Here is a 50,753-nt window from a genome sequence, read left to right on the forward strand (position 1 = left end):
ACTACATCATACAAGGGGGAGGAATGAGAGGCGTTTATACAGCTGGAGTATTAGATTTATTATTAGACGAAAAAATAGATATAAAATATTGCGTAGGAGTATCAGCAGGAGCATGTAACTGTATTTCATATATTTCAAAGCAACATAAGAGAAATTATAGAGTAAATTTAAATTATATAAATGATAGAAGATATTTAAGCTTTAGCAATTTAATTAAAACTGGATCAGCTTTTGGTATGGAGATGCTATTTAATATTATACCAAATGAATTAGAGCCATTTGATCATGAAGGATTTAAAAATTCCGGAGCTAAGTTTATAGTTGGAGCAACAAATTGTAAAACAGGACTTCCTGAATTTTATCATATTAAAGATTTTAATGAAGATGGATATGATGCAATAAAAGCATCTATTTCATTACCATTAGTTGCTAAAGTAATTGACTTTGATAATAAAAAGCTAATGGATGGTGGAATAGCTGCGCCAATACCAATACAAAAGGCAATAGATGATGGAATTAAAAAGCATGTTGTTATACTAACTCAGCATAAAGGATATAGAAAAGGCAAAAACAAGATGATGCCTATAATAAAAAGAAAATATAAGAATCATCAAGGGCTTATTAATGCCATGGAAAATAGATATAAAATATATAATGATACATTAGATAAAATAGATGAATTAGAAGCAGAAGGAAAATGTTTTGTTATAAGGCCAAGTAGTCCTTTAGAAGTTAGTAGATTTGAAAAAGATAAAGAAAAATTAGAAGCAATTTATAATAAGGGATACGAAGATGCAAAAAAGTTATCAGCTGATTTGAAAAAGTTTCTTGAAATTTAGTTAGAAGAGAAGTATATATTATCAAGTTTAAGGCTATAAAAATTATTAGAGATAAAATTTTTTGAGAATGTATAATATATTATAATATGGTTCAATGATAAAAACTCCAAAATAGCCTTTGGAGTTTTTATTTAGCTTAGTTTAATGTATATTATGCTTATTTTGAACGCAAATAATAGTGTTCTCCTTCATATACCTTGCCTTCACTGAAGTCCATTTTTAATAATGTTTTTCGTCTTTCAACAGCTTTAGGTATTGCCTTAGTTGCAATTATATCAACCTTAAACAAATCAAAAAAATTCTCGTTACAAACACTAAATATTTCATTTAAGTTATTTTCACTTTCGTATTGAGAAGACACATCAACTCGGAGTATTCCTGTTTTGATTTTATATTTACCAACATAACCAAACATTTCTACTGTTCCAATAGCTTTAGATAGTGATTTATCTATAATTGCAAAGCGTATAAATTCTTGTTGAGAATATGCATATATCCAAGCTCTTATGCATTGTAACATATCCTCAATTGTGTAAATACAGAAATCACCTGTACACCTATCAGAGTTAAAAAATTTTTGTGCCTTATTATCAGAATAACATTTAAGTAGCCCTTCAGAATCTTCTTCCGAAACGAGTCTTATAATAAAAGTTTCCGTTTCAAAAGTAGGACATATTTTGTATGGGTCTTGCATAAAAATCCTCCTCATAATGTAAATAATATAACTTATAATTTAATTATATAACATAAGAAATTAATAATACCATAATAAAATTTTCATATTCATATCTGTAATACTATATCTAAAGGCATCTTTTGTCTTTAAAGAAAATAAATGAAAAATTATAAATTCACAATAAGTTATTAATTGTTATTTGTAAAATATTAATTAACATAAATGTGATATAATTACCTATATTATGTAAATATTTGAGGTGATATTATGAAGATTTTTCATATGGGAGATTGGCATATAGGAAAGCTTGTTAATGGATTTTATATGACAGAAGATCAAGAATTTATAATAAATCAAATTTATGAAGCAATTGAAAAGAAAAAACCAGATGTTGTTATAATTGCAGGTGATTTATACGATAGGTCAGTTCCACCAGTTCATGCTGTGGAACTATTAAATAAAACTATGAGAAAAATAGTTAAGGATTTAAATACTAAGGTAATAGCTTTAGCAGGAAATCATGATAGCAATGAAAGAGTTGAATTTGCAAGTTCATTATTATGTGATAGTGGGCTATATATAGTTGGGAATTTAAAAAGAAAAATAGAGAAAATAGTTTTAGAGGATGATCATGGAAAGGTTAATTTTTACCCAATACCATATGCAGATGTACCAGTTGTTAGAGACTTATTTGAAGATGAAAATATAAAAAATCATGATTTGGCTATGAAAAAAATAGTTTCTGAAATATTAAATGATTTTAATGAAGATGAAAGAAATATTGCAATTGCTCATGGTTATGTAACTCAAATGAAAGAAGATAACTTTGAAACTTTAGAAGAAAGTGATTCAGAAAAGCCTCTTTCCATAGGTGGAACTGAGTATATTAATTCAAAGCATTTTGAAAAGTTTAACTATACAGCACTTGGACATTTGCATGGACCTCAAAAGGTTGGAAGTGATAAAATAAGATATTCAGGCTCACTTATGAAATATTCATTTTCAGAAGTAAATCAAAAAAAAGGTATAACAATTGTAGATATAAATGAAAAGGGAGATATAGAGTTAGAAATTTATAATTTAAAACCTAGAAGAGATTTTAGAATAAAAACTGGAACATTAGAGGAAATTATTAAAGGTTTTGATAATTCATCTGAAAATTATGAGGATTATATTAAGGTGATACTTAAAGATAAAGGTGAGCTTTTAGACCCAATGGCAAAGCTTAGAAGTATATATCCAAATGTTATGGAGCTAACTAGAGAAGAAAGAGTTTCACGAAATAGTAGTAGGAATGTAGCAACTAATATAAAAGAAAAATCTAAAATAACTTTATTTAAGAATTTTTATGAAGATATAATGGATGAAGTTTGTAGTGAAGATGAGATGAATATTATTGAGCAAATAATAGAGTCAGCAGAAAAGGGAGGAGAGTAAGGTGAAGATAAGAAAACTAGTAATAACAGGTTTTGGACCATATGCAGAAAAACAAGAATTAGACTTTGAAGCAAACCTTGATGGTAAGAATATGTTTGTTATTACAGGTAATACGGGAGCTGGAAAAACTACAATTTTTGATGCCATAAATTTTGCTTTATATGGAGAAGCAAGTGGTAGTGAAAGAGATGGTAAAAATTTAAGAAGTGACTTTGCCGATAAATCAACTCCAACTGAAGTAGAACTGTGGTTTTCACTTAGAAATAAGGATTATTATATAAAAAGATCACCACAATACTTTAGAGCTAAGCAAAGAGGTGATGGATTTACAGAAAGTAAGCCTTCTGCTGAAATTAAAATTGGAGACAAAACAGTAACAGGACCAAAGGAAGTTACTAAATTAATTGAAGAAATATTAGGAATTACATGTGAACAATTTAAACAATTAGTTATGATTCCACAAGGTGAATTCAAAAAGTTATTAAATTCAGATAGTGATAAGAAAGAAGAGATTTTTAGAAAAATCTTTGGAACTAAAGTTTTTTCAGATATACAACAAAATATAAAAATAGAAGCTAATAATCTCAAAAAGTCTATAGAGCAAATACAAAGAGATAGAGAAAATAGAGTAAAATCATTTTTATGTAGAGAAGATGATGATGAACTAAGAAGAATTATAAATGCTAAGGATTTGAATATAGAATTAATACTTTCAAAGTTTGAAGATGCAGTAAATAAAGATGAAGTTGAAGAAGATTTAATAAAGAAAAATTTAAAAGATATAAATTTAGAAATTAATAATATCTCAAAAGAGTTAGTTTTAGCCAATGATATAAATAAAAAAATAGATAATTTAGAAAAATATAAATTAGACTTAGATAAATTAACTTTATTAAAGGATGAATATAAAACTAAAAGTATAAAATTAGAGAATGGTAAAAAAGCTGTAACAGCCTTAAGTTTTGAAGATAAATATAGAGAAAAGAAAATAGCATTACTTAGAGTTGAAGAAACCTTAAAAAAAAGTATAGAAGATTTAGAGAAATATAAAAAACAATTTGAAAATGCAGAAAGAAATTTAAAAATAGAAAATGAAAAAGAAGAATTAAAAAATGATTTAAGAAAAAAACTTGATGAAATTGAGAAATTAAAAGAAAAATCATTAAACTATCAAAGTAATAAAGAAAAGCTTGATAAACTAAAAAAAGAATCACAGCATATTATTGAAAGAATTAAACAAATTGATGTGGATAGAAATAAGAATAATGATTTAATAAAATCATTATTAGAAGAATTAGAAAGTATTAATAAATTAAAAGAAGAAAAAAATACATTATATATAGAAGAAATAGCTAATACCTCTAAAAAAGAAAAACTTAATAAACTTTTAAGCTCATTAGAAAAGTATAAATTAGAAAGTCAAAGACATTTAAAGGGAACAGAATTTTATGAAAAAGCAGATAAAGAATATAAAGAAAAGAAAAACAATTATGAGAAATTAGAAGAAACTTTTAGAAGAAATCAAGCAGGGATATTGGCAAAAGATTTAATGGAAGGAGAAAGCTGTCCAGTTTGTGGATCTATTCATCATCCAAAGCTTGCAGTTATTGAAGCTGATAGTATAAATGAAGCAGCTGTAAAAGAAGCAAAGGTATTAGTTGATAAGCTGTATGAAAAAAGAGAATCTTATTATAGGGAACTTACTAAAATCCAATCAGAAATAAATTCACTTAAAGATGAAGCTATAAAACCTATATTTATAGAAATATTTAGTGAAGAAAATCTTGAAGATAATGTTGAAATATCTATAGATAAGGTTAGTACTGAAATTAAGAATAATAATAATAATTTAAATAAAATAATTAAAAGAAAACAAGACATAGAAAAAATAGTATTATTAGAATCATCTAAATTAAAGCAAAAGCAAGACATAGAAAAATATACTGAAGAATTAAGAGTTGAGCTAGAAAATAGGAATAAGGAACTATTATCAAAAGAAGGTGAAGTGAAAGCTCAAGAAGTAAACTTACAAAATATAGTTAATGAATTTAAAGGAGCAATAAGAAGTGTTGATGAGTTAGAAGAAGAACAAAGCAAGATAAATAAAAATCTTGAAAAGTTAAAAGAAGACTATTTAAAGGCAGAGAAGGAATTTAACAAAATTAAAACTATTTATGATAAAGAAAATGGAAATAATAATTCATTAGAATTAATGGTTAAAAATTCAAAGATAGAATTAGATGAAGCTCTGAAATTATTTAAAGAAAAAGTCTTACAATTAGGCTTTAAAGATTATAATGATTATTCTTTAAGTAGGATGACAGAAATAGAAATAGATAGATTGGAAAAGGATATAAGTAAGTTTAATATTGAATTATCAAATGCTGAAAAAATTTATAATTTGTCTTTAGAAGAATGTAAGAATTTAAATAAGATTGACATAAGAACTATAGAAGAGATTTTGGAAGTTAAAAATAATGAGAGAATTAACTTAGAAAAATCTGAAAAGGAGATTTACTTAAGAATAAGCCAAAATAAAAAGATTATTGGAGAATGTATTAATTATACTAAATTAATACAGCAAGATGAAGAACGATACAAGACAGTAGGTAAACTTGCAAAAGTAATCAATGGAGATAACCCAAGAAAAATAAGTTTTGAAAGATATGTTTTAGCAGCTTATTTTGAAGATATAATTGAAGCCGCTAATATAAGATTTTCACAAATGACTTGCAATAGATTTGAGCTTTTAAGAAAAGAAGAGTTAGGGGATAAGCGAAAGGGTCAAGGATTAGATTTAGAGGTATTTGATAACTATACAGGTAAATCTAGAGATATAAAAACCTTATCTGGAGGAGAATCTTTTAAAGCATCATTATCTATGGCTTTAGGACTTGCAGATGTAGTCCAAAGTTATTCAGGAGGCATCCAATTAGATACTATGTTTATAGATGAAGGCTTCGGAACCCTAGATCCAGAGTCCTTAGATTCAGCCATTGAATGCTTAATAGACTTACAAGACGATGGAAGAATTGTTGGAGTAATTTCTCACGTTCAAGAATTAAAAGATAGAATAGAAACTAAACTTGAAGTAAGCTCAACAAATAAAGGAAGTAAAGCTGTTTTCAAAGTTTAACTATCTACTACTTTTTTGTTTTACTTCTTTAAGTTTTCAAATGAACATATGACATGAATTTAGAAGCATTTTTCAGTGCACAGTTCACAAGGCACAGTTATTAATTAGTTGAGATTTGAAAATTGTGAACTGTGAGTTGTGCACTGTGAACTAAAATAAATTTGTTTTTCTATATTTAGTAGGGGATATTGATAAGAATTTTTTAAAGATTTTAATAAAATATGATACATCACCAAATCCAACTTCATAAGCAATTTCTGTTATAGATAAATCTGTATCTAATAAAAGTAATGTTGCTTTTTGAATCCTAAAATAATTTATATATTGAGTACAAGTCTTACCTGTTTGAGCTTTAAAAAATCGTAAAAAATGATATTCACTATACTGTGCTATATCAGCTAATTCTTTAATAGATATAGAATTTTTATAATTGATTTGAATATATTTAATAACTTCTTTTAATTTTTCAACTTTAACTAAGTCATTATTTTTATCTTGATCTACATTTAGGCTAACATAATTTTCTTTAAAGATAGTTGAAAAAATTGAAAATAAAGCTCCTTTAATTGATAACTGAAAGCCATAAGCTTTATTATTGTAGCTTTCAATTAACAAATTAAAAGCATTAACTATATTTGAATGTCCTATATCTGATTTGGTCACAACATTTTTAAAAAATAATTTATTTTGGATCATTGGTGTTACAAAATTAATTTGAGAATAATCTAAAGTATTACCTTCAATTAATGAAAGACTAAATACAAGGGCTATATAAGATATTTTTGTATTTTCTTTACCTATCATATAATGGATTGCTCCATTAGGAATAATAATAAAATCTCCAGTAGTTACATTAAATACTTTAAAATCTATGCAAATTTCTGCAGAACCATCAAGTATGTATATAAACTCCATTTCATCATGCCAGTGTGAATAAAAATCAGCTGAATTTCTAAACTCCACGTGATAAACTTCCATAGGTAATTTTAAGTTTCCATGATTAACTTGTTCTTTAAGTTGTAAATAGCTTTTAGTATCCATGATATCTCCTTTTAAAAAATAGAGCAGAATTATTATAATTATAAGCAATTTTAAACGAGAAAAATAGTATTAATAACAGTATAATACAAAAAGAAATGAATTTCAGTATATAAGAATAACTTTAAGGTATGGAGGAGATTATGGAAATTGAGGGGAATCTAAAGAAAGAATTAAAAAGGATAACATGGCCTTTATTTATAGAAAGTGCACTTTTTTCTTTATTAGGTAGCGTAGATACAATAATGTTAGGGCGATATTCTGATAATTCTGTTGCAGCAGTAGGAGTTGCTAATCAAATAATATGGATGTTAAACCTTATGTTTGGAATAATAACAGCTGGTACATCTATTTTAATAGCTCAATATCTAGGAGCAAAAAGTGAGAAAAAAACTATAATTCAAGTTGCAGGAATATCTATAGGTATAAATTCTATTATAGGTTTAATTATAAGCTTCGTAATGTTCTTTGGTGGATCTAGAATGATGAAGCTATTAAATAGCCCTCCAGAGTTAATATATTTAGGAAATCAATATTTAAAAATAGTTGGTGGATTTATATTTATCCAAGCAATAACTATGACATTTACAGCTATATTAAGAGCCCATAGTTTAACTAAGATATGTATGAATGCAACTATTATTATGAATATTATAAACATAATACTAAATTATATACTTATATTTGGAAAACTTGGCTTTTCAAGTATGGGGGTTGCAGGAGCTGCTTTAGCAACTATTTTAAGTAAGATTGTAGGACTAATAATTTTAGGAAAAGCAATTTATGATTTGATTTTAAATAAGCTTAAGATATCTATGTTTAAACCATTTCCTAAAATTCATCTTATAAATATACTTAAGATTGGTATTCCATCAGCTTCTGAACAAATTTCATATAACTTATCTCAATTAGTTATAACGAGTTTTATAAATCTTATGGGGGTAAGTAGTATGGCTGCCAAAAGTTATGTTGGTACAATAGTTTGTTTTAGCTATATATTTGCATCAGCAATAGGGCAAGGAGGAAGTATATTAATAGGAAATTTAATAGGGGGTAAAGAAGAAGGTAAAGCATATAAATTATGTATTTATACCTTAAGAAAGGCAATGATAGTATCAATATCTATAAGTTTCTTAATAGCTATTTTAGGGAAAAGTATTTTAGGACTTTTAACAAGTAGTTCAGAAATAATATATATAGCAGTAATGGTACTTATAATAGAAATAATATTAGAGCCAGGAAGATGTATAAATATAGTTGGAATTAATGGATTAAGAGCAACAGGCGATGTTAAATTTCCAGTATATATAGGAGTATTTTCAATGTGGACATTTGGAGTTGGTTTAGCATATATTCTTGGAGTGAAACTAAATTTAGGACTTGTAGGAGTGTGGATATCATTTGCTATAGATGAATGGTTTAGAGCAATACTAGTACTAATAAGATGGAAAACAGGAAAATGGAAAGGAAGAGGCTTTGTTAATAATTGATAATTAATGACATATTGGTAAGTTTAGAACTCTTAAATTAATCCAGTCTTACTAAATTAATTTATTAATTTTAAAAGTTTTAATTTTTTGGTAACCCTTGTTACCGAATTCCGATTAAAATCCTCATATAATGTAATCAAGAAAGAAATAAATTAAGTTTATATTATCGAGGAGGATTTTTAAATGGAAAATAAAATGTTCTGTTTCCAATGTCAAGAAACAGCAGGTTGTACAGGATGTACTCAATTTGGAGTTTGTGGAAAGTCACCAGACCTTGCTAGAATGCAAGACCTTTTAGTATATACAACAAAAGGATTATCAGAGGTTACAACTAGACTTAGAAAAGAAGGAAAAGAAATTTCAGCTGAAGTTAACCATTTCATAACTATAAATCTATTTACAACTATAACTAATGCTAACTTTGATGATGAAATATTCTATGATAGAGTAAAAAGAGTTTTAGAAATAAAAGAAGAATTATTAGCTAAATTATCAAATAAAGATGGTTTATCAGAAGCAGCATTATGGACAGCTACTACAAGAGAAGAATATGATGCAAAATCAACAGTAGTTGGAGTATTAGCAACTGAAAATGAAGATGTAAGAAGTTTAAGAGAACTTATAACTTATGGATTAAAAGGTTTATCAGCATACATGAAACATGCTAATGAATTAAGCTATGACAATGAAGAAGTAAGTGCATTTATGCAAGAAACTTTAGCTAAGTTATTAGATGATACATTAACTGCAGATGAGTTAGTTGCTTTAACTTTAGAAACAGGTAAAGTAGGGGTAGACGGTATGGCTTTACTTGATAGTGCTAATACTGGAACTTATGGAAACCCAGAAATAACAAAAGTTAATATAGGTGTTGGAAATAAGCCAGGAATATTAGTTTCAGGTCATGATTTAAAAGACTTAGAACAATTATTAGAGCAAACAAAAGGAACTGGAGTAGATGTTTATACTCACTCAGAAATGTTACCAGCTCATTACTATCCAAAATTCAAACAATATGATAACTTTGTAGGAAACTATGGAAATGCATGGTGGAAGCAAAAAGAAGAATTTGAAAGCTTCAATGGACCAATCCTTATGACAACTAACTGTATAGTACCACCAAAGGATAGCTACAAGGCTAGAGTATTTACAACTGGAGCTGCAGGATTCCCAGGATGTAAGCACATAGATGGAGTGGATGGACAAGCTAAGGATTTCTCAGAAATAATTGAACTTGCTAAGACTTGTAAGGCTCCAACAGAAATAGAAAAGGGAGAAATCATTGGAGGATTTGCTCATAATCAAGTATTTGCACTTGCAGATAAAGTTGTAGATGCTGTTAAGACAGGAGCAATTAAGAAGTTCTTCGTAATGGCAGGATGTGACGGAAGAGCTAAATCAAGAAACTACTACACAGATTTTGCAAAAGCATTACCACAAGACACTGTTATATTAACAGCAGGTTGTGCAAAATACAAATATAACAAATTAGATTTAGGAGATATCGGTGGAATTCCAAGAGTTTTAGATGCAGGACAATGTAACGATTCATACTCATTAGCATTAATTGCATTAAAGCTTAAAGAAGTATTTGAATTACAAGATATCAATGAATTACCAATAGCATTTAACATTGCATGGTACGAACAAAAAGCTGTTATAGTATTATTATCATTACTATACTTAGGAGTTAAGAATATCCACTTAGGACCAACTCTACCAGCATTCCTTTCACCAAATGTTGCTAAAGTACTTGTTGAAAACTTTGGAATCGGTGGAATAACAAATGTTGAAGATGATTTAAAAATGTTTTTAGCATAATATAAATATTAAAAGAAGCTTGTTGAACTAATTATTTAGGGAGACAAGCTTCTTTTTACTTTTAGATAATTTATAAAAAGTTTATATGTAGATAACTATTTATAATTTCTTTCCTTCAGTTTTCGAGTTTTAATTACCTAGGATAGAATTTAAAAGTCTATCTTATTTTTTTGAAAATATAATTATGATATAAAGGTATAGGTTTATTTGTGTAGAAATATGATAGAGAGGTGATTTGGTATATGAGATTAGTGAAGAAATTTTACCCGCTTATATTATTTATATTAATAACATGTATAGGGGCTATAAGAAAATATCAAATAAATTCATATGAAGTTAGTGTTGGAAAACCAACAATGACAGGTACATTTACCTTTATGGCATATGGTATTATTGCTATTATTATTTTAATTGCTTCATTATTGATTTTAAGAATTAGCTTAATTAAAGAAAATACAATAAGTAAATATATAAAATTAATATTCATTATTACAGTGATAATTCTTTCTACACCGGCAATAATTGCAATATTAACTTTCTTTCGATGATAAAGTTGAATAACCAATGATTTGTTTACAAAATATGTTATAATTAATAAATCAAATAATTTTTATAAGCTATATAAATTAATAAGTTATTGAGTAAAATATTTATAATGAAGATAATAATTATAGTGAGAGTGAGGGAGATTTAATATGTGGAAATGTGATAAATGCGGCAAAGAGTTCAAGAATACCAACCAAGATCATTACTGTGGTGAGAAACCTAAAACTATTGACGACTATATTAGTATGCAATCAGAGGAATTTTGGCCATTATTAAATCAAATTAGAGATACAATTCGTGAAGCACTCCCATATGCAGAAGAACGTATTTCCTGGAGTTGCCAACTTATTGGAATAAACAAAATATAATTCACTTTGCAGCATTTAAAAAGCATATTGGATTATATCCTGGAGACAAAGCTGTAGAACATTTCAGCCAAAGGCTTACAGAATACAAGACAAGTAAAGGAGCAGTTCAATTTCCTTACAGCAAGCCATTACCTCTTGAGCTTATTACCGAAATAGCAAAGTGGTGTTATGATAGCGGAAATCATAACTAATGAAAAAGTTTGTTTTGTAAAAATTAATAAACTTAGTAGGTTTAAATTAAGTAAATATATATGATAATACAGAAGTGTTAAGAGAAGGTATTTATTTAAAAAATGGATAGATAATATGTAGAGATAAAAAAGTACCTAATTGAGTAAATAATATATTGGAAAAGTAGCTAGTAAAATGATAAATGTTTTGTTAGTTATTTTTTTATAAAAAAATATAATCAAAACTTGATTTTGAAATAATACTGATTAAGATGTATATTGGAAAGTCTAAATTTTTTACTTACGATACGGTGAAGCGTATCTATGGGAACCCAAATTATTAGATCTTAGGTTTATTATTTTAATTCTTTGGTATATAATTAATTTATAAATTAATTTCTAAAGGAGGATTATATGAATAATAAGTGTATCAATTTATATGATATTTTTTTAAAGTATTCCTATACTGATATTATGGAATTGCTTTTAAACTCAAAAACAAAAGAAGAACAAGATTTTTATGCAAATTTATCTAATATCCTATTACAAAGAGAGCAAATGAAAGTTATAGGTAATTAATATGAAAAATTACATTATATTTGCAGGAGTTAATGGTGCAGGAAAAACTTCTATATATAAATCTATTTATTATAATGAAAATATAGATGAAAAGAGAATAAATACTGATGAAATGGTTTCAAGGATAGGACATTGGCAAGATAATAATCTTCAAATTAAATGTGCTAGAGAAGCTATAAAACTAATAAAAAAATATATAGTTGAAGGAATATCATTTAATCAAGAAACTACTTTATCAGGAAAAAGTATTATTAGTAATATAAAATTGGCAAAAGAAAAAGGATTTTATGTTACTATGAATTATATAGGGGTAAAAAGTGCTGATATTGCGAAAGAAAGAGTTGCAATACGAGTAAGAAAAGGCGGTCATGGAATACCAGATGAGGCTATAGAAAGAAGATACTTCGATTCTTTAGCAAATTTGAGTAAAGTCATTAATATATGTCACAAAATTAATATATACGATAATTCAGAAATGTTTAAATTAGTTATGGTTATTAAAGATGGTGAAGTTGTTTGGAAAGATAAGAAAACACCAAATTGGTTAAATATTAATTTGAAATAAGTAGTAGAATCTAGGTGGTTTTGCTACTTATTTTTTTATAAAAATATAGTTAAAACTTGAATTTGAAATTATATTAATTATATTGTATACGGGCAAGTCTAAACTTTTTTACTTACGGTGCGGTGAATCGTACCACAAATGACGTAGAATTTTACTAAATTTGTATATTGACAATGTAATTAAGAAGAGTATAATAATTACAAATGCAATGAAGAGGAAAGTAACTTTAAGAATACTTATACAGAGAGTTTCCATTGGTGAGAGGAAGCAAAGGATATTAAAGTGAAAATGGCCTTGGAGCGGTGTACCGAGATTTTTGTTATAAAAATTAAGGCTGCAACGGATTCACCCGTTATAGTGATAGAGTATAATCATATTATATATGACGTACTTGATGAGGTGCATATTGTAAGGTATGCATGAAATAGGATGGTAACACGAAGTTTAGCTCTCGTTCCTAAGATTAATTTCTTAGAACGGGAGCTTTTTTATATTTAAGTTTTATTATTAATAAGGAGGATTTAGAAAATGAATATTTTTATTGGAGGGGCTTGGCCATATGCTAATGGGTCAATACATATTGGCCATATAGCTGCATTATTACCAGGAGATGTATTAGCAAGATATTATAGGATGAAGGGATGCAATGTATTATATGTTTCAGGGAGTGATTGTCATGGAACTCCTATATCAATAAGAGCAAAGAAAGAAGGTGTATCGCCAAAGGATATAGCAGATAAATATCATGCAGAATTCAAAAAGTGTTTTGAAAGGTTAAATTTTTCATATGATTATTATGGTAGAACAGATGATGAATTTCATAAGAAGGATGTACAAGAAGCTATAGTTTTACTATACAATAAAGGATTAATTTATGAAAAGGAAGTAGAGCAAATATACTGTCAACATTGTAAGCAGTTTTTACCAGATAGATATGTTGAAGGAGTGTGTCCAAAATGTAATTCAATTGCAAGAGGAGACCAATGTGATAATTGTGGTACTTTACTAGAACCATTAGAACTTTCAGAAAGAAAATGTAAGTTATGTAATAATACACCAATAGTAAAGAATACAAAACAGTTATATTTCGCTTTATCTAAATTTCAAAACACTATTAAAGAAAACCTAGATAAAACTCAAAGTAATTGGAGAGTTAATGCAGTAAATAATACAAAAAGATACCTAAATGAAGGGTTATGTGATAGGGCTATATCAAGAGACTTATCATTAGGAGTAGATATACCCATACAACAATTTAGAGATAAAAAGGTTTATGTGTGGATAGATGCAGTACTTGGATATCTTACAATGAGTAAAAAATGGGCATTAGAAAATAAAAAATCATATAAAGAGTTTTGGGAAGAAAATGCTACTTCATATTATGTACATGGTAAAGATAATATACCATTTCACTCCATAATTTTACCAGCATTAATAAAGGGTATAGGATATAATAAGTTACCAGATAGGATAATATCTAGTGAATATTTAACATTAGAGGGTAAAAAAATATCAACAAGTAGTAACTGGGCAGTATGGGTACCAGATATAATAGAGCGTTATAACTCAGATACATTAAGATACTTTTTCTTAATTAATGCACCAGAAAAAAGAGATACTGACTTTTCTTGGAGAGAATTTGTGAATAGTAATAATGGTGAATTATTAGGAGCATATGGTAATTTAGTTAATAGAACTTTAGTTTTTGCTAAAAAATATTTTAATAATAAAATTCCTAATGGAGAAGTGGATATCAATATAAAAGAAAAAATAGATATTTTATATAATATTATAGGAAACCTTATAGAACAAGGAAATTTTAAAATTGCACTTGAGAAAGTTTTTGAATTTATAAGAAGTATCAATAAATATTTTGATGAAAACGCACCATGGATTACTGTAAAAGATGATTTGGAAGTTTGTGGTAACACAATATATAATTGTATTTATTCAATAGCAAATTTAGCAAATTTATTATCACCATTTTTGCCAGAATCTTCAGGTAAAATAAAAGTATGGTTAGCTATTAATGAGGATAGGTGGGAAATAATTGTGCCGAAGTATGGAGTATCAATTGAGGAAGTTACAATATTATTTGAAAGACTTAATAAGAAGATAATAGAAGAAGAGAAAAATAGGTTGGTGGAACTTACTCAGCGAACGTATGTGAGTCGAGTTTCCTTATAAGTAATCTTTAAGCCTTAGACCATTAAGTGGACTTGTCTAAGGCTATTTTTATATCTTAAAGTATCTACATTATTAAAAGTTATACCTATTTACAAAATATGTTATAATAAAAACAATAAATAAGTTTAAGGTGAATAGTTAATGAATTAAAATATAAGTATAGTCATATTTAAGGAGCGTTTGCTATATGGAATGGAATGAAATTAACAATAGAGAAGATATAGAATATTTGATTAAAGAGTATTGTGGCTTTCATGATTCTTGCTTAGTGGAATTAAATTATAAAAGTGGTACATCTGTAGATAATGAAGGAAACATGGGTTTTGGAATGCCGGAGGATAGAAAACTTCATATGATTTTTCAAAGCCAATGTGCCAAAAAGGTATTAGAATTATGTTTTACAAATGTGAAAAAGTTTCATATAGTTGGTTGGCAAGAACATTATAGTTGTGATATCTTCGATTGCTATTTAGATATACATAATGATTTAATAAGTGGCAGAGATGATAACTTAATTGTTTGGGCTGATAATGAAGGCTTTAACCCTAAGGAAGAAGTAATAAGATATATATTAAATGAACCAATGGATACATATGTAATTGCATCTCATTTAAAGTGGAGATTCTTACTGAGTAATTAACTAATCTTAAAGTGTGAACTGTAAAATGAAGTATTTTTGCAATGCGAAAATACTTGGAAAGGAAATTTATTTATGATAGATGTTTTAAAAAATACTTGCTTTTTTAAGGGAATATCAAATAATGAAATCGAAGAAATACTTAAGTCGGAAGTATATCTTTTAAAGGCATATAAGAAGGGTGAAGTAATAGCAAATCAAGGTGAAAAATGTAATAGTTTATCAGTAATAGTTGAAGGTAAGGCTGTTATTCAGACTATATATGAAAATGGAAAAGTACTGACGTTAGCAACCTTTGATGTTAGTGATGTATTTGCAGAGGCATTATTATTTTCTAAAGCAAGAGAATATCCAGCAACAGTAATGGCTATTGAGGATTGTAAGGTATTATCTTTCCCTAAAAAAAGTGTCTTAGGAATAATTCAAAAGAATACTCAATTTACAGAAAATATATTAGAATTGTTATCACAAAAAATAGTTATATTAAATAAAAAAATAAACCTAATAGAATTAGATTCTATAAGAAGGAAAATATGTAAGGTTTTATTAGATAACTATAAAAGAAATAATACATTTTCTTTTAAGATATCTTCTAAAAAGGACTTTGCGGAAGAACTTGGAATACCAAGGCCATCTCTTTCAAGAGAATTAATTAAAATGAAGGATATGGGATTAATAGATTTTAACTTAAAAGAAATTAAAATTATTGATCTTGAATCCTTAGAAGATGAATTTTTTATGTGAAAATAACTAGGCAGACTCTGTAATAGAAGTCTGCCTAATTATTTGGTATATATAAATTGTAAAGGGATAACTAAATTAACCCGTGCAATAACTATATTATAATAGAAAAGGTTAATTAATTAAATACAATTTAGAAAAAATAGTGAAAAAGCCTAAAAAAAGCAATAAAATTTGTATAATACTTATATAGAGGTTAACTATTTATATATTTTAATTAAATATTAGACACTTATTAATGTTCATCACATAATAATATAAATGAAAATTAATAAGTTTAAATTTACGAATGATATATATTTCAAATTGACAAACTTACGTAGTAAGGATAAAATTATAATAACTTTTTTAGAATATATATAAATGTTATAAATTTAAAATTAGGAGTTGGGGATAATGAAAGCTATTTTAACAGTAATAGGAAAAGATAAAGTGGGAATAATTGCAGGGGTTAGCAATGAATTATTAAGATTAAACATAAACATATTAGATGTTAATCAAACAATAATGGATAAATATTTTACCATGATAATGATGTTAGATTTAAAAGAATCTAATTCTACCTTTGAGGATATTAAGAGTGCATTAGTAGCAAAAGGTGAAGAACTTGGAGTAGATGTTAAAATTCAAAGAGAAGAAATATTTAATTCAATGCACACTTTATAATTGGAGGTAAAAAATGAATAGTAATAATATATTAGAGACCATAAAGATGATAGAAGAAGAAAAACTTGATATAAGAACTATAACTATGGGAATTTCGTTACTAGATTGTATAGATTCAGATGGAGATAAGGCAAGAGAAAAGATATATAATAAAATAGTTAATAGTGCCAAGGATTTAGTTAAAGTAGGAAGAGAGATTGAAAATGAATTTGGAATACCTATAGTAAATAAAAGAATATCTGTAACGCCTATATCAATAATTGCTGGAGCTACAGACGAAACAGATTATGTTAAGTTTGCACAAACTTTAGATAAAGCAGCAGAAACTTTAGGCGTAGATTTTATAGGGGGATTTTCAGCTTTAGTACAAAAGGGATATACAAAGGGAGATAAAATATTAATAGATTCTATACCAGAAGCATTAGCTAAAACTAACAAAGTATGTTCATCTGTAAATGTTGGTTCAACAAGATGTGGAATAAATATGGATGCAGTTAGAGAAATGGGCGAAGTAATTAAAAAGACTGCTGAGTACACAAAGGAGACAAAGGGATTTGGATGTGCCAAACTTGTAGTGTTCTGTAATGCTGTTGAGGATAATCCTTTTATGGCAGGAGCCTTTCATGGTGTTGGAGAAGCTGACAAGGTTATAAGTGTTGGGGTAAGCGGACCTGGAGTTGTTCAAAGAGCGCTAGAAAAGGTTAAGGGAGAGTCATTTGATGTAGTTTCAGAAACTATAAAGAAAACTGCATTTAAAATAACTAGAGTAGGTCAATTAGTTGCAAAAGAAGCTTCTGAGAGATTAGGAGTTCCATTTGGAATTGTAGATTTATCATTAGCTCCAACGCCAGCAGTAGGAGATTCAGTTGCACACATATTAGAAGAAATGGGTCTTGAAGTAGTTGGAACTCATGGTACAACAGCGGCTCTTGCATTATTAAATGATGCTGTTAAAAAAGGTGGAGTTATGGCATGTAGTCATGTAGGTGGATTAAGTGGAGCTTTTATACCAGTTTCAGAAGATGCAGGTATGATTGATGCTGTATTAAATGGATCATTAAACTTAGAAAAGTTAGAGGCTATGACTGCTATATGTTCAGTAGGATTAGACATGATAGCTGTACCTGGGGATACACCAGCAGAAACAATAGCAGCTATGATTGCAGATGAATCAGCAATAGGGATGATTAATAATAAAACTACAGCAGTAAGAGTTATACCAGCTCCAGGATGCAAAGTGGGAGACTTAGTTGAATTTGGAGGATTACTAGGAACTGCTCCAGTAATGCCAGTGAACAAATATTCATCTTCACTATTCATTCAAAGGGGTGGAAGAATACCAGCACCAATTCATTCATTTAAGAATTAGTTATAAATCGCGAAGCAATTTATATAGTTCACAGCGCACAGTTCACAGTTCACAGTTTTTGGAATAAAGTAACAGGGAACAGGTTATGATATAAATTGCAAAGCAATTTATAAATGAAAGAATGAAAAAATTAAAACAACTGTGCACTGTGCCTTGTGAACTGTGAACTGAAAAATGCTTCGCATTTTATTACTATGGTGTATAATATAATAGAATGATCACTAAGAGAGAAGGCAAAATGAAATGCTTTCTCTTTTATTTTGGAGGGAAATATGAGATGTACTGTTATACATGGTAGCCCAAGGAGGGGGAATACTTGGGAAGTATTAAATATAGCTAAAGATGAGATGAGAAAGTATGGAGAATTTGAGTTTAAAGATATTGAATTAGGTAAAGAAAATATACCCCATTGTAATGGATGTTTTTTATGTATTTATAAAGGGGAAGATAAATGTCCACATAGAGAGAAGATAAATTATATAGTTAAAGAAATTGAGGATTCGGATTTTATTATAATAACTTCACCTACTTATTCAATGCAAGTTAGTGGTCTTTTAAAAACATTTATAGATCATATGTCCTATAATTTTCATAGACCCAAATTTTTTAAGAAGAAGGCATTGGTAATTACTACTACTGCAGGAGCAGGGCATAAAGCTTCTTCAAAATATATTAGAGATATTTTGTATTATTGGGGATTTAACTTCGTAGAAATAATGCCAATAGCATATAGAGCCATGGTATTAAGTAATAAAAATGTAGAAAAAATAAAAGATATATCTAGTAGATTCAGTAAAAATATATTATCTGAAAAACTTAATAAACCTAAGATAAAATATATATTTATGTATAATTTATGGAGAAGATTTGGAGAGGAACCTTTAGAGTATGGAGATGCAGATCATAGATATTGGAAGAATTCAGGGCTTTCAAAACATGTTTATCATCCAGATATAAATATTGGAGTATGGAGAGGGTTAGTAGGAAAAGCGGCTTACAATATTGTAGGAATGGGAGATAAGAAGTAGTAGAATTTGGAGGATAAATATATGGAGGAAACAAAAAGGATAAATTTAGAATGTAGTGAATTATGGTGGAAAAGTGATAAAAAATTAAATTTAGATATAAAAAAATATACAGCTGAAGAGAAAAAAATAAAAGAAAATAGATTAGATAATTATATAGATTTAATAATAGAAAAAGTTAAAAATTTTCCTAAAGAAGATGATGAAAGAATTTTATAGAAAGCAGAAGTTAATAAAATAATAGATGATTTTATTTATAGTGAGAAAGATACATTTAAACTTGGAATATTAAATGAAGAATTTAAAGAGAATTTCTTTGATAGCACAAAAACATTTATAAGGAAAGCAAAAGAATTTGATAAAAATCTAAATTATGTAGATATAGGCCAGGCGATGAGGAATGTTTGGATTATAAATCTTCTCCAAGCATCTTTTGGTGAGAAGGTAGAATTTTCAAAAGCTATTTTTGGATATAGTATGTTATATCCATATACAGATAATTATTTAGATGATATAAAAATAGATATAAATGAAAAGAAAGATTTTAATCATAATCTAAAGAAAAAATTAAAAGGTGAGGTCATAGAAAGTAAGAATGAATATGAAAAACTAGTTTATAAGTTAGTGGAATATATAGAAAAAACATTTGAAAGAAATAAGTATAATAAATTATATGAAGCTTTATTATTAATTCATGAAGGGCAAATAAAAAGTTTAAATCAACAAGAATATATAAGTGTCCCTTATGAAAATAATATTTTAGAGATTTCAATAGAAAAGGGTGGATCATCAGTATTAGTAGATGGATTTTTAACAAAGGGAAAGTTAAATAAAGATGAAATATCATTTTGTATATTTTATGGTTTTTTACTTCAACTTGCTGATGATCTTCAAGATGTAAAAATAGATATAGCTAATAATCATACAACAATAATGTCACAATTGGCATCAAGATATAAATTAGATACAATAGCAAATAAATTAATTAATTTTACGTTAACAGTATTAAATGATTCTACTTGTTTTAAAGGACGAAATATAATGGAGTTAAAAGAGCTTATAAAAATAAACTGTATAATGCTTATATTATTTTCAGTAATATTAAGCAAGGAATTTTTTTCAATTGAATATATAAAATCTATAGAGGAATATTTACCATTTTCAATAAAATATATTGAAAAAATAAAATACAAGCTTAGAAAAAAAGTAAGAAAATTAAAATTTGAAGATGCACTTAATTATATTCTAGATACAAAATAACAGCTAAAGTAAAATCTTTAGCTGTTATTTTGTATGTATATTACTTGGTAAAGATATATAATTCTTTACTGTTTCTAAAACAGAATCTTCACCAACATAAACTATTACATCTTGAGCGTTAATTTTAAAATAAGGTCCAGGTGATAAGAATAAATCGCCATTTCTTTTTACTGCTATTATAGTAGCTTTTGTATTGTGCCAAAAATTTAATTCACCTATACTTTTATCAACAGCAATGCTATCTTTTTCAACAATACTTTCAAAAGGGATTATTGATCCTACATTTCTTAGTTGAGTAGCAAATTCAATTATAGAATTAATGTTTTTTTCAAGCTTAGTATCAATTTCTTTTCTTTGTTTTATTAAATCAAATGTTTCACTATTTAAGTGAGTAAAATCAGATTTGGTTTTAAATTTATTTAAAAAATCCTTAGCGGATTGTTTATCATTTATTATAATTCCACTTTTCTCATTTATAGTAACAACATTCATATCTTTTAATAAAGCCAAAGATCTTCTAATAGTTTCTGGTGAAACATTATATATACTAACTAAAGTAGTTCTACCAGTTATTTTACTTCCTTCTAAAAATTCATTATTAATTATTCTATGTGCTATATCTATAGCTATTTTTATATAGTTAGGTGTTTTAGTTTGCTTAGACATACGAACATCTCCTTTACGTAAAGATTCTAACATACAATTATGGAAAGTAAAATACTTATTATATGTATAATAATGAAAGTAATAAAAATATAAAGAAGTAACGGAATAATTATATAAATTATAGTTAATAATTGGAATATATCTAGATATTATGGGTAAATGTTAGCATAGACTATTATTTTATATGTTATATAATTGAATTTAAAATCTAATTATCCTATAATTAAGGCATTAGTTAAAAGTAGAGGTAATGGTATGGATGAAAATTTAAAACTTGAAAAAGAAATATTAGAAGAAAAAAGAAAAAAAATAACTAGTGAACTTTTAGAGAAAAGAAACAATTATGAAATTATAGAAAATAAATTAAAACTTTTAACAAAAGAATCAAAGGGCAGTTATAATGAAGAAAAAGAAACTACAGAAAAAATATATTCTGTATTAAAAAAGGATATAAAAAATTATGAGGAAGCTTTAAGGGTTCCTTATTTTGGCAGGGTTGATTTCAGAGAATTAAGAGGCGAAGATGAGAGTATCTATATTGGAAAACAATCAGTAAGTTCAACATTAGATGGAGAAGAAATTATTGTTGATTGGAGAACACCAGTAGCGGATTTATATTATAGTGGAACTGGAGGATACGCATATTATAAAGCTCCCTCAGGTATAGTAGAAGGCAATTTATCAGTAAAAAGAAAATTTTTGTTCAAAGAGGAAGAATTAGAAGAAATTTTCGATGAGGGAATAAATGAAATAATGCTAAAAACCAGTGATGAAGGAAATGATTTAGTTGATGAGTTTTTAAAGATAAACTTAGAAGAGAGTAGAGGTAAAAAGCTAAAAGAAGTAGTTGCAACTATTCAAAAAGAACAAAATGAAATTATAAGATGGCCTAAAAACTTACCTATAATTGTTCAAGGTTCTGCAGGTTCAGGGAAAACAACAATAGCATTACATAGATTAGCTTATTTAATATATAGATATTCAGAAACGGTAAAAGGAAAAGATATATTAGTTTTGGCACCTAATAAGCTATTTTTAGATTATATTTCAGATATACTTCCTAACTTAGGGGTTGATGAAGTAAAACAAACAACATTTCAAGATTTAGTATTAAAATATTTAAAAATTAAATCTAAAGTTAAGGGTAAGGACGAAAAGTTAAAAGAATTGATTGAATCAGAAGATGCTCAAAGGTGCAAATTTATAACTAATTCATCTAAGATAAAAGGAACCTTAACTTTTAAAACTATTATAGATAGATACATTGCTCTTTTAGAGGGTGATGCTGTTGACATAACAGATATAACTATCGAGGACTATATATTATTTAATAAGAGAGAAATAATGAGATTGTATTTAAAGGATTTAAAAAGTTATCCTATAAATAAAAGAAAAGATGAAATAAAACGGTATCTAAATTTGAAACTTAAAGAGAAGATTGAAATTTTATGTATTCAAATTGATCTTGAATGGGATATAAAAATTAAAGAGATAAAAAGAGAATTAGAAGATGGAGATGAGCGAAGAAAAAAACTAATTGAAATATATTCTAAAAGAGATGAAATAAAAAATAATATAAAGAATAATGCTAAAAAAGAAATGAATGAATATTTTAAAAATTGGAGAGGAATAACTTCAAAAGATATATATGTGAATTTATTTAAAAATGAAGAATTTTTTCAAATTGCATCGTTGAATAAGATTCCAAGTGAACTATCAGAATTTATGAAAAATGAAATTATTGAAAATTATAGCAAAGGAATTATAGACGAAGATGATTTAGCACCACTTTTATATATTAACATGCTCTTAGAGGGGGTAGAGGAAAAAGAAAAGTTTATTCATATAGTAGTTGATGAAGCTCAAGATTATAATCCATTTCAAATTTATTTAATAAATAAATTAACTAAGGGAAATTCTCTAACCTTAGTAGGAGACATAGCACAAGGTATATACTATTATAAAGGAATAAAAAATTGGAGTGACATAGTAGAAAAAGTGTTTGAAGGTAAGGCAACCTTTATGCAGTTAACTCAAAGTTATAGATCTACTGTGGAAATAATAGATTTTGCTAATACAGCTTTAGAAGCACAAAATTTAGATTTAAAAAGAGCAAAACCAGTGCTAAGACATGGGGAAATTCCTGAGATTATTAAATGTAATAGTGATAAAGATGTTGTTAGTAAGATAGATAATATAGTTTCTAATATTATTCAAAAGGGTAAAAGCAGTATAGCTATAATTACTAAGGGAGCAGATGAAGGAAGAATATTAGAAAAAATTATAAAAAAACATTCAAAGCTAAAAGTATCTTTAATAAAAGGAAATGAGAAAGATCATGATAACAATATTATAATAATTCCATCCTATTTTACAAAAGGGTTAGAATTTGATGCAACTATTATTTATAATCCAAGTTCTAATAATTATAAAGAAACCTTATTAGATGAACGATTATTATATGTAGCATTAACAAGGGCTTTACATTACGAATATATAATAGAAATAGATGATTTAACAGAAATGATAAAAAATAATACTTCCATAGCAAAACCTAATTAATTATAATAGTTATGTGGAAAATGTCGAATTTTATAATTGTTTGACAGAAAAATTTATGGTAAAATATTACTGATATGTAGGAAGAAGAATAAAAGTTAAAGTTGGAGGTAGGGATATGTTACAGGAGAAGTTAAAGGATAATATTTATTGGATAGGTGTTAAGGATCCAGATTTAAAAATATTCGATATAATAATGGAAACAAAAAAAGGAACAACCTATAACTCTTACGTAGTAAATGATGAAAAAATAGCTATAGTTGACACAGTAAAAACAGGTTTTTATGATGAATTTAAAAATAATTTAAAAGATGTAATTGGAGAAAAAACAGTAGATTATGTAATAGTTCAGCATACAGAATTAGATCATAGCGGATCATTGATAAAACTAATTGAGGATTATCCTGAAATAAAAGTAGTAGGATCTAAAGCTGCATTAAATTATTTGAAAAATATATTAAATAGAGAATTTAATGCTATAGAAGCAAAAGATGAAATTTGTCTTGGAGAAACAACTCTTAGATTTATAAGTGCTCCTAATTTACACTGGCCAGATACAATTTTCACATATGTGAAAGAGCGAAATTTATTATTTACTTGTGATTTTACAGGTTCACATTATTGTCCAAGTGGTGGAATTACAGAAAGTTTAAATGAAGATTATTTTGTAGAAATGGAATATTATTTTAATTGTATAATGGGACCATTTAAGAAGTTTGTTTTAATGGGACTACAAAAAATAAAAGATTTAAATATAGAATGTATTGCACCAAGTCATGGACCAGTTCACGTTTCTAATATAGATAAAATTTTAAACTTATACAGAGAGTGGGCTACAGAAGAAGCTGTAAACAATAAAAAAGTAGAAATTTTTTATATTTCAGCTTATGGAAATACAGAAGGTATGGCTAATTTTATGAAAGAAAAATTAGTAGAAAAGGGTTTTGAAGCAGATGTAACAGAAATAACATCTATTTCTATAGAAGAAAGTATCTCCAAAATAGAAAAAGCTAAAGGCGTTATGATAGGATCTCCAACAATAAATCAAGATGCAGTGAAACCTTCTTGGGATTTATTATCATTAGTTAATCCGATAATAAACAGAGGAAAAGCAGCATTAGCCTTTGGATCATATGGATGGAGTGGAGAAGGTGTAAAAATGCTTACATCAAGACTAAAGGACTTAAAACTTAAAGTTGTGGAACCAGGATTGTCATTCTGTTTTGTTCCATCTGAAGAAGATTATAAAAATGCAGAAGAAGCAGTAAACAAGTTTATAGAATTAATGTAATTATAAGAGACCTAGAATTAAAGTTCTAGGTCTCTTATTCATATACAGGATATTAAAACAAATATTTAAGTAGTTTAGGTATTTTAAGAAATATTACTATAAAAATATAAATTAAATTTATAAAAAATTGTTCCCTAAACAAGCCCCTTAAGAATATCTATATAATAAATACTAAAAAAAGGGGGGAAACTGCTTCTTAATGATTGCTAAATGCAATTTGCAAAGTAGGAAATATATGAGAAAAGAATTAACTTTAAAAGAGGTAAAATTTGATTTTAACTTTAAAAAAAGTAAGTTGAAAGGCAGTGTAACGAAAATTCCTGAAATAGATAGTGAGTATGAAAAGATTGGGAGAGCTATTAAGATAAATAAGGAAGGATATAATCTTTATTTAATAGATTCATTCTCTAAAGAAAAATTAAATAAGCTACAATTATATATACAGGAGCAGTATAAATATCTAGAACCTCCAAAGGATATTTGTTATGTTACATTAGAAGATAATAAGAAACCAGAAGTATTATTTATTAATAATGGGAATGGTAAAAAATTAAAAGACGCTGTTGAAGAAATAAAGAATAATTATATAGAAATAGTAGAAGAGTTTTATAATGCTTCTTCAGAAGATGAAAAAGATAAGCTTATAGAAGAAATACAAAGTAAGAGAAATGATTATATAAGTGAATTAATGGATATGGCTAAAAAAGAAGATTTTGAAGTTAAGGTTACTAACAAGGGTGTAGCCTTTATACCATTAGTTAATGGTAAATCAATAAGTGAAAGAGAGTATGATAATTTAGAAAAGAATAGAAAAGAAGCTATTGTAGCAAAAGCATCTATTTTAAAGAAAAAGGCTGAAATAGTTTTAGGTAAGTTAAAAGAGATAGAAACAAAATCCATAAAGAAGCTTAAAGAAATATATAGTGATTTTTTAGCAAATGAGATGGAAGCGTATAAAGATGAAGCTTTACTTGAGTTTATAGATGATGATAATTCATATGAGTATTTAGAAAAGTTATTTATATCAATGGAAAAAGAAATAATAAATTGCTATACCATGGATATAGATGAAGATGAAGAACAACTTTATCAAGTTATAAATAAATATGATATACACTTATTAGTTGATAATAGCTTAAGAACTATTCCTCCTGTAATATATGAAGAAGATCCTAATTTAAATAATTTAATGGGATTTATAGAGTATGAAAATCATAATGGAGTATATACAACTGATATATCTTTAATAAATCCAGGAAGTTTATTAAAAGCAAACGAAGGCTGCTTAATTATTAGAGTAAACTCCCTTGCTAGCAATGTATATTCATATTATCACCTTAAAAAAGCGTTAATGACTAATAAGATAACATATGATATTTCAAAGTCATATGTAGAGGTAATATCAATTAATGGATTAAAGCCTCAGCCAATACCTATAAATGTTAAGATTATTCTAATTGGTGATCACGAAACTTATGATGCATTATATAGCTTAGATGAAGACTTTGGGAAGTTATTTCCGTTAAGAGCTGAATTTGACCCTATAGTTGAGGTAAATGAAAATGTTAGTGCTTATATAAATAAAGAAATAAATAATAAAATCAAAGAAAATTCACTTATGCCTATTACAGAAGAAGGAATAAATGAGGTTATTAAATTCTTATCTAGAACTGCAAATAGTAGAACAAAAGTCAATATAGACACTACAGAGATAGAAAAATTAATGATATTATCTAATGATAATGCTAAAAATAGAAAATCATTAGTAATAGATTCTAAAGATATAATAGACATTGCTTATGCAAAGGAAAAAATTGAAGATGAGTATGATAAGCTTTATAAAGATAATAAGATTTTAATATCAGTAACGGGTAAAAAAAATGGTGTAATAAATGCGTTAGCTGTTTTAGATACTGGATATCATTCTTTTGGAAAACCAATGAGAATAACGTGTATTGCTCATAAAGGAACCGGAAGAATTATAGATATTCATAAGGAAAGCAGATTAAGTGGTAAGGTACATGAAAAATCTATAAATATACTAAAGGGACTTTTAAATAATATAATAGATCCATATAAAGATATTCCTGTAGATTTTTATTTAAGTTTTGAACAAACTTATGGATTAATAGATGGTGATAGTGCTTCTGTAGCAGAAATTATTTGTATATTATCAGCTTTAAGCAAGAAACCAATAAGGCAAACTATTGCAGTAACTGGATCTATAAATCAATTAGGAGAAGTTCAAGCTATAGGTGGAGTAAATGAAAAGGTGGAAGGATTTTTTAGAGTATGTGATTTCTTAGATAATGTAGAAAATAAAGGAGTGTTGATACCTTCTTCAAACAAAGATGAGCTAATATTGATACCTGAAATTGAGCAGGCTATGGAGGAAGGAAAATTCCATATATATGTTATGGATACATTAGAAGATGCAATAAAAACTTTAATTTTAAATGATGATGAAAATATAGAAGATTTTTATTCAGACTTACAAGAAGAAGTTAAGAAATATAAAGGAAGTAAGGAAAAGAAAGAAGAATAGCTTATTTAGTTCACAGTGCAGGGTGCACAGTTCACAGTTGGGTTTAGGTGTCAGGTAACAGGGGTTATTTTAGTTCACAGGGCACAGTGCACAGGTCACAGTCACTTGATAAGGTAAACAAGTAGCATGTAAAATTAAGGAAAGTAAAAATGGAGCTTTTGCACTGAAATTAGTGTATAGCTCCTTTTTTATAAATTAAAAGGTCTTTTGATTATTTTTCATAAATTAACCTCTTTTAATAATTCTATAAGTTATACCATAATGATTTAATAAATGATATTCATTTTATATATTAAAGCTATATTATACTTAATTTTCTTATTATACATTATTTCTGTATTACAGTTCCATAAAGTGTAAAATAAATTATACTTAAAACAAGTATTTGTTTTATATGCTTGAATTGCTTAAACTAAATAAATCAAAATTATTACAGAAAGTCATTATTTTATTTGACTATGAATAAACTAATATGTTAAAATTATGGAAAAAGAAGGAAATTAACAAAATACTATTAAGGAGGTGGATGGAATCTGGCGCACGGTGAAAATTAATTATTAATTTTTATCTTGTTCGTATTTGCGACAGTTCCTAGTTTATATGTATCTAAAATTTGATAAAAAAGAAGACAAACTTATTGTTAGTCTAATGGGCGAATTAGATCATCATAGTGCCGAAGAAGTAAGGGTTAAAATAGATGATAGAATAGATAGAGATAACATAAGAAAAGTTATATTAAATTTCAGTGGAGTTACATTTATGGATAGTTCTGGAATAGGTGTAGTTATAGGAAGATATAAGAAAATGCAAAATAGAGATGGAAAGATTTGTGTAGCAGAAGCTAATAGAACTGTAAATAAAGTTTTTGAAATTTCAGGTATGTTTAAAATCATTGATGTCTATAAAAATATAGATGAAGCAATGATAAGTATTTAATGGGGGGATTTAAGATGGTGGATAATAAAATAAGTATAGAATTAATGAGTAAATCCCAAAATGAAGGGTTTGCAAGAGTTGCAGTAGCTGCATTTATATCTCAACTAGATCCAACTGTGGAAGAATTAACAGATGTAAAAACAGCAGTATCAGAAGCAGTAACAAATTCTATAATACATGGTTATGAAAATAAAAAAGAGGGTATAATCAAAATAGAGGCAAGTATAACTGGTAATGAAATAACTATAAGTATTGAAGATTCCGGTAAAGGAATAAAAGATGTAGAGCAAGCGATGGAACCATTATACACTTCAAAACCAGAGCTAGAAAGATCAGGAATGGGTTTTACAGTAATGGAAACATTTATGGACAGCTTAGAAGTAAAAAGTGAAGATGGTAAAGGAACTAAAGTTGTAATGAAGAAGAAATTCAACACAGTAAGTTAGGTGAAGTATATGGAAAATGGAAGTGTAAGAAAAGAGGCCTATAATTATGAAGAAAATTCACAATTAATACCTCTAGCTAAAGCAGGTAATCAAGATGCTATGAATAAAGTAATTGAAATGAATTTACCTCTTGTATCATCCATTAGCAAAAAGTTTCTTAATAGAGGATATGATTATGAAGATATTTTTCAAATAGGGTCAATAGGGTTAGTAAAAGCTATAAACAATTTTGACGACAGTTTTAATGTTAAGTTTTCTACTTATGCAGTTCCTATGATAATAGGAGAAATAAAGAGATTTATAAGAGATGATGGTATAATTAAAGTTAGTAGAAATGTAAAAACTTTAGCTAGAAAATTACATTTTGATAAAGAACAACTAACTAAAAAGCTAGATAGGGATCCTACTATTGAAGAATTATCAGAGTTTTCTGGTATAGATAAAGAAGAAATATTATTTGCTATTGAATCTTCAGCCAGTATGCAATATCTATATGATACTATTCATCAAGATGATGGAGCACCAGTATTACTTATAGACAAACTAAGTGAAAAGGGTCAAGATGACAGTGAAATGATAAATAGAATTGCATTAAAAGAAGCATTAAGAAGTCTTGATAGTAAAGCAAGGCAAATAATAATGCTTAGATATTTCAAAGATAAGACTCAAGTACAAGTTGCTAAGATGCTTGGTATAAGCCAAGTTCAAGTATCTAGAATAGAAAAAAAAGTACTGGTTTTAATGAAACAAAAGTTACAGGAATAAAAAAATACTAAGGATAATTAGAAGGAAATAAAAATGAATAGTGATTACTAAAAAATCTTTTGAGAGAAAATCAAAGGATTTTTTTGTTTTTTAATATATAAATTTTAGTTGATTTAAATTAATGTAATAAGCATGTTTACACATATAGATTTGGAATTGAAAAATATTCCAGAGTTATAATTATAAGAAGTGGAATAATATAATTATACAAATTTAGAAAGGAGAATCACTATGGCTAAAAAGAAGCTACCAAATGAACAGCAGATAGTTAATAAATTTCAAACTATTACTAATGAAGCTACTATAAAACCTAAAATAGTTAGAAATTGTGCAAGAGCCTTTTTAGTAGGAGGGGCTATTTGTATGATTGGTCAAATATTTCAAAATCTTCTAATTAAATATAATTTTTCAGAAGAAGAAGTTAAGATGTTAGTACCAATAATAATGATATTTTTAGGAGCTTTATTAACTGGAGTAGGTATATATGATAAAATTGCCTCATTTGGAGGAGCAGGAACCGTAGTGCCAATTACAGGCTTTTCCAATGCAATTGTTGCACCAGCTATAGAGTTCAAAAAAGAAGGATTTGTATTTGGAGTAGCAGCAAAAATGTTTACTATAGCAGGGCCAGTATTGGTTTATGGTATAGGTAGTTCAGTAATAATAGGTATTGTTTATTACTTTATTCAACTACTAACATAAGAAAGGTGAATAAATATGAGTAATAATGAATTAAAGATAAAAAAGTTAGGAACTCAAACAGTAAAACTTCAAAACCCTCCTAAAATAATAGCAACTTATTCTATTGTTGGACCTAAAGAAGGCGAGGGACCTTTAAGTAGTTACTTTGATGAAATATTAAATGATGATATGTATGGAAAAGAAAGTTATGAAAAAGCAGAAAGCGAAATGATGTACACAGCAATTACAGCAGCTATGAATAGAGCTGATTTGAAAGAAGAAGACATTGATTATTTATTTGCGGGAGATTTATTAAACCAAATAACATCATCATCTTTTGCGGCAAGAAAGCTTAACATTCCTTTTTTTGGATTATATGGAGCTTGCTCAACTATGTCAGAATCTTTAAGCATAGCATCAATGATGATGGATGGAGGTTATGCTAATTATGTTATAGCATCAACATCTTCACATTTTAGCTCAGCAGAAAGACAATTTAGGTTTCCATTAGAATATGGTTCTCAACGAAGCCCATTAGCACAATGGACCGTTACAGGATCAGGTGCAATGGTATTAGGTAAAGAGGGGAATTTTCCAGAAGTAACATATGTAACAACAGGAATAGTAAAAGATTATGGAATAAAGGATCCTAATAATATGGGAGCAGCTATGGCCCCAGCAGCTGTGGATACCATAGCAAGACATTTTAAAGACACAGGAAGAGATCCAAAGTTTTATGATGTAATTGCAACTGGAGACTTAGGTAAAGTAGGAAAAGAAATTACTTGTAAATTGTTATTAGAATATGGATATGATATAAGAGAAAATTATATGGACTGTGGTGACATAATATTTGATGATGTAGTTCAAAAGACAGATTCAGGTGGAAGTGGATGCGGATGTTCTGCAGTAGTATCTTCAGGATATTTTTATAAGAAGTTAATGAGAAAAGAAATAAAGAATTTATTATTAGTGTCTACAGGAGCATTAATGAGTACAACTTCTTCTTTACAAGGAGAAACCATACCAGGAATTGCTCATGCTGTAGCAATAGAATTTAAGGAAAAATAAAAAAAAGGAGGCTATTATGGAATATTTATATGCCTTTATAGTTGGTGGAATAATATGTGTAATAGGTCAAATACTAATGGATACAACTAAATTGACACCAGCAAGGATATTGGTAATTTTTGTAACACTAGGAGCTATTTTAGGTTCTTTCGGTATATATGATAAGTTAGTAGAAATAGGAGGTGCTGGGGCTACTGTACCTTTACCTGGCTTTGGTAATTCTCTTGCAAAGGGAGCAATGAAAGCTGTTGATGAACAAGGATTACTAGGAGCATTTATAGGAGGAATAAAGGGAACAGCAGCAGGTATTACTGCAGCTATATTTTTTGGGTATTTAATGGCTCTAATCTTTAACCCAAAAACGAAATCTTAATAATTTTATAGAAAATATTACAAATTAATACTTTAAAAAAATGGCCTAACAACTTATAATAAGTGTTAGGCTATTTGAGTTTTCCATTTAAATATAAAAAATGATATAATTAAAATAAAAGACAAAAATAATAGAAATAGCTGGCGAATTTTAAAGGTAGGAGGAGGAAAATGAAAAGTTATTATAGTAATAGCTGGATGAACGTCGTAGATTCATTAGGAAGTAATATAAACAAAGGACTTTATGAATATGATTGCAATATAAGAAAAGAAGCTGGTGACAATAAAATACAACTTCCTTATTCAAAAGGTATATTGAAGTTAATTTTAGATATTTTAAAACAAAAATATGTATATATATTTTTAGTAATTATAATATTTTTTTTAGTCAACAAATTTAATATAGTTGGTATAGTAACAATATTTTTATTGATATTAAATTTAGGAAGTAAATTATATCATGAAATATCAAAAGAAAAAGAATTAGAAATTTTACAAAATCTTAATGTATCTCAAGTATTAGTTTTGAGAGAAGGAATAGAAAGACTAATAGAAGCTGAGGAATTAGTAAAAGGCGATATAGTGTACTTCAGAAAAAAATCTTTAATAGCAGCAGATATTAGAATTATAGAAAGTGAAAACTTAAAGGTTGATGAAAGAAGTGTAACTGGAGATAAATTTTTAAAAGAGAAGTACTCAATGAAAATAGAAAATGAAGTATCTTCAATTGGAGAAATTAACAACATGCTTTTTAGGGGATCAATAGTGAAAGAAGGTTCAGGAAAAGGCATTGTTGTAGAAGTGGGAAATAATACTCAATTGGGGAAATTAATAAAAATAATGAACAAGTCAAAGGATAAAAAAGATATAGCTATAAAAAATATTGAAAAAATTATATTTAATATAGGATTATGTTTAATGCTTGTACAAGCTATTTTAGTATCTATATTTCCTGGGAAATTAGTATATAAAAAACAAATATTTGCTCAAGGGATATTTGCTATAATATGCATATTTATACCATTTATAATATTATATTATAGTAAACATATAAAAAGAAAAATTCTAGAAGAAGATGAAATAGAACTAATTAATTTTTCAGCGTTAAATTTAATTAATGATGTAAAAATACTTTTTTTAGATAAATTAGGGACTATAACAAAAAAAGAGTTATATTTAGATAAATTATATACCAATGAACAAGTATATAAATCTAATTCAATAGAAACAATGGACATAAATATTAAAAGGCTTCTTGATATATCAATACTTTGTAATAATGCCAAATATAATAATGATAATAACTGGTCAAAGGGAGATATGTATGAAGTTGCTTATGTAAAATTTGGAGTAGAAAACTCTATTTTTAAGGGGAAACTAGAAAATGATAATAAAAGAAAATTTGAAATTTCTAGAGATAACAAAAAAAATATGGTGACTACTGTAAACAAAAATAGAAAGGGATATAGAGCGAATTGTAGAGGCGATTTAGAGTCAGTACTAAATTGTTGTACTCATATTATTATAAATGGAATAGAAAGAGAAATATATTCACAAGATATAATGAAAATACGATTAGCTAATTTAGAATTTTCAAAGGAAGGACTTTTAACAGAAGCTTTTGCATATAGAAGTTTTAATTATCAACCTTCAGAACATGAAAATATAGAAAGTAATTTAGTTTTTGTTGGGCTTATAGCTTTAGAAAATCCTTTAATTGATGATATTGTTGATGATATTGAGAAAGTAATGGATAATGGAGTTCTACCAATTATATTTACTGAAGATAATAAAATTTCATCAGAATTATTAGGAAAAAGATTAGGACTTATATCATCGCTAGAGCAAATTACAGAAAGCGACGAACTAGATACATTAGATGAAAAAGAAATACTTAAAGTGGTATCAAAAACACGAATTTTTTGCAACCTTAATCCAGAACAAAAGAATAAGATTATATCTTTATATTATAATGATGGATATAAGTTTTCCATTGAAGGAGAAACTCTTGGAGATATTTCACTTATTAGTTTAGCGCAAATTGGTGTTGTAAAAGGTAAATTATCTATGCTTCTAAAAAAAATAGGAGATATATACACCAACATAAGTAGTATAAAAGCTTATTTTAAATTAAAAGAAAAATACTCTGAGGTTGAAGAAGGATTAAAAAGAGGAATAAATACATATTTATACGTTGTATTATCAGAAATTATATTAATGAATTTTAAATATTTTTTAACAAATGGAGCTTTTATAGAGGAATATTTTATAATATTAATGAATTTTCTACTTCTTTCTCCTTTAATACTTATAAATATGCTTTATGGAAATTCTCAATATAAAAATAAAAAATATATTTTAAAAGGATTTTTATTTTGTATTATACCAGTAGTAGCTATCTATTTTATAAAGGATAATTATGATATAGTAGGATTTATTTTAATAGGTGGAATGGCTATTATTGATACAATGATTAATAGTAAGATATTTACAAGAGGAAAATATAATGCTTTAAAGCTTGTACTGCTATCTATTTTGATTTATGTATTATCAATAGTGTTATTAATGTTATTAACTAATTTTACTTATTCTATATTATTAGTAATAGTATTAACATGGTTAATTTTTATTTTCTTATTAGGAGATATAATTATAAAAAAATGGTAAAACTTATTAATGAGGTGTTGCCATTGAAGTATGAAGAAAAAATAAATATATTACCATATATATTTATGGTTTTTATATTATCGAGTTATATATATGTGCTTTTATATAAAAATAAATGGCTGGCAATAATAATTGCTGGCTGTTTTTTTATCATACTTATTTTTAAAGTAAAACTTAAGATATCAATGATTCTTATAGCTTTTTTTATAGTACCACTAATCAATAATTTCCATTATAACAATATATTTATTAGTAATAAGGAAGAAGTTAGAATAATATCAATTAATTCATATGGTGCTATAGGAGAAATAGCAAAAAGAAAAGTATATATGAATGGAAATATAAAGAATGTTAAATTAGGAGAAAAATTTATAATAAAGGGTGAATTTACTAGGGATGTAAATAGAGAAAAAGGGATAATAGGAGAGTTTAAAGTTGAGGGGATTGAAAAATTAGATAGGGATTTAAAAGAAAGAATATATAAATTAAGGGAATATATATTTAGTAGATTAAAAGAAAAATTAGGGTATAGGAGAGCTGCAATAGTAACATCTATAGCTTTTGGATATACAGAGTTTTTAGATAGAGATGATAAGGAAGATATGAAAAGCTTAGGGATACTTCATGCTATTTCGGTATCTGGTCTTCATATGGTGTTAGTTTACTCTATATTAAAAAGAATATTTGGAGAAAAAGTTGCTCCTATAATTTCAGCAGTATATGTAATATTTTCAGGTGCAGCATTATCAACAATAAGAGCTTACATTATGATGGTGTGCATGAATTTTTCATTGCCTCTAAGAAGGAACTATAATCCTATTGCAGCATTGTCAATGTCAGGAATAATTTTAATGATATTTAAACCCTATAGCATTTTTGAAGTAGGATTCCAATTAAGTTTCTTAGCAACTCTTGGGATAATAATTTTTAATAAAAGTATAAATAAAAGATTATATAAGTTTCCCAAATTCTTTAGGGAAGGTATCTCCATATGTTTATCATCACAAATATTTACTTTTCCAGTTTTAGTTTGCTATTTTAAAGAATTTTCATTTGGATTCCTACTTGGAAATCTTATTTTAGTACCATTAATGAATATAGTAGTTATACTTGGAAATTTATTGGCTCTAGTTATTAATTTTGAAATGATTTTTAACTATATAGCTTTTTTAGCTTATTATATTACCATGTTTATAGATATAGGAACAAAGTGGTTACTAAATATAACACCTAATCCAATATATTTAAATGAATTAATTAATATAAGCTATATAATTATTTTAATAACTATATATTTTTATAAAGAAGGTTATAAAAAAGCATTATATTTTCCCACTGTAATAATTATGTATTTTTACATGCTAATTTACAGTCCACTTCCTAAGATAGAATATTTTAAAGAAGGTATAATAGCAGTAAGCTTTAGAGGGGAAAGAGCAATATGTGCATTAAAAAAAGATGTGGATCTAGAGAAATTTAAGGTGATAACATTATCCAAAAATACTTATAAGGATTTTAATAATATAAAAATAAATAAGAATTTCAATATAGAAAAAAATAATAAAGATATTATATTAAAGGGAAGAGATAATAGTTATTTAATTAAGTTATCCAAAGGGAAAAATAGCTCTAATTATGATATAATAGATTTTAAATCAGAGAATTATGGAAAAATAATTTTGATTGATAATAAAGCTTTAGTATTTAATTAAAGAAAGGTAGATTAAATTGATAGATTTTGATGTACTAGAGGGTGAAGTAAAAAAAAATAAAATAGAAAACTCCTACATATTTTGTGGTTTAGATGAAGAACTTATAAAAGAAGGAGTAGATTTAATCATAAATAATACTATAGATAAATCTTTAATGGATTTAAACTATATAAGATTAGATGGATTAACTACAAGCTTTGATGATATTATGAATGCTTGTGAAACTATGCCTTTTATGGGGGATAAGAAGGCTGTAGTAATATATAGGGCAGCATTTTTAAAAGATAAAACAGACAGTTCTAATACCAATATTTATAATGAAATATTAAAGTACTTAAGAGATTTACCGCCATATACAATCTTAATAATGTATTTTTTATTTAATGATAAAAGAGATAATCCTAAAAAAAATAATAAAATAAAATCCTTAGATAAAGTTTCTAAAGTAGTTTATTTTGATAGACTTAAGAAAGATAGATATTATAAAAAGGTAGAAGAAGTATTTAAATCTAACGGAAAAGAAATTGGAAAAATAGAAGCAAAATATTTTGCTGAAAAAGTACAAAATAATTTTGATATAATTAAAAGAGAAGCAGATAAGATCATAGCTTATACAAATGGTAAGCAAATAACTAAAAAAGATATAGATAAGCTTATAGCTAATTCCAGTGAAGATGATATATTCGATTTAATTGATTTAATATCTCAAAGAAAAGCAGAAAAAGCAATTGATTTATTAGATGAATTGTTATTTAAAAGTGATCAACATATGCTAATAATAAGCAATATAGAAAATAATTTCAAAAGATTATATGAAATTAAGATACTTAGTCAAAATGGACTTAATATAAATGATATTGCAAGTAAATATAAACTACCAACCTTTATATGTGAAAAATTAGTTAATCAATGTAATAAATTTAATATGAAGCAATTACAAAAGTTAATGGAAATTTGTTTAGAAACTGAAAACAAACTAAAAACATCTGGTGTAGATAAAACTATGGAGATGGAATTAATGCTTTTTAATATATTTATGGTAAAATAATAGCCGGTCTAATGACCGGCTTCTTATTTGATTACGCCATAGCGTTTAACTTTGCAGCTAATCTTGATTTCTTTCTAGCTACCATGTTCTTGTGACATACTCCTTTTTGAGCTGCCATGTCTAAAGCTTTAACAGCCTTAGGGAAAAGAACGTTAGCTTCTTCTGCATTACTTGCAGCAACAGCAGTTTCAAACTTCTTTATAGCAGTCTTTAAAGCTGATTTAATCATTCTGTTTTGAGTAGTTTTAGCTTCTGTAACTTTAATTCTCTTTTTTGCTGATTTAATATTTGCCATTCTAAATTCACCCCCTTAATAATTTTATAGGGTCTCTTTGCAGCTTTGGGGAAATCTGCGTTCGAGTTCGTTTTTAACATACTAGATTATATCATTGAAAGTTTATAAGTTCAAGTATTAAATTATAACAATAAGGAAAAATAAAAGGGATATAAGAATTTTTGGAGGTATTTTTATGATAAATGTAAGAACAGATTTAGCAATTGAAGCACGAGATATGTACACAAAGGAAAATAAAAGGGAATTAGACGGAGTTATTGTAGAAGAGGAAAATGAAGATGATATAAAAATAACTACAGTAACTATAGAAAGTGATGAAGCCGGAAAAGAACTTGGAAAACCAAAAGGAAATTATATTACAATAGATTTTCCAGAATTCACACATTATGATGGAGAATCTATGGATAAGGTATCAAATGTTGTTGATAATGTTTTAAAGAGATTAGTAGACATTTCTGATGAAAAAACAGCATTGGTTGTAGGGCTTGGAAATTGGAGGGTAACACCAGATGCACTTGGACCAAAGGTAACAGAAAAAATTATGGTAACTAGGCATTTAAAACAAGTCATGCCTGATGCAATTGATGATTCTGTAAGACCGGTCTGCTGCATAGCACCTGGTGTTTTAGGTGTTACTGGAATAGAAACAGGAGAAATAATAAAATCCTTAGTAGATAAAATAAAACCTGATTTAGTTATATGTATAGATGCATTGGGGTCAAGAAAATTAGAAAGAGTAAACAGAACAATACAAATAAGTGATACTGGTATTTCTCCAGGAGCTGGAGTTGGAAATCATAGAATGAAAATAAATGAAGAAGTATTAGGTGTAAAAGTAGTTGCAATAGGAGTTCCAACTGTAGTTCATGCATCAACAATAGCAAATGATACTATAGATTTGCTTTTAGATGAACTTATAAGTAAAGCAGAAAGTGGCAAAGATTTTTATAACATGTTAAAGTCAGTAGATAAAGTTGAAAAAAGTAATTTAATAAAAGAAATATTAGATCCTTTCTTTGGAGATTTAATGGTAACGCCTAAAGACGTTGATGCAGTCATAGAATCTCTTGCAAAAATAATAGCAAATGGAATAAATATGGCAGTGCAACCTAATCTAGATATGGAAGACATAAATAAATTTATGAATTAATATAAGAATTTTAGAAAAAGTATTAATAATTATGTAACTCCCCTAATATAAATATTATAGAGAAGGGGGAGTTGCGGTTGTATTCATTAAGACAAGCTATGCCTAATAAACAAAAATCTAAGAGACTTAGAGGAAGTCCATCTTCCAGTAAGGGAAATTTTGGAGTTGGATATGTAATAATTATATTTGCAGTTGTTATGTTTTTTATAAGATCCATTAGTGTGATAAATAAATATAATGAAAGAGGTGGATATGCATATGTTCAAATGCTGAATTTCACTATGCCAGTAGTAAAAACTCAGGTGTATGATGAAGGAAATTATGCAGATAACAATCTTTCAATAAAAAATGTAGCACTAGAAGCAATAGGAATAAGAGGAATAAATATTTATGAGATAATTGGAAGAGAAATAAGTTTATTTAATAGTAGTGATGCAAATTCCATAATACAAGAGTCAATTAAAAAATTAACTCCATTTTCATTAAAAAATGATAGCATAGCAAAGATGACGCCAGAAGAAATAGCAGAATTAAATAAAGTAAGTGCAGCATATGATCCAAGTTTAAAGAAAACTTTAGATAGCTCCAAACCAGAAATTCTTATCTTCCATACTCATACTATGGAAAATTATGTTGAAACAGAAAAGGACACTACAGAAAGTGATTTTAATGTTGTTGGTGTAGGGGATGTTTTAACAAAGGAACTTGAAGAAGGATATGGTATATCAGTAGTTCATGATAAAACTAATCATAGTGTTTCTTATAATGATGCTTATAAAAGATCAAATGAAACTTTAAAAAGTATTTTAAATCAATATGGTGATTTTAAAGTAATAATAGATCTTCACAGAGATGGAATAGATAATGCAAAAGCTGACCAATTAAAAAGTATTTATACTATAAATTTAAATGATCAAAATTTAGCTAAAATGATGTTTGTTACTGCCCCAAATAGTAGTAGATATCCTGCAAATAAATCCTTTGTAGAAAACTTATACAATATTGGAACTGAATTATTTCCGGGTTTAATAAGAGATATTCATGAAATTGATCCAGCTGCTACAGGTATTAATTATAGCTTAAGTGATAACTTTATTCTTATAGAAGTAGGTTCAAATGTAAACACTTCTCAAGAAGCAAAATTAACAGCAAAATATATAGCAAGAATTTTGGCAGAACACATAAACAGATAAATTGAATAAAATTTGGAATTTATGAGCATCCTTTAGATAATAAAAAAACTAGGGGGTGCTTTTTTGTTTAATAAAAAAGTTTTAATAGGAACAATAATTTTTTCATTAATGGTGTTTATAGGCTCTATACAAATAAATATAGTAAACACTAAAGCCTTATCACCAGTTGGGAATGGTGAAGATAACTATGAACTAGTTAAAGAAGAATTTGGAGAAGACTTTGAAGAATTCATAAGGGATGATGCTGAGGTTAAAATATATACTTCACAGTTAGAAGATGATAGTACTATTATAAAGATAGAAGATAAGGAATTTAAAGTAAATACCGATAATGTAGTAACAGAAAAAATATATATGGTAGGAAGTAAAATATATAGTGGGTTTAACAGTATAAAGAATAAAATTAATGGAAAAATAAAAAATGATAATAAAAATGAAGAAACAAACTCAATAAATGAAGAAACAAATTCAACAGATGAAGGTAATAAAGAAGATGTAAATAATACAGAGATTGAAGGAAAAGAAGAAAGTACCAATACTAATAATGATAAATTAGATAAAATAGTAGATGATTTCTTAGAAAAATCTAATTAATTTCTAGTTAAATCAAAAATTAACTAGAAATTATTAATTATCAGTTGGTAATTGTTAATTTTTAATTGCTGTACATTTATATTGACACATATCGTAGATATTATGATATAATTTACCTTGATTTAATTATAATGGGGGTGAAGTGACTATTAACCAAGAACACGGTTGTAGTTTTATATATGAGTAGTAATAGACAAGAGCATATTAGAAATTTTTCAATAGTTGCCCATATAGATCATGGGAAGTCAACCCTAGCTGATAGATTATTAGAAGCCACAGGAACGCTTACTCAAAGAGAGATGGAAGAGCAAATCCTTGATAATATGGAAATAGAAAGAGAAAGAGGAATAACAATAAAGTCACAAGCAGCAAGACTTATCTATAGAAGAGAAAATGGAGAAGAATACATATTAAACTTAATAGATACTCCAGGACATGTAGATTTTACATATGAAGTTTCAAGAAGTTTAGCTGCATGCGAAGGAGCAGTTTTAGTTGTAGATGCCACACAAGGTGTTCAAGCACAAACATTAGCTAATTGTTATTTAGCATTAAATAACGACTTAGAAATAGCTCCAGTAATAAATAAAGTAGATTTACAATCTGCAAGACCAGAAGAAGTTAAACAAGAAATAGAAGATATAATAGGAATAGAAGCCCAGGATGCACCAATGATATCTGCAAAAACAGGCTTAAATATTGTAGATGTATTAGAAACAGTAGTAGCAAAGGTACCAGCTCCAAATGGAGATGAAGAAGCACCTCTTAAAGCATTAATATTTGACTCATATTATGATAGTTATAAAGGTGTTGTTTCATATGTTAGAATTTTTGATGGTGTAGTTAAACCAGGAACTAAAATTAAATTAATGGCTACTAACAAGATATATGAAGTAACTGAAGTTGGAGTGTTTACTCCAAAAACTTTACCAATAAATGAATTAAGAGCTGGAGATGTAGGTTATATTGCAGCTTCGATAAAAAATGTAAGAGATGCAAGAGTTGGGGATACTATAACAGAAGCTGATAGACCTGTAAAAGAATCATTACCAGGATATAAGCCAGCTGTGCCTATGGTTTACTCAGGAATATACCCTGTGGATGGAGCAAAGTATCAGGAACTTAAAGATGCATTAGAAAAACTTCAAATAAATGATGCAGCTTTAAACTTTGAACCAGAAACATCTATTGCTTTAGGTTTTGGTTTTAGATGTGGATTCTTAGGATTATTGCATATGGAAATAATTCAAGAAAGAATCGAAAGAGAGTTTAATTTAGATATTATTACAACTGCTCCATCAGTTATATATAAAGTAATAAGAACTAATGGAGAAATAATTGAACTTACAAATCCAACAAATCTTCCAGAAGCTACAGAAATAGAATATATGGAAGAACCTATAGTAAAAGCAAGTATAATAGCCCCTTCTGATTATGTAGGAGCTGTAATGGAATTGTGTCAAGAAAGAAGAGGAACTTTTATTGACATGCAATACTTAGAAGAAACAAGAGTTTCTATTAATTATGATATTCCATTAAATGAAATAGTATATGATTTCTTTGATACATTAAAATCAAGAACTAGAGGTTATGCATCTTTAGATTATGAATTTAAAGGATACAAACAAACTGAATTAGTTAAGCTTGATATAATGTTAAATGGTGATGTTGTAGATGCTCTATCTATGATAGTACCAAGAGAAAAAGCATATGAAAAAGGAAGAGGAATAGCTGAAAAGTTAAAAGAAATAATACCAAGACAAATGTTCGAAGTTCCAATTCAAGCTGCAGTTGGATCTAAGATAATAGCAAGAGAAACTGTTAAGGCTATGAGAAAAGACGTTTTAGCAAAATGCTATGGCGGAGATATATCAAGAAAGAAAAAACTATTAGAAAAGCAAAAAGAAGGAAAGAAGAGAATGAGACAAGTGGGATCTGTTGAAATACCACAAGAAGCGTTCATGGCTGTTCTTAAAGTAGATAAATAATTTAGATAAAAAAAGGCTAAGCTCCAAAAGGATGCTTAGCCTTTTTTATAGATAATTATAAGAGTAAGGTGGTAATACTTTATTATATTTTATGTTGGGTAAGATTGTTCATATAATAAAAGATTATTTAAGGTAAATATTTTCTATATAACTATATAATAAAGACAAATCATAAGTTCCTGCTATTAACTTAAGATAAGGAATTAGTTTATAAGAATCCATTTCGATAAATTTAGAAACCTTTGGATTAACTCTGAAATAATTGGATTTTAAAAGTTCTGTACAATAAATATTTTCTAAATCAGTCATTCCATCCATTAAAAGAGATAGCAGTGGTGATTTCATTTTAGATAATGGATGAAATGACCATTGAAAAACACCCCAATTATCTGTTTTTTTAGTGATTCTTTCAGGGCTATCACCAGTACCTATAGATAATAATTTTATTTGCTTTAAATCATAGGAATGATTAAATTTTGATAAAGTGTACAACAATGATATAGCAGTAGGAGAATTAGCAATGACTCCTCCATCTATAAAGCCTTTATATGATGGAAAGTATGTAGGAGCAGCTGAACTTGATAATATTGCATCTTTAACACTAAAATCTGTAGTAAGGTTGTTAGATAAATTATTAAAGAAGATAGGTTCCCAAGAATCTCTTGTAATTCCCTTGATATTAAAAGAAGGAATAAAAATGTATTTTTTTAGATCTCCTATCTTAAAATCATCAGGAAAATAATTAGAAATAACATTTTTTAAATTATTATTATTAAACTTGGGGCGAAATAAATTAAAGTGTGAATGAGAAAAAATTTTTTTAGCAACAGGAACGCTATATAAATAGCTTAGTTCCTTAACAGAGACCTTATTAGCTAAAAGTGAAGCTATTATAGAGCCAGTAGAAGTTCCGGTAAACAAATCTACATCATCTAAAAAGTTTGGGTATTTATCACAGATTCTACTTAAAATTTCAACACTCAGAGCACCTTTAACCCCTCCACCATCAAAAGCAAGTATCTTAAAAGTTTTCAAAATTGATATCTCCTTATATAGAAATATACAATTAATATATTCAAAGCAACAGAAATAGTGAAAAGGGAAAGAGTGAAAAAAGTGAATAGTGATGGGAAAAATCCTTAACTTTTCACTAAAAAATTGCTTCGCAATTTATAATTATTTGTAATTAAATCATGGAAATGTAAATATATTTAAATTGAATAAATTATTATGTGAGGTGTATAGTATGTTAGAGGCGAAGGTAAGAGATATAAGAAAAAAGGGAAAGGTTCTAAGAAATTCAGGGCTTGTAACTGGAACTATCAAAAAAAGAAATGGAGAATTATGCTTAATATCAATGATTAGCCATAAGTTAGAAACACATCTTTTAAGATATGGATTAAAATCAAAGATTAAGATAAATTTTCAAGGTACTCTAATAGATGCAAGAATAGATCGAGTTCAAAAGGATGTAATATTTCATAATGTAATAAATATAGATTTATTAGAAGTATAATATAGTTTTTATTTAATAATCTGTAACATAATCTATTTATAGTAGTTAAGTTACAGATTATTTTATAATTTTCTTTTTTCAATTTTATATTAATATATAAATTTATATTGTTTTGGAGTTAAGGACGTTAATAAATGAACTTACATATCTTTATTATAGTTGGTCAGAATAATATAAATTAAGTATAATATATACATAATAGTTTATAGAAAGAGAGATTTAAAATGAAAGAAATATCATTATATATACATATACCATTTTGTAAGCAAAAGTGTTTTTATTGTGATTTCCCATCTTATGCCTCAATAGATTATCTTAAAGAAGATTATGTTGATGCATTATGTAAAGAAATAGAGGATAAAGCAATAAAATATAAAATAAAGAGTATATTCATAGGAGGAGGAACTCCATCATATTTAGAAATGAATCAAATAGATAAACTTATGAAAAGTATAAATAAACTTAACGTATCAAAAGATATGGAATTTACAATGGAATGTAATCCTGGAACATTGAATAAGGAAAAATTAGAAACAATGCTAATAGGAGGAGTAAATAGAATTAGTATGGGGCTTCAGGCCGTACAAAATTCACTACTAAAAGATATAGGAAGAATTCATAGTTTTAATCAATTTAAAGATAATTTTAATTTAGCTAGAGAAGTAGGGTTTAAGAACATAAATGTAGATTTGATGTTTGGGTTGCCAAATCAAAAGGTAGAGGAATGGGTAGAATCATTAGAGGAAATAGCGAAGCTAAAACCAGAGCACATATCAGCCTATAGCTTAATTATAGAAGAAAATACAGCTTTTTATAATCTTTGGGAAAGAAATAAATTAATATTACCTACAGAAGATGAAGAAAGAGAAATGTATTCCATAACTAAAAAAATATTAAAAAAATATGGATATAATCAATATGAAATATCTAATTATTCAATAGAAGGATATGAATGTTATCATAATAAAATATATTGGAAATGTAATGATTATTTAGGTGTAGGTTCAGCTTCAAGTTCATTTATTGAAGGGAAAAGAATAAAGAATATAGAAAATGTAAAACTATATATTGATAAAATCAATAGTAAAGAAAGTGTTATCGAAGAAATAATAAATAATACAAAAGAAGATAATATAGAAGAATTTATATTTATGGGACTTAGAATGAATGATGGAATAAATATAAAGGATTTTGAAAAAAGATTTAATATGGACATAAATAGTATATATAAAAATATTATAGAGAAAAATATAAATAAAAAATTACTTATTATAGATAAAGGAAATTTAAGATTAACTGATAAAGGAATTGAATTATCCAATTCTGTTATGAGTGATTTTATATTATAAAACAAACTAGGTAGTAATATGAAGTATAAATTAGAAAAATGAAGAAAAAATAATATAATTTTATGAATTTCAGGTATATTATTTAATTTATACTTTAATGGAATTGACAAAAAAGTTAATAAGGAATATATTGATAATGTAGTCATTAGCACTCGACAATAATGAGTGCTAACAGATAGAGGTGATGTAATGGCTATTGATGAAAGAAAAATAAAGATACTTCAGGCTATCATTAATGACTATATCATGACAGGTGAACCAGTTGGTTCAAGAACAATAGCTAAGAAATATGATTTAGGAGTTGGATCAGCAACAATAAGAAATGAAATGGCTGATTTAGAAGAATTGGGTTATCTAGAGCAACCACATACTTCTGCAGGAAGAATACCTTCAAATAAGGGTTATAGATTATATGTAGATAAATTAATGGAAACAGGTAGATTAACTCGAGAAGAAGAACTGAAAATTAAAGAATACATTATAAATTCCGCAATGTATGAGGTTGATAAGATAGTGAAGCAAGCTTGCTCATTATTATCAGAGCTGACTAATTTAACTACTGTAGTACAGACACCTTCTGTAAGAAGTAGTTATATAAAGTCTATTCAATTACTTGCTATTGATAGTCATAATTTGGTTTCAGTAATAGTAGCAGACAGTGGGGTTATTAAAAATCACAGGATAAGAGTAAATAATATGCCAGAGCCTGAAACTATTCAAATGATAAATGGAGTCTTAAATATGAGACTAAGGAATTTAACTATTGAAGAAATAAATCTGGAGGTAATAAATAATCTTAAGCTAGAATTAAAGGGCTTTGACGAACTCTTTAATGGAATATTACCAGCTTTATATGAAACCTTAAAGGAATCTAATAACACAGAAGTATTTGTTGAAGGTACAACAAATATATTTAATTATCCTGAGTATAATAATATTGAAAAGGCTAAAGAAATTCTTTCACTAATAAGTGATAAAGATAGTTTAATAGATTTAATAGAGCCTAGTAGTGAAATAACTATTAGAATAGGTGAAGAAAATTATTTTCCAGAGGCAAAGGATTGCTCCATTATATCCGCTGAATATTCTCTAGATGGAAGACCCATTGGAAAAATTGGTTTAATTGGACCAAAGAGAATAAATTATTCAAAAGTAATAGCAATTATGGGGCAAGTAATGAAAGAGTTAAATAAAAGCTTAAGAAACCAAATTATAGAATAAAAGAGATGAGGTGTTGTTGTGGAAGATAACAAGGAAGTAATAGAAGAATTAGAAAATGATGAAACAGAAACAATTGAAACAGAAAATAATGAAGATATAAATTCTAGTACTGAGTCAGAAACAGATCAATCTTCAGAAGATATAGTTGAAGAAAATAATGAGAAGGAAAATGAACTCGATATTATGAGAAAATTAAAAGATGAAAATAAGAAATTAACTAATGAAGTAGAGGCTTTAAAAGAAAGATTACTTAGAATATCAGCTGAATATGATAACTATAGAAAAAGAACAACTAAAGAAAAAGAAGGAATTTATACAGATGCATGTACAGATGTATTAAAGGAAATGATTCCAGTATTAGACACTCTAGAAAGAGCAGTAGCTGTTGATGGAAGTGTTGAAGATTTTAAAAAGGGAATAGATATGACTATAAAAGGCTTTAAAAGTTCCTTTGAAAAATTAGGTGTTGAAGAAATTGATGCAACTGGTGAATTTGATCCAAACCTTCATCAAGCAGTTATGCATATTCAAGACGAATCTCTTGGAAATAATTTAGTTACTGAAGTATTTCAGAAGGGATATAAAAGAGGCGATAAGATAATTAGATATACAATGGTAAAAGTAGTAAATTAGCAATGATATTAACTAAACTTATAAATTTAAAAGAAGTTTTTAGGAGGAAATAAATTATGGGAAAAATAATAGGAATCGATTTAGGAACAACTAACTCTTGCGTAGCAGTTATGGAAGGTGGAGAACCAGTAGTAATAAGTAATTCAGAAGGTTCAAGAACTACTCCTTCAGTAGTTTCATTCCAAGCAAATGGAGAAAGATTAGTAGGGCAAGTAGCTAAAAGACAAGCAATTACAAACCCAGATAAAACAATAATATCAATTAAGAGACATATGGGAACAAATTATAAAGTTAATATAGATGGAAAAGATCATTCACCACAAGAAATATCAGCAATGGTACTTCAAAAAATTAAGGCTGATGCAGAAGCTTATTTAGGTGAAAGTGTAACACAAGCAGTTATTACAGTTCCTGCGTACTTTAATGATTCAGAAAGACAAGCAACTAAAGACGCTGGTAAAATAGCTGGATTAGAAGTATTAAGAATAATCAATGAACCTACAGCAGCAGCTTTAGCTTATGGTTTAGACAAAATGGATACTAACCAAAAAATATTTGTTTATGACCTAGGTGGTGGTACATTTGACGTATCTATACTAGAACTTGGTGATGGTGTATTTGAAGTTTTATCAACAAACGGAGATACTAAACTAGGTGGAGATGACTTCGACCAAAGAGTAATGGATCATATTGCAGATACATTTAAGGCAGAAAATGGCATAGATTTAAGAAATGATAAAATGGCTCTTCAAAGATTAAAAGAAGCAGCTGAAAAGGCTAAAATAGAATTATCATCATCAATGCAAACAAACATTAACTTACCATTTATAACAGCTGATGCAACAGGTCCAAAGCATATAGACATGAATTTAACTAGAGCTAAATTCAACGAAATTACACATGATTTAGTTCAAAGATCAATTGAGCCAATGAAAAAAGCTTTATCAGATGCTAACCTTTCATTAAGTGAAATCAATAAAGTAATATTAGTTGGTGGATCAACAAGAATACCAGCTGTTGTAGAAGCAGTTAAAAACTTTACTGGCAAAGAACCTTCAAAAGGAGTAAATCCAGACGAATGTGTTGCAGTTGGAGCAGCAATTCAAGCAGGTGTATTAACTGGGGAAGTTAAGGATGTATTATTACTAGATGTTACTCCATTAACATTAGGAATTGAAACATTAGGTGGAGTTGCTACACCACTTATTGAAAGAAATACTACAATTCCAGCTAAGAAGAGTCAAACATTCTCAACTGCAGCAGATGGTCAAACATCAGTTGAAATTCACGTAGTTCAAGGTGAAAGACAAATGGCAGCTGATAATAAGACATTAGGTAGATTTACATTATCAGGTATTGCACCAGCTCCAAGAGGAATTCCTCAAATTGAAGTTACATTTGATATAGATGCAAATGGATTAGTTAAAGTATCAGCAGTTGATAAAGCAACTAATAAAGAAGCTAATATAACTATTACAGCTTCAACTAACTTAAGTGAATCAGAAGTTGAAGCAGCAGTAAAAGAAGCAGAAAGATTTGCTGAAGAAGATAAGAAGAGAAAAGAAAAAATAGAAGTTAAAAATAATGCAGACCAAGTTGCTTATCAAACAACTAAAACTTTAGAAGAACTTGGTGATAAGGTAACAGCTGATGATAAAGCTAAAATCCAAGCTAAGCTTGATGAATTAAACAAAGTAAAAGATGGTGAAGATTTAGAAGCTATAAAGAAAGCTATGGATGAATTAAACCAAGAATTCTATGCAGTATCATCAAAGATATATGCTGATGCAAATGCAAATGGTGCAGCAGGTGCTGGATTTGATCCAAACAACATGGGAGGAGCAGGTACAAGTGAGGCTCCACATGATGACAATGTTGTAGATGCAGACTTTGAAGTTAAAGATGATAAATAATATCTTTAATATATAAATAATTGCAACTAATCAGTCTAATATATATAATATATAGAGGGAAGGCATAAGTCGTCTTCCCTTTTATAAAGTAAAAAATGGTGGTGAAATAGATGGCAAATAAAGACTATTATGCATCCCTTGGATTGGAAAAGGGAGCTTCTGACGAAGAAATAAAAAAGGCCTTTAGAAAGCTAGCTATAAAATATCATCCTGACAAAAATCAAGGAAATAAAGAAGCAGAAGATAAGTTTAAGGAAATAAATGAAGCTTATCAAGTGCTTTCAGATCCTGAGAAAAAGGCGAGATATGATCAGTTTGGAACAGCCGATTTTGATGGAAGTGGATTTGGTTCAGGTGGATTTGGTGGTTTTGACTTTTCTGATATGGGTGGTTTTGGAGATATATTTGACAGTTTCTTTGGTGGTGGCGGTAGTAGAAGAAGAAATGGCCCACAAAGAGGTGCAGATTTAGAGTATACAATTAATTTAACCTTTGAAGAAGCAGTATTTGGAGTGGAAAAGGAAATTTCTATAAATAGAAGTGAAACTTGTGATTCATGTAGTGGTAGTGGAGCCAAAGCAGGTACATCAGCTAAAACTTGTCCGACATGTAATGGTCAAGGGCAAGTTAGAGTACAAAGACAAACACCTTTAGGAAGTTTCGTAAGTACTTCAACATGTACTACTTGTGGTGGTAGTGGTAAAGTTATAGAAGAACCATGTACTACATGTAAAGGTAAGGGAAATGTTAGAAAAAATAGAAAAATAAATGTAAATATTCCAGCTGGAGTTGATACTGGAAATGTAATGCCTCTAAGGGGCCAAGGAGATCATGGAGCAAACAATGGTCCAGCAGGGGATCTATATGTTAGAATTAATGTGGCTCCATCTAAGAAATTTACAAGAAAAGGAAATGATATTTATATCGATACTCATATTTCTATGGGGAAAGCAACTTTAGGTACTGAAATAACAGTAGCTACTGTAGATGGAGATGTAAAATATACAATTCCAGCAGGAACCCAATCAGGAACTTTATTTAGATTAAAAGGTAAGGGAGTTCCAAAAGTAAATTCATCTGGAAGAGGAGATCAATACGTTAAAGTTATAGTTGATATTCCTAAGAGTCTAAATGAAAAGCAAAAAGATGCATTAAAGGCATTTATGGAAGCTTGTGGAGAAAATGTTGGGGAAGGAACACCTCATAAAAAAGGGCTTAAAGATTTATTTAAGTAAAAAGAATTAGCATTTTGCTAATTCTTTTTATTTTAAAGGACTATATTATTCTAATACTAATTAGAAATAAATTGCGAAGCAATTTATATAGTTCACAGCGCACAGTTCACAGTTCACAGTTTTTGGAATAAAGTAACAGGGAACAGGTTATGATATAAATTGCAAAGCAATTTATAAATGAAAGAATGAAAAAATTAAAACAACTGTGCACTGTGCCTTGTGAACTGTGAACTGAAAAATGCTTCGCATTTTATTACTATGGTGAATAATATAATAGAATGATCACTAAGAGAGAAGGCAAAATGAAATGCTTTCTCTTTTATTTTGGAGGGAAATATGAGATATACTGTTATACAT

43 protein-coding genes, 1 pseudogene and 1 other annotated feature are annotated in these 50,753 nt (G+C 27.5%); of the genes and pseudogenes, 39 read left to right on the top strand and 5 right to left on the bottom strand.

What is annotated here, in order from left to right; genetic code table 11:
• Positions 1-5: 5 nt before the first annotated feature.
• A complete protein-coding gene (locus AAT22_RS03930; RefSeq protein WP_242849786.1) occupies positions 6-839 on the top strand; it encodes a patatin family protein in 834 nt (277 codons plus the stop codon).
• 157 nt (positions 840-996) lie between these two features.
• Here the strand turns inward: AAT22_RS03930 and AAT22_RS03935 are convergent, their stop codons facing one another.
• Complete coding sequence (locus tag AAT22_RS03935) at positions 997-1,533, bottom strand: GNAT family protein (protein WP_016207698.1); 537 nt, start codon at positions 1,531-1,533, stop codon at positions 997-999.
• 249 nt (positions 1,534-1,782) lie between these two features.
• On the opposite strand from AAT22_RS03935, the gene AAT22_RS03940 reads away from it, so the two are divergent.
• Both AAT22_RS03940 and AAT22_RS03945 read left to right on the top strand, forming a co-directional pair.
• Positions 1,783-2,952: an exonuclease SbcCD subunit D gene (locus AAT22_RS03940; RefSeq protein ID WP_047000330.1), complete on the top strand. Its 1,170-nt coding sequence runs from the start codon at positions 1,783-1,785 to the stop codon at positions 2,950-2,952.
• 1 nt (position 2,953) lies between these two features.
• The gene (locus tag AAT22_RS03945; RefSeq protein WP_047000331.1) at positions 2,954-6,088 is read left to right on the top strand and encodes an AAA family ATPase; all 3,135 of its coding nucleotides are present in this window, start codon (positions 2,954-2,956) and stop codon (positions 6,086-6,088) included.
• Between the two features lie 150 nt (positions 6,089-6,238).
• Here the strand turns inward: AAT22_RS03945 and AAT22_RS03950 are convergent, their stop codons facing one another.
• A complete protein-coding gene (locus AAT22_RS03950; protein ID WP_047000332.1) occupies positions 6,239-7,129 on the bottom strand; it encodes a helix-turn-helix domain-containing protein in 891 nt (296 codons plus the stop codon).
• A 140-nt stretch (positions 7,130-7,269) separates the two neighbouring features.
• Here AAT22_RS03950 and AAT22_RS03955 point away from each other — a divergent pair, with 140 nt between their 5' ends.
• The 14 genes and pseudogenes from AAT22_RS03955 (at position 7,270) to AAT22_RS04010 (ending at position 20,550) form a co-directional block, all read left to right on the top strand.
• Positions 7,270-8,616, top strand: coding sequence for an MATE family efflux transporter (locus tag AAT22_RS03955; RefSeq protein WP_047000333.1), 1,347 nt, complete (start codon positions 7,270-7,272; stop codon positions 8,614-8,616).
• A gap of 183 nt (positions 8,617-8,799) precedes the next feature.
• Positions 8,800-10,437, top strand: coding sequence for a hydroxylamine reductase (gene hcp, locus AAT22_RS03960; RefSeq protein WP_047000334.1), 1,638 nt, complete (start codon positions 8,800-8,802; stop codon positions 10,435-10,437).
• Positions 10,438-10,679: 242 nt separating this feature from the next.
• Positions 10,680-10,985 (top strand): hypothetical protein, encoded by a 306-nt coding sequence (locus AAT22_RS03965; RefSeq protein WP_047000335.1) that lies wholly within the window; start codon positions 10,680-10,682, stop codon positions 10,983-10,985.
• A gap of 147 nt (positions 10,986-11,132) precedes the next feature.
• Positions 11,133-11,542, top strand: a pseudogene (locus AAT22_RS03970) (DUF1801 domain-containing protein).
• A gap of 393 nt (positions 11,543-11,935) precedes the next feature.
• Positions 11,936-12,100 carry a hypothetical protein gene (locus AAT22_RS18995; RefSeq protein WP_156174282.1) on the top strand — a complete coding sequence of 55 codons (165 nt, stop codon included), beginning with the start codon at positions 11,936-11,938 and terminating at the stop codon, positions 12,098-12,100.
• 1 nt (position 12,101) lies between these two features.
• Positions 12,102-12,665 (top strand): zeta toxin family protein, encoded by a 564-nt coding sequence (locus AAT22_RS03975; protein ID WP_047000336.1) that lies wholly within the window; start codon positions 12,102-12,104, stop codon positions 12,663-12,665.
• Between the two features lie 199 nt (positions 12,666-12,864).
• Positions 12,865-13,127, top strand: a binding site (T-box leader).
• 66 nt (positions 13,128-13,193) lie between these two features.
• Positions 13,194-14,852 carry a methionine--tRNA ligase gene (gene metG / locus AAT22_RS03980; protein WP_047000337.1) on the top strand — a complete coding sequence of 553 codons (1,659 nt, stop codon included), beginning with the start codon at positions 13,194-13,196 and terminating at the stop codon, positions 14,850-14,852.
• Between the two features lie 187 nt (positions 14,853-15,039).
• On the top strand, positions 15,040-15,492 hold the full coding sequence (locus AAT22_RS03985) for a hypothetical protein (protein ID WP_047000338.1): 453 nt from the start codon (positions 15,040-15,042) through the stop codon (positions 15,490-15,492).
• A gap of 72 nt (positions 15,493-15,564) precedes the next feature.
• Entirely contained in the window at positions 15,565-16,233 is a 669-nt protein-coding gene (locus AAT22_RS03990) for a Crp/Fnr family transcriptional regulator (RefSeq protein ID WP_016207687.1), read from the top strand.
• A 393-nt stretch (positions 16,234-16,626) separates the two neighbouring features.
• Positions 16,627-16,896, top strand: a complete 270-nt coding sequence (locus AAT22_RS03995) for an ACT domain-containing protein (RefSeq protein WP_016207686.1) — start codon at positions 16,627-16,629, stop codon at positions 16,894-16,896.
• Between the two features lie 13 nt (positions 16,897-16,909).
• Complete coding sequence (locus tag AAT22_RS04000; RefSeq protein ID WP_016207685.1) at positions 16,910-18,265, top strand: PFL family protein; 1,356 nt, start codon at positions 16,910-16,912, stop codon at positions 18,263-18,265.
• A 272-nt stretch (positions 18,266-18,537) separates the two neighbouring features.
• On the top strand, positions 18,538-19,293 hold the full coding sequence (locus tag AAT22_RS04005; RefSeq protein ID WP_047000339.1) for an NAD(P)H-dependent oxidoreductase: 756 nt from the start codon (positions 18,538-18,540) through the stop codon (positions 19,291-19,293).
• Between the two features lie 21 nt (positions 19,294-19,314).
• Complete coding sequence (locus AAT22_RS19410; RefSeq protein WP_242849784.1) at positions 19,315-19,509, top strand: hypothetical protein; 195 nt, start codon at positions 19,315-19,317, stop codon at positions 19,507-19,509.
• A gap of 174 nt (positions 19,510-19,683) precedes the next feature.
• Positions 19,684-20,550, top strand: a complete 867-nt coding sequence (locus tag AAT22_RS04010; protein ID WP_242849785.1) for a hypothetical protein — start codon at positions 19,684-19,686, stop codon at positions 20,548-20,550.
• Positions 20,551-20,574: 24 nt separating this feature from the next.
• On the opposite strand, the gene AAT22_RS04015 is transcribed toward AAT22_RS04010, so the two are convergent.
• Complete coding sequence (locus tag AAT22_RS04015) at positions 20,575-21,216, bottom strand: TrkA C-terminal domain-containing protein (protein ID WP_047000340.1); 642 nt, start codon at positions 21,214-21,216, stop codon at positions 20,575-20,577.
• A gap of 255 nt (positions 21,217-21,471) precedes the next feature.
• On the opposite strand from AAT22_RS04015, the gene helD reads away from it, so the two are divergent.
• The 12 genes from helD (at position 21,472) to holA (ending at position 37,309) form a co-directional block, all read left to right on the top strand.
• Positions 21,472-23,778, top strand: coding sequence for an RNA polymerase recycling motor HelD (helD, locus tag AAT22_RS04020; protein WP_047000341.1), 2,307 nt, complete (start codon positions 21,472-21,474; stop codon positions 23,776-23,778).
• A gap of 115 nt (positions 23,779-23,893) precedes the next feature.
• A complete protein-coding gene (locus AAT22_RS04025) occupies positions 23,894-25,066 on the top strand; it encodes an FprA family A-type flavoprotein (RefSeq protein WP_047000342.1) in 1,173 nt (390 codons plus the stop codon).
• A 235-nt stretch (positions 25,067-25,301) separates the two neighbouring features.
• Positions 25,302-27,611, top strand: coding sequence for an AAA family ATPase (locus tag AAT22_RS04030; RefSeq protein WP_040436783.1), 2,310 nt, complete (start codon positions 25,302-25,304; stop codon positions 27,609-27,611).
• Between the two features lie 600 nt (positions 27,612-28,211).
• Positions 28,212-28,547: an anti-sigma F factor antagonist gene (spoIIAA, locus tag AAT22_RS04035; protein WP_016207678.1), complete on the top strand. Its 336-nt coding sequence runs from the start codon at positions 28,212-28,214 to the stop codon at positions 28,545-28,547.
• Between the two features lie 14 nt (positions 28,548-28,561).
• On the top strand, positions 28,562-28,993 hold the full coding sequence (gene spoIIAB / locus AAT22_RS04040) for an anti-sigma F factor (protein WP_016207677.1): 432 nt from the start codon (positions 28,562-28,564) through the stop codon (positions 28,991-28,993).
• Between the two features lie 9 nt (positions 28,994-29,002).
• Positions 29,003-29,758, top strand: coding sequence for an RNA polymerase sporulation sigma factor SigF (sigF, locus tag AAT22_RS04045; RefSeq protein ID WP_016207676.1), 756 nt, complete (start codon positions 29,003-29,005; stop codon positions 29,756-29,758).
• A gap of 231 nt (positions 29,759-29,989) precedes the next feature.
• Complete coding sequence (gene spoVAC, locus AAT22_RS04050; RefSeq protein ID WP_016207675.1) at positions 29,990-30,460, top strand: stage V sporulation protein AC; 471 nt, start codon at positions 29,990-29,992, stop codon at positions 30,458-30,460.
• Positions 30,461-30,475: 15 nt separating this feature from the next.
• Entirely contained in the window at positions 30,476-31,510 is a 1,035-nt protein-coding gene (gene spoVAD / locus AAT22_RS04055; protein WP_016207674.1) for a stage V sporulation protein AD, read from the top strand.
• A gap of 16 nt (positions 31,511-31,526) precedes the next feature.
• On the top strand, positions 31,527-31,883 hold the full coding sequence (gene spoVAE / locus AAT22_RS04060; RefSeq protein WP_047000343.1) for a stage V sporulation protein AE: 357 nt from the start codon (positions 31,527-31,529) through the stop codon (positions 31,881-31,883).
• Positions 31,884-32,053: 170 nt separating this feature from the next.
• Complete coding sequence (locus AAT22_RS04065) at positions 32,054-34,549, top strand: cation-transporting P-type ATPase (RefSeq protein WP_047000344.1); 2,496 nt, start codon at positions 32,054-32,056, stop codon at positions 34,547-34,549.
• 14 nt (positions 34,550-34,563) lie between these two features.
• Positions 34,564-36,261, top strand: a complete 1,698-nt coding sequence (locus AAT22_RS04070; protein ID WP_242849787.1) for a ComEC/Rec2 family competence protein — start codon at positions 34,564-34,566, stop codon at positions 36,259-36,261.
• Positions 36,262-36,277: 16 nt separating this feature from the next.
• Complete coding sequence (gene holA, locus AAT22_RS04075; RefSeq protein ID WP_047000345.1) at positions 36,278-37,309, top strand: DNA polymerase III subunit delta; 1,032 nt, start codon at positions 36,278-36,280, stop codon at positions 37,307-37,309.
• A gap of 31 nt (positions 37,310-37,340) precedes the next feature.
• Here holA and rpsT read toward each other — a convergent pair whose 3' ends face one another.
• On the bottom strand, positions 37,341-37,604 hold the full coding sequence (gene rpsT / locus AAT22_RS04080; RefSeq protein WP_016207183.1) for a 30S ribosomal protein S20: 264 nt from the start codon (positions 37,602-37,604) through the stop codon (positions 37,341-37,343).
• A gap of 175 nt (positions 37,605-37,779) precedes the next feature.
• Between rpsT and gpr the strand changes: the two genes are divergently transcribed.
• The 4 genes from gpr to lepA all read left to right on the top strand — a co-directional run bounded on the left by gpr (position 37,780) and on the right by lepA (position 42,529).
• Positions 37,780-38,754, top strand: coding sequence for a GPR endopeptidase (gpr, locus tag AAT22_RS04085; protein WP_016207182.1), 975 nt, complete (start codon positions 37,780-37,782; stop codon positions 38,752-38,754).
• A gap of 77 nt (positions 38,755-38,831) precedes the next feature.
• The gene (locus tag AAT22_RS04090; protein WP_016207181.1) at positions 38,832-39,947 is read left to right on the top strand and encodes a stage II sporulation protein P; all 1,116 of its coding nucleotides are present in this window, start codon (positions 38,832-38,834) and stop codon (positions 39,945-39,947) included.
• A gap of 63 nt (positions 39,948-40,010) precedes the next feature.
• On the top strand, positions 40,011-40,541 hold the full coding sequence (locus tag AAT22_RS04095; RefSeq protein ID WP_052953903.1) for a hypothetical protein: 531 nt from the start codon (positions 40,011-40,013) through the stop codon (positions 40,539-40,541).
• A 179-nt stretch (positions 40,542-40,720) separates the two neighbouring features.
• Positions 40,721-42,529 (top strand): translation elongation factor 4, encoded by a 1,809-nt coding sequence (gene lepA / locus AAT22_RS04100; protein ID WP_047000346.1) that lies wholly within the window; start codon positions 40,721-40,723, stop codon positions 42,527-42,529.
• A 123-nt stretch (positions 42,530-42,652) separates the two neighbouring features.
• Here the strand turns inward: lepA and AAT22_RS04105 are convergent, their stop codons facing one another.
• Positions 42,653-43,564 carry a patatin-like phospholipase family protein gene (locus AAT22_RS04105; RefSeq protein WP_047000347.1) on the bottom strand — a complete coding sequence of 304 codons (912 nt, stop codon included), beginning with the start codon at positions 43,562-43,564 and terminating at the stop codon, positions 42,653-42,655.
• Between the two features lie 211 nt (positions 43,565-43,775).
• On the opposite strand from AAT22_RS04105, the gene AAT22_RS04110 reads away from it, so the two are divergent.
• The 6 genes from AAT22_RS04110 to dnaJ all read left to right on the top strand — a co-directional run bounded on the left by AAT22_RS04110 (position 43,776) and on the right by dnaJ (position 50,396).
• Positions 43,776-44,045 carry a hypothetical protein gene (locus AAT22_RS04110; protein ID WP_016207177.1) on the top strand — a complete coding sequence of 90 codons (270 nt, stop codon included), beginning with the start codon at positions 43,776-43,778 and terminating at the stop codon, positions 44,043-44,045.
• Positions 44,046-44,269: 224 nt separating this feature from the next.
• Entirely contained in the window at positions 44,270-45,394 is a 1,125-nt protein-coding gene (gene hemW / locus AAT22_RS04115; RefSeq protein ID WP_047000348.1) for a radical SAM family heme chaperone HemW, read from the top strand.
• Positions 45,395-45,583: 189 nt separating this feature from the next.
• The gene (gene hrcA, locus AAT22_RS04120; RefSeq protein ID WP_016207175.1) at positions 45,584-46,615 is read left to right on the top strand and encodes a heat-inducible transcriptional repressor HrcA; all 1,032 of its coding nucleotides are present in this window, start codon (positions 45,584-45,586) and stop codon (positions 46,613-46,615) included.
• Positions 46,616-46,633: 18 nt separating this feature from the next.
• Positions 46,634-47,248 (top strand): nucleotide exchange factor GrpE, encoded by a 615-nt coding sequence (grpE, locus tag AAT22_RS04125; protein WP_016207174.1) that lies wholly within the window; start codon positions 46,634-46,636, stop codon positions 47,246-47,248.
• 56 nt (positions 47,249-47,304) lie between these two features.
• Positions 47,305-49,161: a molecular chaperone DnaK gene (gene dnaK / locus AAT22_RS04130; protein WP_016207173.1), complete on the top strand. Its 1,857-nt coding sequence runs from the start codon at positions 47,305-47,307 to the stop codon at positions 49,159-49,161.
• Positions 49,162-49,271: 110 nt separating this feature from the next.
• Positions 49,272-50,396 carry a molecular chaperone DnaJ gene (gene dnaJ, locus AAT22_RS04135; RefSeq protein WP_016207172.1) on the top strand — a complete coding sequence of 375 codons (1,125 nt, stop codon included), beginning with the start codon at positions 49,272-49,274 and terminating at the stop codon, positions 50,394-50,396.
• Positions 50,397-50,753: the final 357 nt, after the last annotated feature.

This window comes from Clostridium sp. C8 (assembly GCF_001010885.1).
GTDB classification, from domain to species: Bacteria; Bacillota; Clostridia; order Clostridiales; family Clostridiaceae; genus Clostridium; species Clostridium sartagoforme.

Bases quoted from the DNA above. Each gene is read 5' to 3' on its own strand.
- hcp (WP_047000334.1), top strand. From the start codon at position 8,800: ATGGAAAATAAAATGTTCTGTTTCCAATGTCAAGAAACAGCAGGTTGT.
- rpsT (WP_016207183.1), bottom strand. From the start codon at position 37,604: ATGGCAAATATTAAATCAGCAAAAAAGAGAATTAAAGTTACAGAAGCT.
- AAT22_RS03975 (WP_047000336.1), top strand. From the start codon at position 12,102: ATGAAAAATTACATTATATTTGCAGGAGTTAATGGTGCAGGAAAAACT.
- AAT22_RS04015 (WP_047000340.1), bottom strand. From the start codon at position 21,216: ATGTCTAAGCAAACTAAAACACCTAACTATATAAAAATAGCTATAGAT.
- helD (WP_047000341.1), top strand. From the start codon at position 21,472: ATGGATGAAAATTTAAAACTTGAAAAAGAAATATTAGAAGAAAAAAGA.
- spoIIAB (WP_016207677.1), top strand. From the start codon at position 28,562: ATGGTGGATAATAAAATAAGTATAGAATTAATGAGTAAATCCCAAAAT.
- gpr (WP_016207182.1), top strand. From the start codon at position 37,780: ATGATAAATGTAAGAACAGATTTAGCAATTGAAGCACGAGATATGTAC.
- AAT22_RS03965 (WP_047000335.1), top strand. From the start codon at position 10,680: ATGAGATTAGTGAAGAAATTTTACCCGCTTATATTATTTATATTAATA.
- AAT22_RS04000 (WP_016207685.1), top strand. From the start codon at position 16,910: ATGAATAGTAATAATATATTAGAGACCATAAAGATGATAGAAGAAGAA.
- AAT22_RS04025 (WP_047000342.1), top strand. From the start codon at position 23,894: ATGTTACAGGAGAAGTTAAAGGATAATATTTATTGGATAGGTGTTAAG.
- sigF (WP_016207676.1), top strand. From the start codon at position 29,003: ATGGAAAATGGAAGTGTAAGAAAAGAGGCCTATAATTATGAAGAAAAT.
- metG (WP_047000337.1), top strand. From the start codon at position 13,194: ATGAATATTTTTATTGGAGGGGCTTGGCCATATGCTAATGGGTCAATA.
- AAT22_RS04030 (WP_040436783.1), top strand. From the start codon at position 25,302: ATGAGAAAAGAATTAACTTTAAAAGAGGTAAAATTTGATTTTAACTTT.
- AAT22_RS04010 (WP_242849785.1), top strand. From the start codon at position 19,684: ATGAGGAATGTTTGGATTATAAATCTTCTCCAAGCATCTTTTGGTGAG.
- hemW (WP_047000348.1), top strand. From the start codon at position 44,270: ATGAAAGAAATATCATTATATATACATATACCATTTTGTAAGCAAAAG.
- hrcA (WP_016207175.1), top strand. From the start codon at position 45,584: ATGGCTATTGATGAAAGAAAAATAAAGATACTTCAGGCTATCATTAAT.
- spoIIAA (WP_016207678.1), top strand. From the start codon at position 28,212: ATGTATCTAAAATTTGATAAAAAAGAAGACAAACTTATTGTTAGTCTA.
- AAT22_RS03935 (WP_016207698.1), bottom strand. From the start codon at position 1,533: ATGCAAGACCCATACAAAATATGTCCTACTTTTGAAACGGAAACTTTT.
- AAT22_RS19410 (WP_242849784.1), top strand. From the start codon at position 19,315: ATGGAGGAAACAAAAAGGATAAATTTAGAATGTAGTGAATTATGGTGG.
- AAT22_RS03990 (WP_016207687.1), top strand. From the start codon at position 15,565: ATGATAGATGTTTTAAAAAATACTTGCTTTTTTAAGGGAATATCAAAT.
- AAT22_RS03940 (WP_047000330.1), top strand. From the start codon at position 1,783: ATGAAGATTTTTCATATGGGAGATTGGCATATAGGAAAGCTTGTTAAT.
- AAT22_RS18995 (WP_156174282.1), top strand. From the start codon at position 11,936: ATGAATAATAAGTGTATCAATTTATATGATATTTTTTTAAAGTATTCC.
- AAT22_RS03950 (WP_047000332.1), bottom strand. From the start codon at position 7,129: ATGGATACTAAAAGCTATTTACAACTTAAAGAACAAGTTAATCATGGA.
- lepA (WP_047000346.1), top strand. From the start codon at position 40,721: ATGAGTAGTAATAGACAAGAGCATATTAGAAATTTTTCAATAGTTGCC.
- spoVAC (WP_016207675.1), top strand. From the start codon at position 29,990: ATGGCTAAAAAGAAGCTACCAAATGAACAGCAGATAGTTAATAAATTT.
- AAT22_RS03955 (WP_047000333.1), top strand. From the start codon at position 7,270: ATGGAAATTGAGGGGAATCTAAAGAAAGAATTAAAAAGGATAACATGG.
- AAT22_RS04110 (WP_016207177.1), top strand. From the start codon at position 43,776: ATGTTAGAGGCGAAGGTAAGAGATATAAGAAAAAAGGGAAAGGTTCTA.
- spoVAD (WP_016207674.1), top strand. From the start codon at position 30,476: ATGAGTAATAATGAATTAAAGATAAAAAAGTTAGGAACTCAAACAGTA.
- AAT22_RS04065 (WP_047000344.1), top strand. From the start codon at position 32,054: ATGAAAAGTTATTATAGTAATAGCTGGATGAACGTCGTAGATTCATTA.
- AAT22_RS03995 (WP_016207686.1), top strand. From the start codon at position 16,627: ATGAAAGCTATTTTAACAGTAATAGGAAAAGATAAAGTGGGAATAATT.
- AAT22_RS03985 (WP_047000338.1), top strand. From the start codon at position 15,040: ATGGAATGGAATGAAATTAACAATAGAGAAGATATAGAATATTTGATT.
- spoVAE (WP_047000343.1), top strand. From the start codon at position 31,527: ATGGAATATTTATATGCCTTTATAGTTGGTGGAATAATATGTGTAATA.
- AAT22_RS04005 (WP_047000339.1), top strand. From the start codon at position 18,538: ATGAGATGTACTGTTATACATGGTAGCCCAAGGAGGGGGAATACTTGG.
- dnaJ (WP_016207172.1), top strand. From the start codon at position 49,272: ATGGCAAATAAAGACTATTATGCATCCCTTGGATTGGAAAAGGGAGCT.
- dnaK (WP_016207173.1), top strand. From the start codon at position 47,305: ATGGGAAAAATAATAGGAATCGATTTAGGAACAACTAACTCTTGCGTA.